A 53671-nucleotide genomic window follows, 5' to 3' on the forward strand; every position below is an offset into this window, starting at 1 on the left:
GGCCGCCTCGGTGGTCGAGCGCCAGCCGGTGTCCGAGCCGCTGCAGACCGGCATCACCGCCATCGACGCGATGACGCCGATCGGCCGTGGCCAGCGCCAGCTGATCATCGGTGACCGCAAGACGGGCAAGACCGCCGTCGCCGTGGACACGATCATCAACCAGAAGGCCAACTGGGAGACCGGCGACCCGAAGAAGCAGGTCCGCTGCATCTACGTCGCGATCGGCCAGAAGGGCTCCACGATCGCGTCGGTCAAGAAGTCGCTCGAGGACGCGGGCGCGATGGAGTACACGACCATCGTCGCCGCCCCGGCTTCCGACTCGGCCGGCTTCAAGTGGATCGCCCCCTACACCGGCTCGGCCATCGGCCAGCACTGGATGTACGAGGGCAAGCACGTCCTGATCGTGTTCGACGACCTGACCAAGCAGGCCGACGCCTACCGCGCGATCTCGCTGCTGCTGCGCCGCCCGCCGGGCCGCGAGGCGTTCCCCGGCGACGTCTTCTACTTGCACTCCCGTCTCCTCGAGCGGTGCGCCAAGCTGTCGGACGAGCTGGGTGCCGGCTCGCTGACCGGCCTGCCGATCATCGAGACGAAGGCCAACGACGTGTCGGCCTACATCCCGACGAACGTCATCTCGATCACCGACGGTCAGTGCTTCTTCCAGTCGGACCTGTTCAACGCCGGCCAGCGCCCGGCCATCGACGTGGGCATCTCGGTGTCCCGCGTGGGTGGTGCCGCGCAGGTCAAGGCGATGAAGTCGGTCTCCGGCTCGCTCCGCATCGACCTGTCGCAGTACCGCGAGCTGGAGTCGTTCGCCGCCTTCGCCTCGGACCTCGACGACGCGTCGAAGGCGCAGCTCGAGCGTGGCGCGCGCCTGTACGAGGTGCTCAAGCAGCCGCAGTACTCGCCGATCCCGGTCGAGGAGCAGGTCTGCACGGTGTGGCTGGGCACCAACGGCCACTACGACTCGGTCCCGACCGAGGACGTGCGCCGCTTCAACCACGAGTTCCTCGACTCGGCCCGCCGCAAGCACACCGAGGTCCTCGGCGCGATCCGCGACAGCGGCAAGTTCGAGGACGCCACGCGCGACGCGCTCGTGAACGCGGTGAACGAGTTCAAGAAGGAGTTCACCACCTCCGAGGGCAAGCCCCTGGAGTCGAACGCCGACGCGATGGACGCCGACAAGGTCGGGCAGGAGACCGTCAAGGTCAACAAGCCCGCCCCGAAGAAGTGAGCTGATAGCTCATGGCCGCACAACTCCGGGAACTTCGGTCGCGCATCAAGGCGACCAAGTCGATCGGCAAGATCACGAAGGCGATGGAGCTCATCGCCACCGCGCGTATCACCAAGGCGCGTGCGAAGGTCGCCGCTTCCCGGCCGTACGCGGACGAGATCACCAAGGTGCTCTCGGCGCTGGCCGGTGCGGCGGCGAACCTCGACCACCCGCTCCTGGTCGAGCGCCCCAACCCGAAGCGGGCCGCGGTCCTCGTCGTCACCAGCGACAAGGGCCAGTGCGGTGGGTACAACACGAACGTGCTGAAGGCGACCGAGGAACTCCTCGCCCTGCTCCGTGAGGAGGGCAAGGAGCCCGAGGTCTACGTCACCGGCAACAAGGGCCTGAACTACTACCGGTTCCGGGGCCGCGAGGTCGTCGACAGCTGGACGGGCTTCTCCGACCAGCCGGCGTACACCGACGCGGTCGCGGCGGCGGAGACGCTGGTGGAGTCGTTCCTCTCCGGCACCGACGCGGGTGCGCCCGGCGCGCTCGCCGGGGTCGACGAGATCCACGTCGTCTACACCGAGTTCGTCTCGATGCTGACGCAGCGCCCGATTGCCAAGCGGGTCGCCCCGCTCGAGGTCGAGTACACCGAGGGTGAGGAGCAGAAGCCCGAGGGCGAGCTGCTCCCCAGCTACGAGTTCGAGCCGAGCGCCGACAAGCTGCTGGGTGCGCTGCTGCCGAAGTACATCAACACGCGCCTGTACTCGGCGCTGCTGGAGTCGGCGGCGTCCGAACTGGCAGCCCGCCGCACCGCGATGAAGGCCGCGTCGGACAATGCGAACGACCTGGTGGGCAACCTGACGCGGGAAATGAACCAGGCCCGCCAGGCGCAGATCACCCAGGAGATCTCCGAAATCGTCGGTGGCGCGAACGCGCTCACCGCAGCAGGAAGTGATGATTGATGACCAGTACTGAAACCCCGCGCGCCAAGGGGCGCATCGTGTCGGTGACCGGTCCGGTCGTCGACGTCGAGTTCCCGCGTGGTTCCGTGCCCGACCAGTTCAACGCGCTCAAGGTCGAGATCGAGTTCGAGCAGCTGCGCAAGACCGTGACCCTCGAGGTCGCCAGCCACCTCGGTGACAACCTCGTCCGCACGATTTCGCTGCAGCCGCAGGACGGTCTCGTCCGCGGTGCCGAGGTCACCGACACCGGCGGCCCCATCACCGTGCCGGTGGGCGACAAGGTCAAGGGCCACGTCTACAACGCCCTCGGCGAGTGCCTCGACGAGCCCGGCTACGGCGACGACCTCGAGCGCTGGGGCATCCACCGCAACCCGCCGCCCTTCGACCAGCTCGAGGGCAAGACGGAGATGCTGGAGACCGGCCTCAAGGTCGTCGACCTGCTCACCCCGTACGTGCAGGGTGGCAAGATCGGCCTGTTCGGCGGTGCGGGCGTGGGCAAGACGGTGCTCATCAAGGAGATGATCACCCGCGTCGCCCGGAACTTCGGTGGCACCTCGGTGTTCGCCGGCGTCGGCGAGCGCACCCGTGAGGGCAACGACCTCTTCCTGGAGATGTCCGAGGACGGCGTCATCAACGACACCGCCCTCGTGTTCGGCCAGATGGACGAGCCGCCGGGCACGCGCATGCGCGTCGCCCTGTCCGCGCTGACGATGGCGGAGTACTTCCGCGACGTGCAGAACCAGGACGTGCTGCTGTTCATCGACAACATCTTCCGGTTCACCCAGGCCGGTTCCGAGGTGTCGACCCTGCTGGGCCGCATGCCTTCGGCCGTGGGTTACCAGCCGACGCTGGCCGACGAGATGGGTCAGCTGCAGGAGCGGATCACCTCGACCCGAGGCCGGTCGATCACCTCGATGCAGGCGATCTACGTCCCCGCGGACGACTACACCGACCCGGCCCCGGCCGCGACGTTCGCCCACCTGGACGCCACCACCGAGCTGTCGCGTGGTGTCTTCCAGAAGGGCATCTTCCCGGCGGTGGACCCGCTGGCGTCGACGTCGACGATCCTCGACCCGGCCATCGTCGGTGAGGACCACTACCGCGTGGCTTCCGAGGTCATCCGGATCCTGCAGAAGTACAAGGAACTGCAGGACATCATCGCGATCCTCGGTATGGACGAGCTCTCGGAAGAGGACAAGCTCACCGTTCAGCGCGCGCGCCGCATCGAGCGGTTCCTGTCGCAGAACATGCTGGTCGCCGAGGCGTTCACGCAGATCCCGGGCTCGACCGTGCCGCTGGCGGAGACGATCGAGTCGTTCGACCGCATCGCGAAGGGCGACTTCGACCACTACCCGGAGCAGGCGTTCCTGGGTATCGGTGGCCTCGAGGACCTCGAGAAGAAGTACAAGGAAATCACCAAGAAGTGATTCTCTGAGCGCGGCGGGGGCTGGGTCCACTGTGGACACCCGCCCCCGCCGTTCTCGTAACCGAAGCCGGACCTATTACACTCGGTGGTGACACCCCGAGCGAAGGAGTGCTACGTGGCTGAGATGTCCGTGGAGCTGGTGGCCGTGGAGCGCCGGCTCTGGTCGGGTACCGCCACCTTCGTGGTGGCGCAGACCACCGAGGGCGAGATCGGCATCATGCCCGGCCACGAGCCGGTGCTGGGCCAGCTCGTCGAGGGTGGCGTGGTGAAGGTGAACACGACTGGCGGCGAGATCCTCACGGCCGCCGTGCACGGTGGGTTCCTGTCGGTGACCGCCACCGGGGTGAGCGTGCTCGCCGAGAGCGCCGAGCTCTCCGACGAGATCGACATCGACGCGGCCAAGGCGGCCCTGACCGCGGACGACGAGGCGGAGCGCACGAGGGCAACGGCCCAGCTCCGCGCGGCCGGTCAGACAGTCTGATCGAGCGACGAGCAGGAGCCGGGCCGTGAAGATCGCCATCGTGGTGCTGGGGCTCCTGATCGTGCTCGCCGTGCTGGCGGCCTGGTACGGCCAGCGGTGGATCCGGATGCGCCGCGGCGGTGGCGTGAGCGTCGCGCTGCGGTGGCGTCCGGACAACCCGCGCGCCAGCTGGCACCTCGGGCTCGGGCGCTACGAGGGCGACGAGTTCGTCTGGTACCGCGTCTGGAGCCTCCGGTCCGGCCCGGACCGCGTGTTCCAGCGCGAGAGCATGCAGATCGCCGACCGGCGGGACCCGTCCGGCACAGAGGCGTACGCGGTGCCTGAAGGTTCCACTGTCCTGCGGTGTGAGTCGCCCACGCAGGAAGCGATCGAGATCGCGATGGGGCCCGGTGCGCTCACCGGGTTCCTGTCCTGGCTGGAGTCGGCTCCGCCGGGACGAATGCTGCCGCACGCGTCCTGAACTGCGGTTATCCTGGGACCATGGACGCCCGGGAGCAGGCCGAGCGCAAGCGCCGGTGGGCCGAGCTGCCCGAGCCCGTGCGGCTCGCGGACATGAGCACCACCCAGGACGTGGACCCAGGCCGCGATTCGACGTGGGACGTCGACTACGAGCGGTACTGGGCCGCCCAGGAGCGGCTCTGACGCGCTCTCCCTAGCCGCCCGGCTTCCACAGCACGTCGCCGTCCGGGTTGGCGAGCCGGCCGAGGATGAACAGCAGGTCGGACAGCCGGTTGAGGTATTTCACGGCGATCGGGTTCGTCGTGTCCGGCTCCGCCTCCACGAGCACCCACGCCGAACGCTCCGCGCGCCGCGTGACCGTGCGCGCCTGGTGCAGGTAAGCCGCGCCCGGCGTGCCGCCCGGCAGGATGAACGACGTGAGCTTCGGCAGCCGCTCGTTGAACTCGTCGCACCAGCCCTCCACGCGCTCGAGGTAGGCCTCGGTGATGCGCAGGGGCTCGTACGGGGGATTTTCCTGGATCGGCAGGCACAGGTCGGCGCCGACGTCGAACAGGTCGTTCTGTACACGCTTCAGCACGCCGGCGATCTCGTCGCTCAGGGAACCCATCGCGACGGCCAGCCCGATGACGGAGTTGGCCTCGTCGGTGTCGGCGTAGGCGCCCAGGCGGGGCGAGGTTTTGGGGATCCGCGAGCCGTCGCCGAGCGCTGTGGTGCCGCTGTCGCCGACCTTCGTGTAGACGCGGTTGATGCGAACGACCATGCCTTCGACTCTACCGGCCCCGCGTGTGCCGAAACTGGGCGAGAGGGCATGATTGGCGGCCATGAGCGAGCACTTCGACGTGCACGGCGGGGCACGGCTGGTCGGCGAGGTCGACGTGGTCGGAGCCAAGAACAGCGTGCTGAAGCTGATGGCCGCGGCCCTGCTGGCCGAGGGCACCACCACCATCACGAACTGCCCGCAGATCCTCGACGTGCCCCTGATGGGCGACGTTCTGCGCAGCGTCGGCTGCGAGGTCGAGATCAACGGCGACACGGCGCGCATCACCACGCCCGCCGAGCTGTCGCACCGCGCGGACTCGGCGGCGATGGGCAAGCTGCGTGCGTCCGTCTGCGTGCTCGGGCCGCTGGTCGGACGGCTCAAGAAGGCCGTGGTCGCGCTGCCCGGCGGTGACGCGATCGGCTCGCGGCCGCTGGACATGCACCAGAACGGCCTGCGCAAGCTCGGCGCCACGAGCACGATCGAGCACGGTTGCGTGGTCGCCAACGCCGAGTCCCTCGTCGGCGCCCAGGTCTGGCTCGACTTCCCGAGCGTCGGCGCCACCGAGAACATCCTGATGGCCGCGGTGCTGGCCGAGGGCACGACCGTGATCGACAACGCGGCGCGTGAGCCCGAGATCGTCGACATCTGCACGATGCTCATCGAGATGGGCGCGAAGATCGAGGGCGCCGGCACGTCGACGCTGACCGTGCACGGCGTGGAGCAGCTGCGCCCGACCGAGCACCGCGTGATCGGCGACCGGATCGTCGGCGCCACCTGGGCCTTCGCCGCGGCGATGACCCGAGGTGACCTGACCGTGCGCGGCGTCAACCCGCACCACCTCGACCTGGTGCTGGACAAGCTGCGGCTCGCGGGCGCCGACGTGACCACGTTCGACGAGAAGGGCTTCCGCGTCGTGCAGCCCGAGCGCCCGAAGGCGGTCGACTGGGTGACGCTGCCCTACCCCGGCTTCGCCACGGACCTGCAGCCGTTCGCGGTCGCGCTGTCGGCCGTGTCCGAGGGCACGTCGATGATCACGGAGAACGTCTACGAGGCCCGGTTCCGCTTCATCGAAGAGATGATGCGGCTCTCCGGCGACGCCCGCACCGACGGCCACCACGCCGTGGTCCGCGGGGTCGAGCAGCTCTCCAGCGCGCCGGTCTGGGCCTCCGACATCCGCGCCGGCGCCGGCCTCGTGCTCGCCGGCCTGTGCGCCGAGGGCGTCACCGAGGTCTGGGATGTCTTCCACATCGACCGCGGTTACCCGCACTTCGTCGAGAACCTCAACCGCCTCGGCGCGCGCATCGAGCGCGTGGCGGGGGAGCCCGAGCGCGCGTAGTCAGTCCACGGGGCGGGCGTCGAGTGCGCGGAGCACGTGCTCGACGACCCGGTCCAGAAATTCGGGGCCCGGGGGCTCCCGGCGTACCACCAGACGCCAGTAGATCGGCGCCGCGAGCAGGTCGAGCCCCAGCTCCACGTCCACATCGGCCGGAAGCTCGCCGCGCTCGACGGCGCGTTCGAACAGCGGCCGCGCGGCGTCGCGGCGAGGGCCGCCGATGCGAGTGCGCAGGTCGTCGGCCGGCTCCGGGTCGCGGACGCCCTGAGCGATGAGGTCCGGCAGGATCCGGGCGAACCGCGGGTGCGCGAGCCAGTCGTACACCGCCTGCACCGATTCGCGCAGGTCACCGCGCAGTGTGCCCGTGTCGGGTTCCGGCGCGCGGCTCACGCTGAACTCCGAAACCACCGCCGAGATCATCTCGTGCTTCGAGCGCCACCGGCGGTACAGCGCGCTCTTGCCGACGCCCGCGCGCTTGGCCACGGCCTCCATCGACAGCCGGCCGTAACCCACTTCCGCGAGCTCGTCGAGCACCGCTTCCGTGATCGCCTGCGTGACGTCGGGCTGCAGCACAGCCGCCCCGGTGGGCGTGCGGCGAGTTGTCATGATCGCATCCTAGCGGGTGGACGAGACGGTATCGTTCCATGTAGCTTGACGTCGGGACGGTACCGTATCGTCCGGTCATGAGGAGGGCTCGATGAAGCAGCTGCTGTTCGAGGACGACCCCCAGTTCTGGTTCGAGACGCTCCGCGTGTTCGGCCACGCGAGCTACGGCGGTTCGGACTTCGGCGAGGTCGTCGCCACCGCCTCGCGCATCAAGCCCGGCGACTACGACAGCTGGCACGACGAGTGGCTCGCCGCGGCGGAGCGCCTGGCGGCCGAGGCCGACGGGGTGGCCGCTGCGCACCCGATCAGCGCCCGTGACGCGTACCTGCGCGCGTCCACCTACTACCGCTCGGCGGAGTTCTTCCTGCACGGCAATCCCGCCGACCCGCGCATCGCCTACGCCTACGACCGCAGCGTCGAGTGCTTCCACCGCGCGATCGAGGGTTTCGCGGGCGTCGAGCGTGTCGAGATTCCGTATGAAGGACACGTGCTGCGCGGCTACTTCTACCGCGCGCCCGGCACTGGCCGTTGCCCGATTCTGGTGGCGCACAACGGTTTCGACGGCAGCGCGGAGGAGGTGCACTTCTTCGGCGCGGCCGGGGGACAGGAGCGCGGCTACCACGTGCTGGCGTTCGACGGCCCCGGCCAGCCGAGCGCGATCCACCGCGACGGGCTCGTCTTCCGGCCCGACTGGGAGCACGTGGTGGGCCCGGTGCTCGACTTCGTGCTCGCCGACCCGGGCGTCGACCCGGACAAGGTCGCGCTGCTGGGCCTCAGCCTCGGCGGCATGCTCGCGCCCCGCGCCGCGGCTTTCGACGAGCGCATCAAGGCGGTCGTCGCCGTGGACGGGGTGTTCGACGCCGGCTCGGCGGTCACGGCTTTCCTGCCGTGGGACCGCGCGGAGATCGAACGCCGCGCCAACGCACCGCACGACGAAGAGCTCGACAACCTGCTGGCCGCCGGCCGCGCCGCGAGCCCCACGCTGCGCTGGGCCACCGACCACGGCCGGTACGTGACGGGCGCGGCGACCGACCGCGAGTTCCTCGCGAAGTACCTGGCCTACACGCTCGACGGCGGCGTGGCCGAGCGCATCAAGTGCCCGGCACTTGTCTGCGAGGCCGCCGACGACCTGTTCTTCAACGGCGACGGCGAAACGCAGCCCGAACCCCGCCGGCTCTACGAGCGGCTCACCGGCCCGAGGACGCTGCTCTCGTTCACCGCCGAGGAGGGCGCGGACGCCCACTGCCACGTCGGCGCGCAGCGGCTCGCGACGGCCCGCGTCTTCGACTGGCTCGACGAGACGCTCTAGGCCTCCAGCGCCAGCCCCACGCCGAAGCCGATGAGGACCGTGCCGGTCACGCCGTCGAGAGTGCGGCGCACGCGGCGGCGCTCGAGCCAGCCGCGCACGCGGTGCACGAGCAGGAGCAGCAGGATCTGCCAGACCGCACCCACGGCGGCGACGGTATACGCGAGCAGCAGGGCGTCGCCGGTGGTGGTGACTCCGGGCGTGAGGAACTGCGGCAGCACCGAGAGGTAGAGGACCAGCACCTTCGGGTTGGTCACGTTGGAGAGGAACCCCTCGCGCCAGCGGCGGAACGCGCTCTGGCGGGCGCGTTTCGCCTCGGCGAGCGACTGGTAGTCACCACGCCACGCGCCGCGCAGCGCCTGGAAACCGAGGTAGCAGAGGTAGGCGACACCGAGCCACTTCACGGTTTCGAAGATCGGGCGCGAGTTCGTGATCACGGCCCCGAGGCCGAGCGCGGCGAGGGTGCCCTGCAGGAAGTTGGCCACGGCGATCCCGGCACACGCCCACGCGCCACCGCGGGCACCGCCCGACAGCGCGTTCTTGAGGACCACCATGCTGTCGGGCCCGGGCGCCACGGCGAGCACCACCATCATGGCGAGGAACCCGCCGTACACACCCCACGTCATGCGGCGAACGTTAACCCGGGTCAGGACTCCAGGGCCAGGGCCGCCCCGAAGCCGACGAGCGCGGTGCCGGTCACACCGTCGAGCGCGCGGCGCACCTTGCGCTGCTTGAGCCACGCGCGCACGCGGTGCACGAAGAACAGCAGCACCAGCAGCCACACCGTGCCCAGCACCGCAACGGTGTAGGCAAGCACGAGCGCGTCCCACGTGGTGGTGCGCACGGGGTCGAGGAACTGCGGCAGCACCGACAGGTACAGCACGAGGACCTTCGGGTTCGTCACGTTGGACAGGAACCCTTCGCGCCAGCGGCGGAAGCCGCTCGTGCGCTTGCGCTGGGTCTCCTCGACTTGCGCGTAGTTGCCGCGCCACGCGCCGCGCAGGGCCTGGAACCCGAGGAACACGAGGTACGCCGCGCCGAGCCACTTGAGCGTGATGAACACCGGCTGGGACCGGGCGATGACCACGCCGAGCCCGAGCGCCGCGGCGGTGCCCTGCAACGCGTTGCCGGCGAAGATGCCGGCCGTCGCGAGCAGCCCGCCGCGGGCGCCGCCGGACAGCGCGTTCTTCAGCATCACCATCGTGTCCGGTCCCGGCGCCAGGACGATGAGGACCACGATGACGAGATAACTGCCGTACCCACTCCAAGTCACGTTGTTCCACGGTAATCGCCGCTCACAGCGGAGTCTCGCGGATTTCGGTCACAGCACTTCGCCGCGGGGGACAACCCCGGCGAACCGGACGACGTACTCATTCCGGGGAGCGGGGGAGGCGCGATGTATCCGATCGAGCCGGACGAGACGGTGTTGTGGACGGGACGGCCGCAGCGGTACTACTGGCGTTACCGCGACTACCACTGGTTCGTGGTGGTCGTGGTGATCATCGTGGTCGGCGTCGTCCTGACGGGCATCTTCGACGCACCGGAGTACGGCATCCCGGTCATGGCCGTGGCGGTGTCGGGCATGACCGGCTCCGCGATCGCGCGGCACCGGGAGCGGGCGAGCCGGGTGGGGGCGACCACGTACGTCGTGACTGATCGGCGCTTGGTGTTCGTCGTGTACTGGCCACAGGGCGCGGAGTTCCGCTGGATTCCCTTGGCGTACCTGCGCCGGCCGCGGGTCCGCGACATCGGGGGCGAGCTCGGCATCGTCGACTTCCGGCCGACCGTGTCGGAGTGGCTCAAGGACCAGGAGTACCGGCCGCGGCCGGTGTGGTACCCGGAGCTGCCCGAGCTGATGGGGATCCGCGACGCGCACGAGGTCGCCGAGCTCATCTCGCGCAACTCGGGACACTCCTCGGTCGTCGGGTGAGTTCGCCGCGCGGGGCAACCCCGGCGAACCGGGCAGCGTGCTCATTTCAGGACTGGGAGGGCGCGATGTTTCCGATCGAAGAGGGCGAGACGGTGTTGTGGTCCGGCCGGCCGCAGCGCTACCACCGGCGGTTCCGCGACTACTACTGGTGGGTGGTGCTCGCCGTCCTCGCGTTCGGCGGCAGCTTCGTGATCGCTTGGTTCGACGTGCTGAACGCGGCCTTCTACGCGTGGATCATCGTGCTCGCGCTCGTGGCCGGGTTCGCGGTCGAGCGCCCGAAGGAACGCCGCGCGTTGCTCGCCATCACGACCTACTTCGTCACCGACCGCCGGCTCGTGTTCGTCGCCCACGGCGGGTCGGGCTCGGAGTTCCGCTGGGTGCCGCTCGCGGCTCTCCGGGCGCCCCGCGTGCACGACCTCGGCGACGGCCTCGGGACGATCGACTTCCGCCCGACCTGGTGGGAGTGGGTCAAGGACCAGGAGTACCGGCCCCGGCCCGCGTGGCACCCGATGCTGCCGGAACTGGTCGCCGTCCGCGATGCCGCCCAGCTCGCCGACCTGATCGCGCGGAACGCGGCCCGCCCGTCGCACGTTGGGTGAGACGTGCAGGTCATCATGTCGATCGCCTTGCCCGCCGCGACGCTGCTGCTCGTGATCGTGGGCGCGTGGGAAGTGCGGCCGGGCCGCAAGCCGTCGCGGCTGAAGCGGCGGCTGTCCTCCACGTACCTCGACGAGGTCACCTCGTTCCTCTACGGCACCAAGCGCAACGAGCTCGAGCACCGCGACTCGGTGGAGATGACCCTCGACCAGGACGCTCAGGGCGCGCCGCCGCTGGGGATGATCGACCTGGACCGCGGCGTGGCGATCGTGCGTCCGGTGAACCAGGACAAACGGGCCACGGACTGAAAGCTCTCGAACACGCATTGTTCCGGCCGGTCAATTTACGGTAACGGCTGGCGCTTATCGGCTGTGCTCGGCGTGCCTCGTACCCGGTCGACACCTACGTTCGACGCACGGAAATGTGATCGAAACGAGGTGCTGTGATGAAGCACGACGAATGGTCGCGACGGCAGTTGTTCCGGAGATCCGCACTGGTGGGAGCAGTCGTACTGGGTGGTCCGGTGCTTCTTTCCGCATGTACGTCGACGTCGTCCGGTGACGCGTTGCAGGCGGCTCAGTCCGCCAAGAAGATCAAAATCGGAATCGCGAACGAATCCCCCTACGGATTCACCGATCAAAGCGGAAAAGTCACGGGCGAGGCCCCTGAAGTAGCGCGAGTCGTATTCCGGAACTTGGGGATCGACAACGTCGAAGCGAGCGCTGTTTCGTTCGATCAGCTGATCCCGGCGCTCAACGCGAAGCAGTACGACGTGGTGGCGGCGGGCATGAACATCACCGCGGCACGCTGCGGGCAGGCCGCGTTCTCCATCCCGGACTACTCGGCGCTCACCGCTCTGCTCGTGCCGAAGGGCAACCCGCAGCAGGTGCTGACGTTCCAGGACATCGCGGCGAAGAAGGTCAAGGTCGCGGTGCTGTCCGCGGCGGTCGAGAAGGGTTACGCGACCAGCGCCGGTGTGTCCGAGGACCAGATCCAGACGCTGGACTCCCAGGACAACATGCTGCGCGCGGTCACCGACGGCCGCGTCTACGCCGCGGCGCTCACCGACATCTCGCTGAAGGACGTGCTGAAGAAGAACCCCGGCGCCGCCGCCGAGGTGACGCCCGGGTTCGACCCGGTCGAAAACGGCGTGCCGGTGATCTCGGCGGGCGGGTTCGTCTTCCGCACGGCCGACAAGCCGCTGGTCGACGCGTTCAACACCGAGCTGAAGAAGCTGCACGACAGTGGGGAGTGGACGAGGATCGTCGCGCCCTTCGGCTTCACGCAGGCGAATCTGCCGAAGCCGGACGTGACGACCGAGAAGCTCTGCGCCGCGTGACGGGCGGCGCGCCGTGTCGAACGTGCCGCACATCATCTCGTCCATCCTCGCCGGGCTGGGCACCACAATCGAGGCCGCGGTCGGCGGGATCGTTGTCACCATTGTCGTCGCGCTGATCGCCGGACTCGCCCTGCTCTCACCGAGGTGGCCCGTCCGCGCGGTCGCGCGGGTGTACGTCGAGGTTTTCCGCGGAACGTCCGAGGTCGTCCAGCTGTTCTGGCTGTATTTCGTGCTTCCGGTGCTCGTCGGGCTCCAGCTGGTGCCGTTGTTCGCCGGCATCCTGGTCCTTGGCCTGAACCACGGCGCATACGGGGCCGAGGTCGTGCGCGGCGCCGTGCGGTCGGTGCCGAAGGAGCAGTACGAAGGGGCTGTCGCGCTCAACTTCTCGCCGGCGCAGCGGATGGTGCGAGTGCTCCTGCCGCAGGCGTTCGCCGAGATGCTGCCGCCCTTCAACAACCTGTTCATCCAGCTGCTGAAGAGCACCGCGCTGCTGTCCTTCATCTCCGCGGGCGAGATCACCGAACGCGGTGAGCTGTTGCGGCCGGTGTTCGGCGCGGACATCGGCTGGATCTACGGCACCGAGCTGGTGCTCTACCTCCTGCTCGCCATCCTGATCACGACCGGGATGCGCGCGCTGGAGCGGTGGGCGGCACGCCGGCTCGGCCGCGCACCGGTGGCGAGCACGGCCCCGGTGCTCTCGGTCGGGGGCGGAGGTACCGGATGAACTGGGACTGGCAGGCCGCCGCCGACGCGATCCCGTTGCTGCTGAAGGGATTGCTGGTCACGGTCGAGCTCACGCTGCTCGGTTCGGCCGTCGCGTACGCGCTCGGCTTGGTGCTGGCCTTGCTGCGCCGGGCCGGGATCCCGGTGCTTTCGCGCTTGGTGTTGTTCTTCATCGAGTTCATTCGCAGCACGCCGCTGCTGATCCAAGTCTTCGTACTGTATTGGCTCGTTCCGCCGTTGACGGGGATCACGATGTCGGCGTTCGTCACCGGCGTCGCGGCGCTCGGCGTGCACTACGCGACCTACACCGCCGAGGTCTACCGGGCCGGGATCGAAGCCGTCCCGAAAGGACAGTGGGAGGCGGCGGTGGCGCTGAACCTGCCACGGCAGCGGGTGTGGACGGCGGTCGTGCTGCCCCAGGCGATCCCGCGGGTGGTGCCGGCGCTGGGCAACTACACGATCTCGATGTTCAAGGAAACGCCGCTGCTGCTGGCGATCGGCGTGCTGGACGTGCTCAACCGCGCCAAGGAGGTCGGTGCGGAGACCTTCCGCGTCGTCGAGCCCTACACCCTGGCCGGGGTGCTGTTCCTGCTGGTGAGCCTGCCCTCGTCACTGCTGGCCCGACGATTGGAACGCCGTGCCGAACGAGCCTGACACCGCGATGATCCGGTTTTCCGGTGTGGTCAAGAAGTTCGGCGACCACGTCGTGCTCGACGACCTCGGCTTCACCGTGGCGCCGGGGGAGTTCGTCTCGCTGATCGGTCCCAGCGGATCGGGCAAGACGACGATCCTGCGGCTGCTGATGACGTTGGAGAAGGTGGACGGCGGCACGATCGACGTCGGCGGCGAGTGCCTGAGCCACACTCGCCGCGGCGACCGGCTGGTGCCCGCGGACGAGAAGCACCTGCGGCTGATGCGGCGGCACATCGGCATGGTGTTCCAGCAGTTCAACCTGTTCCCCAACATGAACGTGCTGCGCAACATCACCGAGGCGCCGGTGCGTTCGCTCGGGGTGCCGGCGGCCGAGGCCGAGCAGCGGGCGCGTGAGCTGCTCGGCCTGGTCGGGCTCGAGGACAAGGCCGACGCGCATCCGACGCGGCTCTCCGGTGGGCAGCAGCAGCGGGTCGCGATCGCCCGGGCCCTGGCGATGCGGCCCGACGTGCTGCTGCTCGACGAGGTCACCTCGGCGCTGGACCCGGAGCTCGTCGCCGACGTCCTGCGAGTGCTGCGCGACATCGCGACCACCACGGACATCACCATCCTGTGCGTGACGCACGAGATGCAGTTCGCGCGGGACGTTTCGGACCGGGTGATGATGTTCGACCACGGCCGGGTGCTGGAGGAGGCGCCGCCGGAGAAGCTGTTCACCGCTCCTTCGCACGAGCGGACGAAGGAGTTCCTGCGGGCGGTGATCGACCGGCGCTAGCCGAGGATTTCCTGGGTGCTGCGGACGGTGGCGAACTGGTTGTGCAGGTTCGCCGCGGTGACGTGGGAAAGCTCGTCGGCCGTCACGGTCGTGCCGTCGAGGGCGGGCAGGTCGAACGTGAAGGTCGCGTCGAGCGCGAAGGTCACGTCGTAGCCGAGGTTGCCGCCCATGCGGGCCGTGGTCTCGCAGCAGAAGTTGGTCTGGATCCCGGCGAGGACGAAGCTCGTGATGCCGTGGGTCTTGAGCCACGCGTCGAGGTCTACGTCGCCGAGGAAGGCCGAGTTCACCTTCTTGCCGAAGACCAGGTCGGGGCGGGCGCCGTCGAGCTCGGGCATGAAGTCGTTGCCCGACTGGCCGGGCCGCAGTGGCGAATCGGCGTGCACGGAGTCGTGGTGCACGAGCACCACGGGCAGGCGGCGCTGCTGCCACGCGTCGAGCAGGGCCTTGATGTTGGCCTCCGCGCCGGGGTTGTTGCGCGGGCCCCAGAACTGCTCGTCGGAGAACCCGCGCTGGACGTCGATGAGGATGAGTGCGGTCATACCGGTGAGTCTCGCCGGGCCGCGGGCGCCGAGGGGAGTGGCAGAAGGCGCGCGATCCGGTACTTTTCTGCCATGCGGACGATCGGGGTGCTGCTCCTGCCGGGTACGCGCGCGTTCGACCTCGGGGTGATCGCCGAGGTCTGGGCACAGGACCGCAGCGAGAGCGGCATCGGCCCGTTCACGGTGCGGCTGTGCGGGGCGGGCCGGCGGCGCACCCCGTTGTCCCCGTTCGGAGAAGTCACGTCGACGCACGGATTGACCGGACTCGACGGCTGCGACCTCGTCCTCGCGCCCGGCCGCGACGATCCGCACGCCCCGGTGCCGCCCGCCGCGTCGGCCGCGTTGCGCCGGGCCCACCGTTCCGGCGCGACCGTGGCGGGTCTGTGCTCCGGCGCGTTCACCCTCGCGGCCGCGGGCCTGCTCGACGGCCGCCCCGCGACCACGCACTGGTGGGACCTCGACGCACTCGCCGTCGCGGCGCCGCAGGCCGAGCTGCAGCGCGACGTCCTGTACACCGAGTCCGACGGCGTGCTCACCTCGGCGGGCGTGGTCGGCGGTCTCGACCTCTGCCTGCACCTCGTGCGCCGCGACCACGGCGCCGATGTCGCGGCGAAACTCGCGCGGCGCCTCGTGATGCCGCCCGCGCGCGAGGGCGGCCAGCGCCAGTACGTCGAGAACCCGTTGCCCGCGGCGCCTGCCCGGCCGGGTCTGTCGTCCACTATGGACTGGGCGCTGGCGCGGCTGGCCGAGGAGATCGGTGTGGCGGACCTGTGCGGCCAGGCCGGGATGAGCGAGCGGACGTTCCACCGCGAGTTCGCCGCGGCCACGGGCGTCACGCCGGGGCGGTGGCTGCGCGTGCAACGGGTGCGGCTGGCGCAACGCCTGCTGGAGACCACCGAGCTGCCGGTGGAGCGCGTCGCACAGCGGTCGGGGCTGGGCACGGCCGCGAACCTGCGCCGTCGACTGCGCGCGGAGGTCGGCGTCGGGCCCGATTCGTACCGGCGCACGTTCCGTTCCGCGCCCGGCGGCGTTACGGTCGGGGTATGGCCGAGTACGAGCACATCCTCGTGAAGCGCGACGGTGACACGATCACCATCACGATGAACCGCGCCGCGCGGCGCAACTCGCTGTCCGCCGACCACCTGACCGAGCTGCTCGCGGCGTTCCGCGAAGCCGGCACCACCGACGCGACGGGCATCGTCCTCGCCGGCGCCGGCCCGGTCTTCTCCGCGGGCCACGACTTCGGCGACGTCGCCGCGCGCGACCTCATGGGCGTGCGCGAGCTGCTGACGTTGTGCACCGAGCTGATGCGCACCATGCAATCGCTGCCGCAGATCGTGGTCGCACGCGTGCACGGCCTGGCGACCGCGGCGGGCTGCCAGCTCGTGGCCTCGTGCGACCTCGCCGTCGCCGCGTCTTCCGCGGGTTTCGCCCTGCCCGGCGGCAAAGGCGGCTGGTTCTGCCACACCCCGGCCGTCCCGGTGGCGCGCTCGATCGGCCGCAAACGCTTGATGGAGCTGGCTCTGACCGGCGACGTCGTCGACGCCGCCACCGCGCTCGACTGGGGTCTGGTCAACTCCGTCGTCCCGGACGAGGAGCTGGACGACGCCATCGCCGCCCTGCTCGCGCGGGCCACGCGCGGCAGCCGCGCGAGCAAGGCCATGGGCAAGCAGACGCTGTACGCCCAGCTCGACCGCCCGGAAGCCGACGCCTACGCCATCGCGTTGGAGGTCATGGCCTCGGCGTCGCAGCTGCCGGGCGCGCGGGAAGGCATGGCGGCGTTCCTGGAGAAGCGCAAGGCCGAGTGGCCGGACTGAGAAGTCCCAGCCGCGTTCAACGACGCTCGTGCAGCAGCAGGAGCGCGTACGCGGCGATCGACTGCGCGTCGGTGATGCCGCCCGTCGAGATCATCTTCTCGACCTCAGAGCGGGTGAACCACGCCGTGGTCATGTCCTGTTCCTCGAGCTCGCGTTCCGGCTCGCCCTCGGTCAGGTCCGTGGCGAGGTAGACGTGGCCGCGCTGGCTCGACATGCCGGGCGCGACTTCCAGCATCCCGATCTCCGTGACGGTTTCGGCGCGCAGGCCCGTTTCCTCGCGCAGCTCGCGGCGCGCGAGCTCGGCGGGCGGCGTTTCGGCGAGGTCGGGGGCCGTGCCCTGGCAGAACTCCCAGCGGCGCTCGCCGACGGGATAACGGAACTGGTCGACCAGGAGCACGCGGTCGCCGTCCATCGGGATGATCAGGGCGTAGGTCGGTTTGTCGACCACGCCGTAGATGCCTTCGCTGCCGTCGGTGCGGCGAATGGCGTCCTCCCGCACCGTCATCCAGTTGTTCCGATACACCTCGTGGGTCGCGACACGCTGAATGGGGTCCACTCGCCCAGTATCGCCGAGCCTGTCCTACCCTCGGCGGGTGCGTCTCGTGATCGCTCGCTGCCAGGTCGACTACGCCGGCCGCCTCACCGCCCACCTGCCGATGGCCACGCGCCTGCTCCTCGTCAAGTCGGACGGTTCGGTGTCCGTGCACTCGGACGACCGCGCGTACAAGCCCCTGAACTGGATGAGCCCGCCCTGCTGGCTCATCGAGGACGGCAACCTGTGGATCGTCGAGAACAAGCAGGGCGAGAAGCTCGTGATCTCGCTCGACGAGATCTACCACGACCACGAGCAAGAGCTGGGCGCCGAACCGGGCCTGCAGAAGGACGGCGTGGAAGCGCACCTGCAGGAACTGCTCGCCGAGCACATCAAGACCCTCGGCGACGGCTACACCCTCGTGCGCCGCGAGTTCCCCACCGCGATCGGCCCGGTCGACATCATGGCCCGCGACGCGGATGGCAAGTCCGTCGCCGTGGAGATCAAGCGCCGCGGCGAGATCGACGGCGTCGAGCAGCTCACGCGCTACCTCGAACTCCTCAACCGCGACCCGCTCCTGGCCCCCGTGCAGGGCGTCTTCGCCGCGCAGATCATCAAGCCCCAGGCCCGCACCCTCGCGGAAGACCGCGGCATCCGCTGCCTGACCCTGGACTACGACGCCCTGCGCGGCATCGAATCGGACGAGTTCCGCCTGTTCTGAGCCGCCGGCGCAACCCCCGACGACCGTCCTGAGTGGACGATGTGGTGCCTTGTGAGCGCATCTGCGCGTTCGTGAGGTTCCGGTCACCGGTGCCCGAGCCGTCAAGATCACACTCCCCGAACGCCCGCGTTTCCCCAGCTCATCGCCGTGGCGAGAAGGCGTTTTCCAAGATCGCCCGTGTCGGGGTGCCGCTCCGGAATCCATGCAGTACTGTCCGGATCTAACAGGACGCTGGTGTTTCCTGTGGGAAATTGTTGAATTCGGAGGTGGCTCGCGTGGAGGTCCTTGCCGACGCGAACCTGCGGCTCGACGCGAGTGCGATCGACTACATCGAGCTGGCGTTCTATTTCGTGCTGGTGCTGGGCATCGGCTATCTCGCCCGCAAACAGGTGTCGAGCAGTCTCGACTTCTTCCTCTCCGGGCGCTCGCTCCCGGCGTGGGTGACCGGCCTGGCGTTCATCTCGGCCAACCTCGGCGCGATCGAGGTCATGGGCATGTCCGCCAACGGCGCCGAGTACGGCCTGCCGACGGCGCACTACTTCTGGATCGGCGCGATCCCCGCGATGCTGTTCCTCGGCGTCGTGATGATGCCGTTCTACTACGGCTCCAAGGTGCGCAGCGTTCCCGAGTTCATGCTCCGGCGCTTCGGCCCCGCCGCCCACTGGGTCAACGGCAGCAGCTTCGCGCTCGCGCAGATCCTCATCGCGGGCGCCAACCTGTACCTGCTGGCCAGTGTCGTCAACCTGCTGCTGGGCTGGCCGATCTGGGTCTCGATCATCATCGCGGCCGTCATCGTGCTCACCTACACCGCGCTCGGTGGCCTCTCCGCGGCCATCTACAACGAGGTGCTGCAGTTCTTCGTCATCCTCGCGGCGCTGATCCCGCTCACGATCGTCGCCCTGTACAAGGTCGGCGGCTGGAACGGCCTCATCGAGAAGGTGACCAACAGCCCGGGCGGCGCCGCGCAGACGCACTCGTGGCCTGGCAACCAGCTGACCGGTTTCGGCAGCAACTTCCTGTCCGTGCTGGGTCTCGTGTTCGGCCTCGGGTTCGTGCTCTCGTTCGGTTACTGGACCACGAACTTCGTCGAGGTCCAGCGCGCGATGGCGTCGAAGAGCATGTCGGCCGCGCGGCGCACGCCGATCATCGGCTCGTTCCCGAAGATGTTCATCCCGTTCCTCGTGATCATCCCGGGCATGGTCGCCGCGGTGACCGTGACCGAGCTGCAGGGCGCGAACAAGCAGGCCCTGCTCGACGGCAAACCCGCCCCCAGCGGCGCGACGTTCAACGACGCGCTCCTGCTGCTGATGCGTGACGTGCTGCCCAACGGCATCCTCGGCGTCGCGATCGCGGGGCTGCTCGCGTCGTTCATGGCCGGCATGGCGGCGAACCTGAGCTCGTTCAACACCGTGTTCACCTACGACATCTTCCAGACCTACATGGTGAAGAACCGGCCGGACAAGTACTACCTGAACACCGGCCGCGTGGTGACCATGGTCGCGACCGTCCTGGCGATCGGCACGGCGTTCATCGCGTCGACGTACGCGAACCTGATGGACTACCTGCAGACGCTGTTCTCGTTCTTCAACGCGCCGCTGTTCGCCACGTTCATCCTCGGCATGTTCTGGAAGCGGATGAGCAAGGCGGCCGGCTGGTCGGGCCTGGTGTTCGGTACGGCGGCGGCGATCGTGGTGTTCGTGCTCGACAAGACCGACGTCTTTTCCCTGCCCGGGCAGGGCGCCAGCTTCGTGGCCGCGATCGCGGCGTTCGTCGTCGACATCGTGGTGAGCGTGGGCGTCACGTACTTGACGCCGCCCAAGCCGGAGTCGGAGCTGGTGGGCCTGGTCTACTCGCTCACGCCGCGCGATTCGCTCAAGCACGAGACCACCGGCGAAGACGCGGGCTGGTACCGCAAGCCGGTGCTGCTGGCCGGTATCGCCGCAGTCCTCACCCTCGTCCTGAACTTCGTCTTCTAGGAGGACGGCCGCCATGGCAACCGAATCCACACCGCGGGCGCGCAAGGCCGGCGCGTTCGACATCCGCCTGATCATCGCCCTGCTGACCGGCGTGTACGGCATCATCCTCACGGTGATGGGCGCGGCGTTCGAGACCGAGGCCGACCGCGTGAAGTCGTCCGGGGTGAACATCAACCTGTGGGCGGGCATCGCCCTGCTGATTTTCACGGCGTTGTTCATCCTGTGGGCGCGGCTGCGGCCGATCGTCGTGCTGGACCAGACCGAGCAGCCCGACGAGGACGAGACCACCGAACCGCCGGCAGCCGGATAGGCGGGTTGTCCGGACAGCCGGGGCCGGCTGCCGCTACCGTGCTCCGCGTGGCGCGCGATCTCAAACTCGGCCGGCTGTTTCCCCTGGTGGTGGCCGGTGTCCTCGTCCTGACTGCCTGTGGCGGTCCGCAGCTGGGCAAGGAGAACTTCCCCCGGACCACCGTCCCCGCCGCGAGCGGGGACGGTGGCAGCGGGCCGATCACCGATGCCGCGGTCGCGGCGGGTTCCCTGCGCCAGGTGCTGCCGTGCCAGTTCCTCGACAAGGCGTCGCTCTCCGCGCTGGGCACTCCCGAGGGCGAGCCCACGGCGTCGAGCGTCCGGTTCGACGAGTGCAGCGCCAAAGTGCGCGACGCCGGTGGCAAGGAGCTCTCGGTCGACGTGCAGCTCGGCGCGATCGTGCTGTTCGCCTCCGACAAGACCACGGGCCAGGTCGGCGGCCTGCCGCAGGTCGAGGTGCCCGACACCACCGGCGGTTCGTGTGAGGTCAGTGCGCTCACCTCGCGCGATCCGAGCCTCGGCATCGCGTTCGAGATCGATTACCCGGGTGGCGATCCGTGTCGTGCGGGACGAACCTTGCTCGCTCCCGCCGTGGACAAGGTGCACAACTCCCCGCTGAAATACCCGGACGTCAAGGGATCCGTGCTCACAGCCGACGCGTGCGCGGTGCTCGACCAGTCCGCCGTGGACGCAGTGCTGAAGGGCACGAAGGGCGGGGCGACCGGGCTCCACAGCTGCCAATGGGGCGACAGCCCGAACGTCACGGTGATGTTCTTCCCGGCCCTCCCACCGCTGGAGGGCGACGGCTGGCTGAAGGCCGACGTCGGCGGCGCGAACCAGGCGTACGCGAAAAAGGGCACGGCGGGGACGGACTGCAAGGTCGAGTGGCAGCACCGGGCGTGGCAGGGCGACCACGTGGAAGTCGTCCAGGTGGGGTTCACCGACTACGACCTCAAGCCGGGTACCGGCGACCCGTGTGCGACGGCGACCACGCTGGCGAAAAGCGTCGCGGGGAACCTGCCGCGGGCCTGAAGCTTGGCGGTGGGCCGGTGTCGGCGGCTAGGTTGGTGGCATCCACCACGCCGATGTGTCGGAGGTCTGCCATGAAGAAGATCATCAACGATCCGGCGACAGTGGTCGCGGAGTCCTTGAGAGGCCTCGCCGTGGCCCACGCCGACATCCTCCGTGTCCAGGACGATCCGGCCGTCGTGGTGCGGGCCGACGCGCCGGTGCCGAGCAAGGTCGCCGTCATCTCGGGTGGCGGCTCCGGCCACGAACCGCTGCACGGCGGGTTCGTCGGGCGGGGCATGCTCGACGCGGCGGTGCCCGGCGCGGTGTTCACGTCCCCGACGCCGGACGGGGTGCAGGCCGCGGTCGCCGCGACGACCGGGCCGTCCGGTGCGTTGCTGATCGTGAAGAACTACACCGGTGACGTGCTGAACTTCGAGACCGCCGCCGAGCTGGCCGCGGCTGAGGACCTCGACGTGCGCAGCGTCGTGATCGACGACGACGTCGCGGTGAAGGACTCCACGTTCACCGCCGGCCGCCGTGGCGTCGGCGGGACCGTGCTGCTGGAGAAGATCGTGGGCGCCGCCGCGGAGCGGGGCGACTCGCTCGACGCCGTGGAGGCGCTGGCGCGCAAGGTCGTCGGGCAGGTGCGGTCGATCGGGGTGGCGTTGAGCGCTCCGATCGTGCCGCACGTCGGCGAGCCGAGCTTCGACCTGGGACCGGACGAGATCGAGTTCGGCATCGGCATCCACGGCGAGCCGGGCCGCGAGCGCATCCCGGCCGAGCCCGCCGACGCGCTGGTGGCGCGGATGGTCGAGGCCGTGGCGTCGGATCTGCCGTACGAGGCGGGCGACAAGGTGCTGCTGTTCACGAACTCCATGGGTGCCACGCCGTTGCTGGAGCTCTACCTCGCGCACGGCATCGCCGAGCGGCTGCTGGCCGAGCGTGGGATCGTGGTCGAGCGCAGGCTGGTCGGCCCGTACATCACGAGTCTCGAGATGCAGGGGATGAGCCTGACGCTGCTGAAGCTGGACGACGAGCTGACCGAGCTGTGGGACGCGCCCGTGTGGACGTCCGCGCTGCGGTGGGGGATCTGATGGGTTGTTCTTCCGAAGGAGTCGCGGCCGCGCTGCGAGCCGCGGCCGAAGTCGTGGCCGAGCACCGCTCCGAACTGGTGGAGCTAGACCGCGCCATCGGCGACGGCGACCACGGCGAGAACATGAGCCGCGGGTTCACCGCGATCGTGTCCGCCCTGGAGACGGAGGTGCCCGCCACCCCGGCGGGCGTCGCCAAACTGGCGGCCACCACGTTGATCTCGAAGGTCGGCGGCGCGGCGGGTCCGTTGTACGGCACGGCTTTCCTGCGCGCGTCGACGAAACTGGGCGACGCGGCTTCGATCGACGTGCCGCTGCTGGTGGCCGCTCTGCAGGCCGCTTTGGACGGTGTGCAGGCGCGCGGCAAAGCGGTGGGCGGTGACGCGACGATGGTCGACGCGCTCATCCCGGCCGTCTCCGCGGCCGCCGCTTGCCCCGCGGACGCTTCGATCGCGGACGTGCTGACCGCGGCGGCCGACGCGGCCGACCGCGGCGCCGAGTCCACAGTGGACCTGGTGCCTCGCAAGGGCCGGGCTTCGTATCTGGGCGAACGCGCCGTCGGCCACATGGACCCCGGCGCCCGCTCCACGGCGCTGCTGCTGCGCGCGTTCGCGGAGGCCGCCCGGTGACCGTGGGGATCGTGCTCGTCTCGCACAGCGCCAAACTGGCCGAAGGCCTGGCCGACCTGGCCGCCCAAATGGCCCCCGACGTCCGCATCATCCCCGCCGGCGGCCTCCCTGACGACGGCGGCATCGGCACCGACTACGACGAAGTCGTGGCCGCCACCCAACGCGCCGACTCCGGCGACGGCGTGGTGCTGCTCTACGACCTGGGCAGCGCGCAGATGACGGCGGAGCTCGCGGTGGAGTCGCTTTCCGGCGGCCTTGCCGCCGTGGTCGCCGACGGTCCACTGGTGGAGGGCGCCATCGCGGCCGCCGTCGCTGCTCAGGGTGGGGCGGACCGCAAGGCGGTGGCCTCTGCCGCTGCGGGTGCCGGCCTGGCTCCAGACCTCGCCGCAGTGGACTCTCCTGGTGATGCCCAGGAGAAGGAACTCACGCTGACGAACGAGGTCGGCCTCCACGCCCGCCCCGCCGCCGTCCTGGTGCGCAGCCTGGCCTCCCTGGAAGCCGAGGTGACGATCCGCCTGGGCGACCAGGAAGCCGACGCCCACAGCGTCCTGGCCCTCATGTCCCTCGGCGCCCGCCAGGGCGACCACATCGTGGTGCGCGCCCGGGGGCCCGAGGCTTCGGACGCGCTCGCCAAGGTGACCGGTCTGGTGGAGTCGAACTTCGGGGAGTAGCGGCGGCCGGGAAAACACCCCCGCCCTCCCAAGGGGGCGTGCCCATGTCCATTCTATCGGCCCACTCCGACAAATTCGGCGACTGAGCGCCGGATCGCCTCAGTTGTCCACAACTCGGCATGCCTGTGGACAACTGAGGCGATCCGGGCGTTCTCCGCCACCGCCCACTCGTGCATTCCGGCAATTCACAAACCGGAATCCCCTCACGCCGCCAGTGCGATCCCCAGCCAGATCGCCCCGATCACGGCCGCCCCGCACAGCGCCGCGAGCAGCAACATCACCGTGCTGATCTGCCCCGGTTGGCGCGGCAGTCGCATCGGTTGCGTCGGCGGTCCCCAGTAGTCCTGGGAATTCTGTGCGGCCGGTCCGGTCGTGCTCGTCATGGCGCTACCTCCGTCCCTCGACCGGCAAATCCTTTGTGGTCCGGACGTCGGGCCGGCCGCGTTGTCCGTTACCGGAATCGACGACCGGGTTTTTGACCGATTCCCGATCGAAAGGAATCGTCGCGGTCGGTATTCGCGCTGTCCTCCGGAGTTGTCGGTGCTGAGCGATACCCTCGCGCGGTGAACCTCCCCACCGAGTTCAGCGCTCTGATCGAGCGCGCGCGCACCGCGGTGCGCCTCCACCCCGTGGACGGCGAGCCCGCCGTCGGCGAAAGCCACCTCGGCGGCCCCCTGCTGTGGCCCGCGAGTGAGCCGTGGCCGACGTGCCCCGTCACCTGGCCGCCGCGGCCCGAGGCGTCCGACGACGGCTGGACCGGCGGCCACCCAGACGACGAGCCGGCGCCGGCGATGATCGGCGCCGCGCAGTTCTACCACCGCGACTTCCCGGAGTTGCCGTTCCCCGAGGGCGCGGACCTGGCGCAGGTGCTGTTGTGCACGACTCTGCACGAAAGCAAGCACCACTACGGCCCCGCCGTGCGCCTGCTCTGGCGAGACTCGAGCACCGTCGTCGAAGTCGCCGAAGCGCCGGAGCCACCCGAAGAAGCGGACGACATGTTCCTGCCTCAGCCACGCGTCCTGCACCCGTGCCGGCTCCGGGAATTCCCCTACGTCGAGGAGTTCTCCCCGGACCGCCGGGCGCAGCTGGGGTTGCCGGCGAGCGGCGATGACGTCGACTACGAGCTCGGCCAGTTCTCGAAAGTCGGCGGCTGGACGGCTTGGTATGCAGGGGATCCGGAAGACCTGAGCTGCCGCGAGTGCGGCGCGCGCCTGCGTCAGGCGATCGCGCTGGCGACGCAGGAGGACGAGGTGCCCTGCGGGTGCGAGCGGAGGGACGACGAGGAAGCCGGCTGGGAGTTCGGCGAGCAGGGCGCGTTGAACATCTTCCTGTGCCCCACCGACCCGCGGCACCCCGTCAAGGTGCGGACGGAGTAGGCGGCAACAGCGGCCCGCCACTCCAGTGCTGGAACACCAGGTTCGTGTGCACGCGCGCGACCTCGTCGCGGGCCGTCAGCTCGTCCAGCACGAGCCGTTGGAGTTCGGCGGCGGAGCTGGTGGCCACGTGGGCGAGGAAGTCGTCCGGGCCCGTGAGGTGGTAGACGGCGCGCACCTCGGGCAGGGCGAGCAGGTCGGACACGAACGGGTCCACCAGCTCGCGCCGGTGGGGCCGGACCTGTACGAACAGGAACGCCTCCAGGGGCCGCCCGAGTTTGGCGGCGTCGACGGAGGCGTGCTGGCCCGTGATCACGCCCGTCGAGCGGAGGCGGGCCACGCGGTCGAGGCAGGTGGACGGCGCGACGCCGACGGCGGCCGCGAGGTCCTTGTTCGACGTCCGCGCATCGTTCTGCAGCACGCGCAGAATCTCAAGGTCCACCGTGCTCAGTTCGACGGAATCGCTCATCCGCGAATGATATCCGAAACCGTTGCGGCAAAATCGCACGATGGCCGACGCTCAACGCCATGACGAACGCGCTGCGCACCCGAGCCGTCCACGCCGGCCGCGACGACCTGACCGACCTGGGCTTGCACGCCGTACCCCTCGATTTCTCGACGACGTACCCGTCCCGCGACAGCGCGGCCGAGGCCCTGCGGATCGACGAGTTCTCGACCGGCGGCGAGGTCTCCGGCATCTACGGCCGCGTCAGCAACCCGACCGTCGAGCGGTTCGAGCGCGCGCTGGCCGAGCTGGAGGGGTTCGACCACGCGGTGGCGTTCGCGAGCGGGATGGCGGCGGTGTCCGCGTGCCTGCTTTCCGCCGTGTCGCAAGGAAAGCGGCACGTCGTGGGCGTCCGGCCGCTGTACGGGTCGACCGATCACCTGCTGACGTCCGGGTTGCTCGGCACCGAGGTCACGTGGGCGGCGCCCGGCGAGGTGGCCGCGGCGCTCAGTCCGGACACGGGCCTGGTCTTCGTCGAGACGCCCGCCAACCCGACGCTGACCGAGCTCGACGTCAAAGCCCTCGTCGACGCGTGCGGCGACGTGCCCGTGCTCGTCGACAACACCTTCGCCACGCCCGTCCTGCAACGCCCCGGCCGCCACGGCGCGCGCCTCGTGCTGCACAGCGCGACGAAGTTCCTCGGCGGCCACGGCGACGTGATGGGTGGCGTCGTTGCGTGTGACGCGGAGGAAGCCGCGCGGCTGCGGGGAATCCGCTTCGCCACGGGCGCCGTGCTGCACCCGCTGGCGGGGTACCTGTTGCTGCGCGGGCTTTCCACGCTCCCGCTGCGCGTGACGGCGGCAAGCGAGACCGCCGCCGTGCTCGCCGAACGCCTTGCGCAGCACGAAGCGGTGACCGCCGTGCACTACCCGACGCTCGGTGGCCCGCTCGTCGCGTTCGAGGTGGCGGGCGATCCGCACGCGCTGATCGCCGCCGTCCGGCTGGTCACGCCGGCGGTGAGTCTCGGCAGCGTCGACACGCTCATCCAGCACCCGGCGTCGCTCACGCACCGGGTCGTCGCCGAGAGCGACCGCGAGGAGGCGGGCATCACCCACGGGCTGATCCGGCTCTCGGCCGGGCTCGAGGACGTCGAGGACCTCTGGCACGACCTCGACCAGGCGCTGAAGGCCTGCTGACCGTCAGCCGCCGCAGCACCCGCCGCCGCAGCAGCCACCCGACGGTGCGGGGCTCGCGGCGGAGCCGGTGAGCGCGACGGTGGTCAGCAGCTTCACCGTGTCGGTGTGCCCCTCGGGACACGGCGCCGGCGCGCCGGACTCGCTCATCGGCCGTTGCAGCTCGAACGTGTCGGTGCAGTCGCGGCAGCGGTAGGCGTAAGTGGGCATGCGTCGATTATCGCTGCCGCGCAGGCGGGTGGGAAGCTGTCTTCGTGGACGTTCCCCAGATCACGGACCTCCCGCACCTCGGCCAGGTCGTCCCCGCGGTGCTGGGCGCGCTCGGCGTGCCGGGCGAGGCGGGTTCGCTGGCGTTGCCGGAGGCGCGCAGTGCGTGCGTGCTGCTCATCGACGGCCTCGGCTGGCAGCTCCTGGCCGAGCACGCGGCCGACGCGCCGGTGCTCACGGAGCTCGCGAAGAGCCCGTTGCGCGTCGGCTTCCCGTCGACGACGGCGGCCGGCGTCGCCGCGATCGGCACCGGCCTGGCGTCGGGGGAGCACGGGATGGTCGGGTACACGTTCGAGGTGCCGGGCACGGGCGTGCTCAACGCCTTGCGCTGGCGCTCCCACGAAGACGGCAGCGACTTGCGCGGCGCCCTCCCGCCTCGCTCGGTCCAGCCGCTTCCGACGACTTTCGAACGCGCTGCCGCGGCGGGCCTCGACGCCGTCGTCGTGTCCTCCGCCCAGTTCTCCGACACGGCCCTGACCCGCGCCACCCAGAGCGGCGCCCGCTACGCCGGCGTCCACGCCCTGGGCGACCTCGCCGCGCGGACGCTGGAGGTGCTCGCGGCACGGTCGTTCTGCTACGCCTACCACAGCGAACTCGACCTGCTCGGCCACCTCTACGGCCCCGGCTCCACCGCCTGGCGTATGCAGCTTCGGCACGTCGACCGCCTTGTCGAGTCCATTGTGGACGGCCTCCCCGCGGGCGCGCTGCTGGCCGTCGTCGCCGACCACGGCATGGTGACCGTGAACGACAAACTCGACCTCGAGGACACCCCGGAGCTGCTGGACGGTGTCCGCGCCTTCGGCGGCGAGGTCCGCGCCCGCCACGTCTACACCGAATCGGGCGCGGCCGCCGATGTCCTGGCGGCCTGGCAGTCCGTCCTCGGCCCGCGCGCCTGGGTCCTGCCCCGCGACGAGGCCATCGCGCAAGGCTGGTTCGGCACCGTGAGCGACCGCGTGCGCCCCCGCATCGGCGACGTCGTCGCCGCGGCCCAGGGCACGTTCGGCATGGTCCGCGGCCTGGCCGAAGCGGTCGAGACGTCCCTGATCGGCCAGCACGGCTCGCTGACGGAGGCTGAGCAACTGGTGCCACTGGCCCTCGCGCAGGGCTGACGCGGTTCATGGCGTTGGCACTCGGGCAGGGCGATCAGTTGGTACCCGCGGCCCGCGCACGGCTGAGCCGACTCGGTCTGGGTTTGTCGCCGGCGCGGCAATCCTGAGCCTGCCGGGCCGGCCAACCTGATCCGAGCCCCGAAGGCCGCGATCGGGAAACTCGGCGACGTGGATCGGCCTCCCGCTTCGCTCGACGCCTGGCATACCCAGCCGGCAACCGCTTGTCGCGCGGAGCGAACCAGTATCGGTCGGTGTGGCTGCGTTCGGCGAGGGCTGCTCGACCGGCACCACGCCAGGCCGGCCAGATCGACCGGGTCTGGCACGCAGCAGACCTGGTCGGGCGATCCACATGGTGTGCATCTCGCCGCGAGGTTTGGTGATCGAGCCGCCCGGGCCGAGGACCACTTCGGCGTCGTCGGAGCGGAAGCCGATCTGGCCGGACCAGATCCAGCGGTGTGGCTCGCATCAGCCGGCCGCGGTCAGGCCGGAGCGGCAAGGTGGACCACGCTCTGCAGCCCACCGATCCCGCCGGTTAACGTGTTTCCCGTGCCCCGACACAATCGCCCCGGCAGAGACCGGCATGGTCGTGACGAGCAGCCCGACCTCGGCGCGGCCAGCGGCTGGGCACACGCCGAGTCCGGCCCCGACGGCGAGTGGCTGGTGCGCACCGTGCCCGGCTCGCACGCGACCAAGACGTACCGCTGCCCCGGCTGCGACCACGAGATCCGGCCCGGCACGCCCCACGTCGTCGTGTGGCCCGCCGACGAAACCGGTTCCGTCGCCGACCGCCGCCACTGGCACCGCACCTGCTGGGACGCCCGTGCCCGGCGGCGCCCGAACCGGCGCTGGTAGCCCGAAACCGCAACGGGTGACGGCCGGGGAACCGGTGCCGGAACCCTCTAAGACCTCGAAGCACACCGAAGCTCACCGGCGGAAATGTCGCGAAACCGCCCCCTCGTACACCTCCTCCTCGAACTGCGTGAACCCCAGCCGCTCCACCACCCGCAGCGATGGCGCGTTGGTCGAGTTCACGCTGATCAGCACCGGAATCTCCGGCAGCTCCCGCTCAGCCCACTCCACGGCGGCGCTCGCCGCCTCCACGGCGTACCCCCGGCCCCACGCCGACGGCGCGAAGCGGTACGCCAGGTTCAGCACCCGCTCGCCCCGGAACAGCCGCAGCCGCACCCCCGTCAGGCCCAGCACCTCGGCCCCGCCCTGCTCCCGCACGGCGCAGTACCCGAACCCGTGCTCGGCCCAGTGGGCGAGCCACGAGTCGAACAGCAGGTCGCCGGTCGGGGTGTCCGGTGGGTCCGGGTTGAAGCGGTGCGTCGCCGGGTCCGTCTGGATGGCGACGACGGCGGCGCGGTCCTCCTCGGTGAACGGGTGCAGCACGAGCCGCGAGGTCTCGATCTTCCTGGGCATCTCCCTCAGCACACCCGGCACGCTAGCGGCGGGGTCCGACAGAATCGCCGTCATGACCGAACTGCCGCTCCTCCTGCTGCACGCCTTCCCCCTCGACGCCCGCATGTGGGACCCCGTCCGCGCGCCCCTGGCCGAGCGCCTGCGGCTGATCACGCCGGACCAGCGCGGCCTGGGCCGCAGCCCGCTGCCGGAGACCGACCGCGAGCCGAGCCTCGACGACGCCGCGCGCGACGTCCTCGCGCTGCTCGACCGGCTGGAACTCGACGAAGTGGTGCTCGGCGGCTGTTCCATGGGCGGTTATCTCGCCCTCGCGGCGGTGAAAGCAGCCCCCGAGCGCGTCGCGGGGCTCGTGCTCATCGACACCAAAGCCACGCCCGACTCGCCCGAAGCGGCCGAGAACCGCCTCAAGGTCGCCGAGCGCGCCGAGGCCGAGGGCGTCCAGGGTTGGCTCGCCGACGCGAACCTGCCGAACCTCCTGCACAACCAGGAACCCGCCGAACGCGTACGCGAGCTCATCGACGCGCAGCCGCCTGCCGGGGTCGCGTGGGCGGCACGCGCGATGCGCAACCGGCCCGATTCGCTGGACGTGCTGCGCAAGTCCGACGTGCCCGCGCTCGTCATCGTCGGCGAGGAGGACAAGCTCACCCCCGTCGAGGAAGCCGGCAAGATGATCGACGCCCTCGACGAGGCCAGGCTCGTCGTCCTGCCCGGCGCCGGGCACCTCACGCCGCTCGAAGACCCGGCGGGCGTCGTCGAAGCGATCCTCGGCTGGTTCGCCTAGAAGTAGTCCGCCAGCGCCGCCCGCGCTTCGCCGAGCCGCGCGGGCCAGCGCAGCGCGAGCAAATACCGCCACACCACCACGAACAGCTCGCGCAACCGCAGACACGCCTCGACGGAAGCCGAATCCACCGCGTCCGGATAAGCCGCCAGGAACGACGGTCCGCCCTGTTTCGCCAGGATCGCGAGGTCCCAGGCAAGCGGTCCGCGCCAGGTGTCCTCGAAATCGAGCCAGCACGGCCCTTCCGCGGTCGCGATGACGTTGCCCGGGTGCGCATCGCCGTGCAGGGCCTGGATCCGGTCCGCCGGCAGCGCTTCCGCGAGCCGCAACGCCTCGGCGCGCAGGGAATCCGCGGCACCGTCCATCGTGGCGCCGTGCCGGTCGAGCGCGCCCAGCAGCTCGTCGACGGGCCCGCGCACGGGAAGTTCACCCGGATAGGCAAGCAGTGCCGCGTGGACGGTCGCGAGTGAACTCGCGACTTCTCCCGGCGTGTGCCGATGGTCCGGATCGTGCGGCGTCCAGTGCCAGAGCGTCACCGGCAGCCCGTCGGCGAAATGGGGCCCGGCCGGGGGATCCGTGGTGGGTGAGACGACGAGCACACCACTCTGCGTGAGGTGCCGCGAAACGGCGACGTCGCGCTCGAGCCAGGCCGTCGCGTCGGGCCGCAGCAAGCGTGTCGTCCCGGGCACCCTCGCGACGACGGAACCCAGTCTCACCAGCACGTTCGAGCGTTCGTGGAGGACCTCGGCCGACCCCGTCGCGAGGCCGAGGCGGCGGGCCGCCGAGAGGGCCGCGTGGAGCGCGGAAGCCGTGTACGGGTCGGCCATGCGGTGATCTAACCAGCCGGTGCGAGCGACGGTGGGTAGCGAGGGCTACCATCCCTCTAGCCGTCGGATCGGGCCTGTCCCGACCCGCGGCGACCCGGACGATGACCACCACAAGGTTTCAGTGTTGGAGGCAGGAGTGACGGCCGTAGCCCCCAAGCCGATCGCAACGCGCCCATACCCCGCGCGCGAGACGGTTAAGGGTTCGTACCTGCTGCGGTTGTTCCGCACGACGGACCACAAGCAGATCGGCATCATGTACCTGGTCACCTCGTTCGCCTTCTTCATGGCGGGCGGAGCGATGGCCATGCTGATCCGCACGGAGCTGGCCCGCCCGGGCCAGCAGTTCCTGTCGCAGGAGCAGTACAACCAGCTCTTCACCATGCACGGCACGGTGATGCTGCTGCTGTACGCGACCCCGATCCTCTTCGGGTTCGCCAACTTCGTGCTGCCGCTGCAGATCGGTTCGCCCGACGTCGCGTTCCCGCGGCTCAACGCGTTCTCGTACTGGCTCTACCTCTTCGGTGGGCTGATCGTCCTTTCCGGATTCCTGACGCCGGGTGGCGCCGCCGACTTCGGCTGGTTCGCCTACACCCCGCTGTCGGACGCGATCCACTCGCCGGGCGTCGGCGCCGACCTCTGGATCTCCGGCCTGATCGTCTCCGGTCTGGGCACGATCCTCGGTGCGGTCAACATGGTCACCACCGTGGTCTGCCTGCGCGCCCCGGGTATGACGATGTACCGGATGCCCATCTTCACCTGGAACATCCTGGTCACCAGCATCCTGATCCTGCTCGCGTTCCCGATCCTGACCGCGGCCCTGTTCGGCCTGCTGGCGGACCGGCATCTAGGAGCGCACGTCTTCGACCCGGCCAACGGCGGGGTGATCCTCTGGCAACACCTGTTCTGGTTCTTCGGTCACCCAGAGGTGTATATCGTCGCCCTACCGTTCTTCGGGATCGTGTCGGAGATCTTCCCGGTCTTCAGCCGCAAGCCGGTGTTCGGTTACAAGGGCCTGGTCTTCGCGACGCTGGCGATCGCGGCCCTGTCCGTGGCGGTGTGGGCGCACCACATGTACGCCACCGGCGCCGTGCTGCTGCCGTTCTTCTCCTTCATGACCTTCCTGATCGCGGTCCCGACCGGGGTGAAGTTCTTCAACTGGATCGGCACGATGTGGAAGGGCCAGCTGTCCTTCGAGACGCCGATGATCTTCTCGATGGGCTTCATCGTCACGTTCCTCTTCGGTGGCCTGACCGGCATCCTGCTGGCCGCGCCGGCCATCGACTTCCACGTGTCGGACAGCTACTTCGTGGTGGCGCACTTCCACTACGTCCTCTACGGCACGATCGTGTTCGCCACCTTCGCCGGCATCTACTTCTGGTTCCCGAAGATCACGGGCCGGATGATGGACGAGAAGCTCGGCAAGTGGCACTTCTGGACGACGTTCATCGGCTTCCACGGCACGTTCCTGGTCCAGCACTGGCTCGGCGCCGAGGGCATGCCCCGCCGCTACGCCGACTATCTGGCCAGCGACGGGTTCACCACGCTGAACACGATCTCCACGATCGGCGCGTACATCCTCGGTGCGTCCACGCTGCCGTTCATCTGGAACGTGTTCAAGAGCTACCGCTACGGCGAGATCGTCACGGTCGACGACCCCTGGGGCTACGGCAACTCCCTCGAATGGGCCACGTCGTGTCCGCCGCCGCGGCACAACTTCACCGAGCTGCCGCGCATCCGCTCCGAGCGCCCGGCGTTCGAGCTGCACTACCCGCACATGGTGGAGCGCATGCACGCCGAAGGTGAGATCGGCTTCTTCGGCAAGCCGCGCCACCAGGCCGCGCCGTCGCAGAAGCTGGTCGACGCGACCATGCCGGGCGACCACGGCAAGGACAACTCGGGCGAGCAGTAAAAGCCCGTTTGATCATCGGGGCGCGTGCCCGGCTTGTGTGAAGCCGGGCACGCGCCCTTTTTGCGCTCGGTCATCCGCGCCAGACTGAGCGTGCTCGCACAGCGCCGAACGAGGGATAGAGCCCAGTGACCCAGACGCCCGTCCTGATCACCACGACCGGTCCCGACAAGCCCGGTGTCTCCTCCGTGTTGTTCGCCGTGCTCACCCGCCACGACGTCGACGTGCTCGACGTCGAGCAGGTCGTGATCCGCGGACAGCTCGTGCTGGGGGTTCTCGCCGGCGTCTACCGCGACCCGGAGGGCCTGCAGGAGTCCGTGGAGCAGGCGATGGCGACCGTCGGCATGCAGGTGGAGGTGAAGATCGGCGACGAGATCGGCGCCGACCCGTTCGCCCTCGGCAAGCAGGACTCGTCCCACGTGCTGGTGATGCTGGGCCGTCCGGTGACGGCGCGGTCGTTCTCCGAGGTCGCGGCGCGGCTGGCCGCCCTCGGCGCGAACATCGACTCGATCCGCAGCGTCGCCGACTACCCGGTGACCGGGCTGGAGCTGTACGTCTCGGTCCGCGAAGACACCGAGGCCGCCGACGCCGAGCTGCGGTCGGCGCTGGCCGACGCCGCCTCGACGGCTGCCGTGGACGTTGCGGTGGAGCGCGCGGGCATCAGCCGGCGCGCGAAGCGGCTGGTGGTGTTCGACGTCGACTCCACGCTGGTGCAGGGCGAAGTCATCGAGATGCTCGGCGCGCACGCCGGCGTCGAGGCGCAGGTTCGCGAGATCACCGAAGCCGCCATGCGCGGCGAGCTGAACTTCACCGAGTCGCTCGAACAGCGCGTCTCGCTGCTGGCCGGGCTGCCCGCGACGGTGCTCGACGAGGTCGCGGCCTCGATCGAGCTCACGCCAGGCGCGCGCACGACCGTGCGCACGCTCAAGCGCATGGGCTTCCGCTGCGGCGTGGTCTCGGGTGGGTTCACGCAGGTCATCGACCACCTCGTGGACGAACTCGGCCTCGACTTCGCGGCGGCCAACGAGCTGGAGATCGTCGACGGCAAGCTCACCGGCCGCGTAGTCGGCGAGGTCGTGGACCGCGCGGGCAAGGCGAAGGCGCTTCGCCGCTTTGCCGAGGACTACGGCATCCCGCTGGGCCAGTGCGTCGCCGTCGGCGACGGGGCCAACGACATCGACATGCTGGCGGCGGCCGGCATGGGCGTGGCGTTCAACGCGAAGCCCGCGCTGCGCGAGGTCGCGGACACCGCGCTTTCGCACCCCTACCTGGACGCGGTGCTGTTCGTCCTGGGCGTCACGCGCGCCGAGGTCGAGGCGGCCGACGCCGCCGACGGGCTGGAGCTGGTCAGGCCGTGAACCACGTGCTGGAGCCGCTGGGCAGCCGCTACGCCTACTGGCTCGGGTTGCCCGCGGAGGACACGTCCGACACCTCGGACGAGGACCCGGCCCAGGTGCGCGCGATGCCGGTCATCCTGCGCATCGAACGCGCTGAGCCGCCCGGACGCACGCCCCTGCTCGAGGCGGCCGCCGCCGCGGCGCTGGCCGTGTGCCTCGACGAACGCTCCGAGCCCGGCGGCGAATGGGCCGAGCCGATGCACGCGTGGCTGGACAACCGCATCCGCAAGGTCGCGCGGCGAGCCCGGGGCACGCACTGGCAGGCCGTGCTCGACCTGCCGGGCATCACCGTCGAGGTCGACGGCGCCGAGGTACGGGCGCTCGTGCCCGGACTGGTCAGCGAGACGCCGAAGGAGGTGTCGCGCCTGCAGATCTCCGGCAGTGAGCTGCCGCCCGACACCCCGGGTCCGGCACCCGAGGGCGTGCCGCTGCTGCTGCTCAACCCGGAGGTGCCGATGACCGTCGGCAAGGCCTCCGCGCAGGTCGGGCACGGGACGATGATCCTGGCCTCCCTGCTGTCGGAAGCCGAGCTGGCGGCGTGGGCGGCGCAGGACTACCGCGTGGCCGTGCGGACGCCGTCGCCCGCGCGGTGGAAGGAACTGTGCCCCGTGGACGACCCCGAGGCCGGCTGGCGCGAGGACCGCGTGATCGCCGTCCGGGACGCGGGGTTCACCGAGGTCGATCCCGGCACGATCACGGTGCTGGCGCAGTACCCGGCGTGAGTGCGGTGCGTCTCGACGCGGAACACCGGTGTGCCGCTTGCGGTTTTGATCAGTAGACGACGTCGTGAGGAGCGGGCGATGACCCTGGAAGTGCAGCGCGAAGGCGAGCACCAGTTCGTGGGACGCAACGAGCGCGGCGCGGAGGTGCGAATCGGGCGCAAGGGCGCGGAAGGCTCGTTCTCGCCGGCCGAACTGCTGCAGATCGCGACCGCGGGCTGCTCCGCCGTGACCGCGGAGAACCTGATCACGCGCCGCATCGGCGAGGACTCGAAGTTCCGCGTCGGCGTCACGGCTGATCGCCGCGAAGGTGCTTCGGAGCTCGACGGCGTGCACGTGACTTTCGACGTCGACGTGTCTTCGCTCGACGCGGAACAGCGCGAAGCCCTCGCAACCGCGGTGGACCGCGCGATCGACCGCCTGTGCACCGTGAGCCGGACGCTGAAGAAAGCCATCCCCGTCACGGAGTCCTTCCCGACCGCCTGACGCAGCAAGAGCCGAGGCCCCACGCGAGGGCCTCGGCTCTGCTCTGTGCTGGAAAGTCAGCTCTGCCAGACCACGTACGCCTGGTCGGCGTCCGTGGTCATGGCCTCGATGAACTTCTCGTTGTCGAAGCCGGGCAGCGACTGGAGGCGCTCGATGAGGGCGTCGGCCGCCGGGTCTCCACTGGGGACGGCCGTGCCCCTGCCGTCGTTGCCGACGAGCATGAAGAACACGTCCTCGTTCCACGGGCCGTCCGGGATCACTCTGACCATCACGGACGAGAGCTCCGCCCACTGGACGGCCTCTTCGCTGCCATCGGCGAGACGGCGCCGCACCCCGGTGTCGTCGACACTGACGGTCCGGGATCGTGCGCTGGACGAATCCTGGGTCAACCGGTGCTCCCTGTCGTGTTCGTTCTCTTCACCGTACCCGCCCGGGTTGTGCGCGCCGTCACGCGGGCGCCGCCGCGTCGAGCCGCTTCAGCGCGTCGCGTGCGACTTGGGGATCCGTGGTGGGCCAGAAGGGCGGCAGCGACGCGCGCACGAAACCGCCGTACCGCGCGGTTGCCAGGCGCGAGTCCAGCACCGCGACCACACCGCGGTCGGTCATCGAGCGGTGCAGCCGACCCGTGCCCTGCGCGAGCAGCAGCGCCGCGTGCGTGGCCGCGACCGTGAGGAACCCGTTGCCACCACGAGCTTCCACGGCTCGCTGGCGTGCCGACAGCACCGGGTCGTCGGGGCGCGGGAACGGGATCCGGTCCACCACCACGAGCTGCAGCGACGGCCCCGGCACGTCGACGCCCTGCCACAGCGTGAGCGTGCCGAACAAGCACGTACGCGGCTCGTCGGTGAACTGGCGCACCAGCGTGGGCATCGAGTCGTCGCCCTGGCACAGGATCGGGTAGTCGAGCCGCTCGCGCATCGCTTCGGCGGCCTGCTTGGCCGCGCGCATCGAGGAGAACAACCCCAGCGTGCGCCCGCCCGCGGCCTCGACCAATCCGGCGAGTTCGTCCATTGTGGACTCCGCCAGCCCGTCGCGGCCCGGCGGCGGCAGGTGCTTGGCGAGGTAGAGGATCCCGTTGCGCCGGTGGTCGAAGGGCGAGCCGACGTCGAGGCCCGTCCACTTCGGTCCCTTGTCCTCGTCGGCCGGCGCTTCCTTGTCCGTGGCCGTACCGGGCGCCTTCGTGACGCGCGCGCCGCCCGGCGGCAGGCCCCACTGCCGCGCCATGGTGTCGAACTCGCCGCCCAGGGTCAGCGTCGCCGAGGTGAGCACAGTGGTGTTGAGGTTGAACACGCGCTCGCGCAGCAGCCCCGCGACGCCCAGTGGTGCCACCTTCAACGCCGGCGGCCTCGGGTTCGCCGAGTAGCGGTCGCCCGTGAGCCACACGACGTCACGCTGGTGCGCCAGATCCTCGTCGTACGCGTCGAGCAGGCGCGCCGCGGTGTCGTGCACCTCTTCGAGCAGCGAGCGCGCCAGCTTGCGCGCGGTGGCCCCGTCGACGTCTTCCTTGCGGTCTGAACCCAGCGCCGTCAGGCAGGCCTTCGCCGCGTCGCGCACCGCGGGGATCGCGCCGTTCAGCGCCTGCGGCAGCGTATCCAGCCGTCCGGCCGGGAGATCGTCGAGGATCAGCGCGAGGCCGTCGCTCGCTTCCAGCAGGCGGTCGGCCACGTCGGCGTCGATCAGCCGCCCGCAGCGGCGCGCGGCCGCGGACACCATGGCGCTGGTCAGCTCGCCCGTGGCGACGGACGTGACGCGGTCGACCAGGTCGTGGGCCTCGTCGATGATCACGAGGTCGTGGTCGGGCAGCACCTGGTAGCCCTGCAACGCGTCGATGGCGAGCAGCGCGTGGTTGGTCACGACCACATCCGCGCGCCCGGCCTCGGCCCGCGCGCGTTCGGCGAAGCAGTCGGTGCCGATCGGGCAGCGTGCCGCGCCGAGACATTCCCTGGCGGTCACGGAAACCTGGCGCCACGCCTGGTCGGAGACACCCGGCACGAGCTCGTCGCGGTCACCGGTCTCGGTGTCCGAAGACCACTCGTGCAGCCGCGTGACCTCCTTGCCCAGCCGGGAAACGGCGAACGGGTCGAACAGCTGCGCGTCTTCGGGCTCGTCGGGCGCGCCCGTGTCGAGCCGGTGCAGGCACAGGTAGTTGCGGCGGCCCTTGAGGATCGCGAAGGTCGGTTCGCGGCCCAGCGGCTTCTTCAGCGCCTTCGCCAGGCGCGGCAGGTCGCGGTCCACGAGCTGGCGCTGCAGCGCGATCGTGGCCGTGGAGACCACGACGGTGGCTTCCTTCTCCACCGCGTGGCGGATCGCGGGCACCAGGTACGCCAGCGACTTCCCGGTTCCCGTACCCGCTTGCACGGCGAGGTGTTCACCGGTGCGGATGGCGTGGCCGACGGCGTCGGCCATCTTCACCTGGCCCGGCCGCTCGGCTCCGCCCACGGACTCCACAGCATGGGTGAGGAGTTCGAGGACGCCGGGGAAATCACTTCGAGCGGGCACAGCGATACACGATAGCCGCCGGGGCCGACAGGTTTGGCGCTCCGGCACGAACGGGCCGCTCGTGCCGGAGCGCCGCGCACTCAGTCTTCCTTGTGCAGGCGCGCCACCGCGGCCCACGCGAGCGGCAGGACACCCGCCGCGACCACGATCTTCAGCGCGTCGCCGATCAGGAACGGCACCACGCCCTTGGCGAACGCCGTCGAGAAGTCGAAGCCGGCGGCGGCCATCAGCCACGGCACGCCGAACGCGTAGATCACGACGTTGCCGAGCACCATGGTCCCCACCGTGCGCAGCGGAGTGCGGTCACCACCGCGGCGGGCGAGCGCGCCCACGAGCGCACCGGCGAAAACGAACCCGACGACGTACCCGGCCGAAGCGCCGGACAGCCCCGACGTCGCGCCCTGGAACCACGGCACGCCGGCCGCGCCGACGAGCAGGTACAGCAGCATCGAGGCGGCGCCGCGGCGCATGCCGAGCGAGGCGCCCACGAGCAGCGCGGCGAACGTCTGGCCGGTCATCGGCACCGGGCTGCCCGGGACGGGGATGACCAGCTGCGCGGCCACGCCGGTGAGCAGGGCGCCGCCGGCGACCAGCGTCAGGTCGCGCACCAGGGCGCCGGGCACGAGGTCGGCCAGCACCTGGCGGCGGCCGGTGAGGGACAGCGACGACACGGAGACCTCCCACGATCGAAAACGGACGTTCGAGGAGGCTAACGCTCGTTACCCCGGGTTTCCCCGACAAGTTGCGTTCCTCACCACACCACTCGTCCGGGTGGTGTAGGGGTTGTGACGTTTCGCGGGGGTGCCCTGCTGCCGAGGATGCAACCACAGGTCGAAGGGAGCACGGGTTATGCGCGGACGGGTCTTGGTCACGGCGACGGCACTGCTGGGCGCGGCCGCCGCGGGACTACCGGCCCCGGCGCTCGCCGACGGCCCCACCTCCACCGGCTGGGGCTCGTCGGGCAGCGTCGACGTCCTGGTCGACAACCAGCACGTGGTCACCGGCGACCTTGCCCGCTGCGACGCCGACGGTCCCACCACCGCGCGCACCAGCGGCGGCGACACCGGCGACGTCGCGGTGTTCGGCCTCGGCGCCACCACGTGCGGCCGCAACGGCACCGTGGCCACCGTGGCGACGGGCGGTCAGCGGTTCGAGGCCGACGTGCTCAAGCGCTTCGGCGGCCCGGCGATCACCGTCCGCACCTACTCCGCGGGCTGCTCGACCACCAAGAACGGCAGCAGCGGCACGGTCTCGATCGGCGAGGTCGGCGGGTTCACCGTGCCGTCGTCGATCCCCGCGAACTACCGCGTGCTGATTCCCGGCGGTGAGGCGGGCACGGCGCTGGCGGCGGTCACGATCAACGAGACCGTGACTCCGCAGCCCGCCGACGGCAGCCTCGTGACGCACGCCGTGCACATCCAGCTGTTCCCGCAGGGCGGCCCGGCCAGCGGTGACATCTACCTCGGCACCGCTGCCTGCAACCCGTTCGGCAAGGGCGGCGCGCCGCAGCCGCCTGCCTGAACGCGCTGAGCGTCCACTCAGGACGCGGCCGGCACCACCGCGGTGCCGGAGTAGGTGACACCGGCCTTGTCGAAGTCGGCCAGCGTCGCGTCCACGGTCGGCTGCGAACCGCCGACGGTGAGGTCCAGCAGCACCTTCACGCCGAACCCGGCCTGCGCGGCGTCCAGCGCCGTGGCGCGCACGCAGAAGTCCGTGGCGATGCCGACGACCTCGACCTCGGTCACGTCGTTGGCGCGCAGCCACTCCTCGAGCGACCGGCCGTCGCCGGACTTGCCCTCGAAGCCGGAGTACGCCGCGGTGTACTCGCCCTTCGAGAACACGGCCGTGATCGGCACGACGTCGAGCGACGGGTGGAACGACGCGCCCGCGGTGCCCGCGACACAGTGGCGCGGCCAGCTCGTGGAGAAGTTCGGCGTGTCGCTGAAGTGGTCGCCCGGATCGACGTGGTGGTCGCGGGTGGCGACCACGTGGTCGTAGCCCCCTTCGGCGGCCTGGCGCGAGATGGCCTCCGCGGCGGCCGCGCCGCCGGGCAGGCCCAGCGAGCCGCCCTCGCAGAAATCGTTCTGCACGTCCACCACGATCAGCGCGGTTCCCATTTCTCGGCTCCCTCTACAGAAACGTCGTCGGTATCGCGGGCTCGCCGTGCGAGAGCTTGAGCCCTTCCCACGGCAGGCTGATCTGTGCGCGCCGCAACCGGGCCCGCGCGTCGTCCAGCGTGGGCAGATCATCCACCGCGCGGCCGCCGCGCACCAGGGGGATCTGCAGGTCAAGATCGTGTTCCTCGGGCTTCGGGCGGCCCGATGCCTCCGTCCACACGACCTCTTCCACGGCCGTGCCGGTGGAGCGGTGCCGCCGCAGCGAGTGCTTGCGCCCGCCGCGGGATTCCTTGTGCGCGCTGCGTTTCGCAACGGGCCGGCCGTCGACCTCCACCAGCTTGTAGACCATGCCGGCGGTCGGCGCGCCCGAGCCGGTGACCACAGAGGTGCCCACGCCGTACGCGTCCACCGGCTCCGCGCGCAGCGCCGCGATGGCGTGTTCGTCGAGGTCGCCGGACACGACGATGCGGGTGTCCTTCGCGCCGAGGGAGTCGAGCTGGTCACGAGCCTTGCGCGCGAGCGGGCCGACGTCGCCCGAGTCGATCCGGATCGCGCCGAGCTCGGACCCGGCCACGCGGACGGCGGTCTCGATGCCGGCGGTGATGTCGTAGGTGTCCACGAGCAGGGTCGTGTCCGGGCCCATCTTGTCCACCTGCGCGCGGAACGCCTGCTCCTCGCTGTCGTGCAGCAGCATGAAGGCGTGGGCGACGGTGCCGCGCGTGGGAATGCCGTAGCGGCGCCCGGCCTCGAGGTTCGACGTGGTCGCGAAGCCCGCGATGTACGCGGCGCGCGCGGCGGCGACGGCGGCGTACTCGTGGGTGCGCCGCCCGCCCATCTCGATGATCGGGCGCCCGTGCGCGGCGCCGGCCATGCGGGCGGCGGCGGAGGCGATGGCGCTGTCGTGGTTGAGGATCGACAGCGCCAGCGTCTCCAGCACCACGGCCTCGGCGAACGTGCCGCTCACGGTGAGGATCGGCGAGCCCGGGAAGTACAGCTCACCCTCGGGATAGCCCTCGATGTCGCCGGAGAACTCGTAGCCGGCCAGCCACGACAGCGTCGCGTCGTCGACCACCGCCGTCTGCTCCAGCACGGTCAGCTCGGCGTCGGTGAACCGGAAGTCGGCGATCGCGTCGAGGACGCGCGCGGTTCCGGCGACGACGCCGTAGCGCCGCCCGTCGGGCAGCCGGCGCGCGAAGACCTCGAACACGCAGGGCCGCTCCGCGGTCCCGTCGGCCAGCGCGCTGCCCAGCATGGTCAGCTCGTAGTGGTCGGTGAGCAGCGCCGTGCTGGCGCTGGTTACCGGCTCGGGTGCACCCATGGGGCCAGCCTATTCACCCACATGGCCGGACCTGGCGCGGCGTACCCCGTGACCCCCGTGACACCATGGGGTGCATGTCCACGCCTGTCGCATCCGAACAGACGCAGGTTGATCCACTCGGGGCAGAGGTCGCCGAGGAGGACAAGCCCTGGCGGACCGTCGTGTGGAACGATCCGGTCAACCTGATGTCGTACGTGACGTACGTGTTCCAGAAGCTGTTCGGCTACAGCCGGGACCACGCCACGAAACTGATGCTCGACGTGCACCACAAGGGCAAGGCGATCGTGTCGTCGGGGTCCAAGGAGAAGGTGGAGACGGACGTGGCGAAGCTGCACGCCGCCGGGCTGTGGGCGACGATGGAGCAGCCCTCGTGAAGGCGTGGCGCCGCAAGGGCGACGTGATCCTCGCCGGGTTCGAGCAGCAGGAGGCCGCCGTGCTGCGCGGCCTGGTCAGCCAGCTCGAGGACATGCTCCAAGCGCGGGCCGAGGAAGCGCCGCAGGACGAGCTGGCCGAGCTCACCGGCATCCGTACCGGCCCGTCGGAGTCGCCCGACGACCCGGTGCTCTCGCGGCTGCTGCCCGATTTTCACAAGCTCGACCCCGACAACCCCTCCCGCGAGGACCTCGACTCCGCGGCGGCCATGCGCTCGCTGCACGAGCCCGAGCTGCTGGAGACGAAGGTCGGCGTGGCGAAGGTCGTGCTCGACACGCTGCCGCGCGACGGCGGCGACGTGCACCTGGACGTCGAGCAGGCCGACGCGTGGCTGGGCGCGCTCAACGACGTGCGCCTCGCGCTGGGCACGGCGCTCGACGTCACCGAGGACATGCCCGACGAGCTGCCCGACGACGACCCGCGCGCCCCGCACCTTGGCGTCTACCACTGGCTGACCTGGGTGCAGGAGACGCTGATCCAGGCGCTGACCGCGTGATCACCGACGTTCCGGGTGTCCTCGTCGGGCACCACCACCGCCTCGGCGACGGCTGGGCCACCGGCACCACCGTGGTCCTCGTGCCGGACGGCGCGACGGGCGCGGTCGACCAGCGTGGCGGCGCGCCTGGCACGCGCGAGACCAACTTGCTGGAGCCGGAGAACCTGGTGCAGCGCGTGAACGCCGTGTGCCTGTCGGGCGGCAGCGCGTACGGGCTGGCCGCGGCCGACGGCGTGATGCGTTGGCTGTCCGAGCGCAACCTGGGCTTCCCCGTCGGGCTCCAGCCGCACGAGGTCGTGCCCATCGTGCCCGGCGCGGTGCTGTTCGATCTTCCCCGCAGCGACTGGGGCAACCGGCCGGACGCGGCTTTCGGTTACGCCGCTTGCGAAGCGGCCTCGAAGACGTTCACCTCGGGCACGGTCGGGGCCGGCACCGGGGCCGTGGTCGGGTCGCTCAAGGGCGGCATCGGCTCGGCGAGTGAGGTGGTCGACGGCGTGACGGTCGGGGCGCTGGCGGCCGTGAACGCCGGCGGCGAGGCCGTGGACTTCGCGACCGGGCGCGCGTTCGCCGCGGATCACGAGGTCGCGGGCGAGTTCGGCGTCCGCTGGCCTTCGCGGCCGGGCGCGGTGCCACCGGCACGGACCGACCTGAACACCACGATCGGCGTGGTCGCGTGCGACGCGGCGCTGTCGAAGGCCGAGGCGCGCCGACTCGCGGTGGCGGCGCAGGACGGCCTGGCCCGCGCCGTGCGCCCGGCCCACACGATGTTCGACGGCGACACGGTCTTCGCCCTGGCCACGGGGGCTCGCGAGCTGCCCGCCGGCATCGGCACGTTCGCCGACGGGCAGCGCGCGGCGGCGCTCGACGCGTTGTGCTCGGCCGCCGCGCGGGTGTTCGCCCGCGCGATGGTCCACGGGCTGCTCACGGCCACCGCGGCCGGTGGGGTGGCGGCGTACCGGGACGTGTGGCCCGAGGCGTTCGAGGGTTAGAGGTCCGGCAGCGGGTCCTGCGGGGCCCACACGCCGTCGCGTTCGAGGTCGGCGGCCCGGATCGCGACGATGTCGGCCTCGTCGATCTCCAGCACGAGGTCCGCGAACGAGACCGTCGGACCCAGCGAGGGGTGTTCCTCCACCGGCCCGAGCTCCGTGGAGCGCGGCAGTACCTCCCACACCGACTTCGGCCGCAGCCGCCTGAAGCGGCCGCAGGCGAGCACGACCACGCGGCGATCGGTGACCACCACCAGGAAGCCGTAGAGCGCCGCCATCCCGTTGAGGTAGAGCGAGTTGCCGGCGAACACGTACTGGATCCGGTCGCCGTCGGGCAGGAACGGCAGGCAGCGGTCGCGGACCTTCGGCGGTACAGGCACGCCTGAAATTGTCCCCGACCAGGTGCCTGAGCGGAAGGTCTCACAGTCTGGACAGGGTGGGTCCACCACCTAAGATGTCGAATGTGCTCCGGATCCGCCGTGAATTCGTCGACGAGATCGTCGCCCATGCCCGCCGTGACCACCCCGACGAGGCGTGTGGGGTGATCGCCGGTCCCGTGGGCTCCGACAGCCCCGAACGGTTCATCCCGATGCTGAACGCGGCGCGGTCACCGACGTTCTACGAGTTCGACTCGGGTGACCTGCTCAAGCTCTACCGCGAGATGGACGCGAACGACGAGGTGCCCGTGGTGATCTACCACTCGCACACCGCGACGGAGGCCTACCCGTCGCGCACCGACGCGAACATCGCCGCCGAACCCGACGCGCACTACGTGCTCGTCTCCACGAAGGACCCCGATTCGCACGAGTTCCGCTCGTACCGGATCGTGGACGCCGAGATCACCGAGGAGCCGGTCGAGATCGTCGACTGAGCTGCCGGAATAAGGGCTGCGTCCCGCGCGTCAGCTTCACAGAACCCACTTCGGAGGTAGAAAACCATGGCCGTGACCGTCTCCATCCCGACCATCCTGCGCACGCACACCGGCGGCGAGAAGTCCGTCGAGGCGGCGGGCAAGACCGTGCTCGAGGTGATCGACGACGTCGAGTCGCGCCACTCCGGGCTGAAGGCGCGCCTGGTCAAGGAGGAGAAGCTGCACCGCTTCATCAACGTCTACGTCAACGACGAGGACGTGCGCTTCGCCGGCGGCCTCGCGGCCGAGGTGAAGGACGGCGACACGCTGACCATCCTGCCCGCCGTGGCCGGCGGCGCGCGCTAAACCCATGGCCCGCTACGAGTCCCTGCTCGACGCGCTCGGCGGCACGCCGCTCGTGGGGCTGCCCCGGCTCTCGCCCACCCACGACGTGCGGTTGTGGGCGAAACTCGAGGACCGCAACCCGACCGGTTCGATCAAGGACCGGCCGGCGCTGGCCATGATCGAGGCCGCCGAGCGTGAGGGCCGCCTCCGGCGTGGCTCGACGATCCTCGAGCCGACCTCGGGCAACACCGGTATCTCGCTCGCCATGGCCGCGAAGCTCAAGGGCTACGGCCTGGTGTGCGTGATGCCGGAGAACACCTCGACCGAGCGCAAACAGCTGCTGCAGGCCTACGGCGCGCGGATCGTGTTCTCACCGGCGGCGGGCGGCTCGAACGAAGCCGTGCGACGGGCCAAGGAACTGGCCGAGCAGAACCCCGACTGGGTGATGCTCTACCAGTACGGCAACCCGGCCAACGCCGACGCGCACTACCGCGGTACCGGCCCTGAGCTGCTGAAGGACCTGCCGACGATCACCCACTTCGTCGGCGGCCTCGGCACGACGGGGACTTTGGTGGGTGTCGGGCGGTACCTGCACGAGGCGAAGCCGGGTGTGCAGATCATCGCGGCCGAACCGCGCTACGGCGAGCTCGTGTACGGCCTGCGCAACCTCGACGAGGGGTTCGTGCCGGAGCTGTATGACCCCAGCGTGCTGAACGGGCGCTACTCCGTCGGCGCGTACGACGCGCTTCGGCGGACGCGTGAGCTGCTGGAGAACGAGGGCATCTTCGCGGGTATCTCGACGGGCGCGGTGCTGCATGCCGCGTTGGCCGTCGCCGAGAAGGCCGCCGCTCGCGGAGAGGCCGCGGACGTCGCCTTCGTCGTGGCGGACGCCGGCTGGAAGTACCTGTCCACGGGCGCGTACGCGGGTTCGCTCGACGAAGCCGCCGCGCGGCTGGACGGGCAGCTCTGGGCGTGAAGACGATCGGGCTCCTGGGCGGCATGAGCTGGGAGTCTTCGGCGGAGTACTACCGCCTGGTGAACGAGCGCGTGCGGTCGGCGCTGGGCGGGTACCACTCCGCGCGGGTGGTGCTGTACTCCGTGGACTTCGCGGAGATCGAAGCGCTGCAGGCTTCGGGTGACTGGGCGGCGGCGGGGGAGTTGCTGGCCGCCGCCGCTTCGGCCTTGGAAGCGGCGGGCGCGGACGTGATCGTGTTGTGCACCAACACGATGCACAAGGTGGCTTCGGCCCTGCGGCTGCGGGTGCCGTTCCTGCACCTGGGGGACACGACGGCCGCGGCGGTGCTGTCCGCCGGGATTTCCTCGGTGGGCCTGCTGGGGACCGCGTTCACGATGAGCCAGCCATTCTACCGTGAACGCCTTGCGGCACATGGACTCTCGGTGCTGGTTCCGTCCGAAGTGGACCAGGAGCTGGTGCACCGGGTGATCTACGACGAGCTGGTGCACGGCGTTGTCCGGCCGTCTTCGCGGGCGGCGTATCGCGAGGTGATCGCGCGGCTGGTTCTCGCGGGAGCCGAGGGCGTGATCTATGGCTGCACGGAGATCGAGCTGCTGGTCGACCAGTCCGACAGCTCGGTCCCGGTCTTCCCGACCACGCGGCTGCACGCGGAGGCCGCGGTGGACTGGGCGTTGGCGCTTCGGGAGCTGCCACCGGCTCCGGCCTGAGCTTCTGGCAGCGTGCTGGCAGGGCGTGCCAGGTGGGTGGCAGCGCAGTGTGCGCGCCGTGCCAGTGGATCACGGCAACCTTCGGTTCGAGGGCAGCTCGAACGGCTGCTCCGAACCCGAAGGAGCCATCATGAACACCGTCACGATCATCGGCGCCGGCCTCGGCGGCCTCATCCTCGCCCGCGTGCTGCACGTCCACGGCATCCCGGCCACGGTCTATGAAGCCGAGGACTCCCCGTCGTCCCGCGCACAGGGCGGCATGCTCGACATCCACGACTACAACGGCCAGATCGCCATCGAAGCCGCCGAACTCTCCGACGAGTTCCGCGGCCTCATCCTCGACGGCCGCCAGCAGACGCGGTTCTTGGACCGCGAGGGCACCGTGCTGTTCGACAAGGCCGACGACGGCACCGGAGGCCGGCCCGAAGTCCAACGCGGGGAGCTGCGGCAGCTGCTGCTCGACTCGCTTCCCGCCGGCACGGTTCGTTGGGGCCACAAGGTTCTCGAGGCCCGCACCCGGGAAGACGGCCGGCACGAAGCCACCTTCACCGACGGCAGCGTGGTCGTCAGCGACCTGCTGGTCGGCGCCGACGGCGCGTGGTCGCGCGTCCGGCCGCTGCTCTCGTCCGCCGTCCCCGTGTACTCCGGCACGGCGATGGTCGAGACCTACCTGTACGAGGCCGACACCCGCCACCCCGCCACCGCCAAGGCCGTCGGCGGCGGCTCGATGGGTGCCATCGGGCAGGACAAGGGCATCATGGCCCACCGCGAAAGCGGTGACACCATCCACACGTACGTGTCACTGACGCGGCCGCTCGACTGGTTCGCGGCCGTCGACTTCACCGACCCGGCCGGTGCCGCCGCCCACGTCGCGCAGGAGTTCACCGGCTGGGCCCCGGAACTGACGGCACTGATCACCGACGGCGACACCCCACCCGTGCTGCGCCCGCACTACGTCCTGCCGCTCGAGCACCGCTGGGACCGCGTGCCGGGCGTGACCCTCATCGGCGACGCCGCCCACCTCATGCCCCCCAACGGCGAAGGCGCCAACCTCGCCATGCTCGACGCCGCCGAACTCGCCCAGGCCCTCGCCGCCCACCCGGGCGACGTCGAGGCCGCGCTGTCCGAGTACGAGCAGGCGATGTTCCCGCGCAGCGCCCGAATCGCGATCAGCAGCGCCGAGTTCGAGGCGGCGACGGCCGGCCAGACCGAGGAGGCCACGGCGGAGCACCTCATCAAGGTCTTCTCGGAACTCGCGGCGGGGGAGAGCCCGTTCGATCACAGCCACTAGCCTCGATCCCGTGCCCGGCACCTTCGAGACCGCCATGCGGATGATGCGGCGCCACAACCCGCAGACCCGGGAAGAGGGCTTTCAGCTGCTGCTCGCCGAGGTCACCGAGGACGTCGAGGCGCTGATCGGGGAGTTCGAGCGGGAGACCGAGGACCTCGGCTTGCGCTGCTGGCTGCTGGAGCTGATCGGCGAGGCGGAGGCGCCCGAGGCGCTGCCCGTCCTCGCCGCCCAGCTCGACAGCCCCGACGAATCCTTGCGCGGCTGGGCAATCCGCGGGCTGGAGCGCCTGGACACCCCCGAAGCCCGGACGGTTTTGTGGCGGGCGAGGGTCAACGGGACGATCACCTAGGTCGCGTCCGGTTCGGGTGGAGGGCATCGGCCCGGGGTCAGACGATGGGCCACCGCAACTGGCCGTGGCGGCCGTTCTGCGTGCGGCGTGGCTGGGGCCGGTAGGTGGGCCACCGTGCCGCAACGCCTGCCGGCAAGGGCAGGCCGGACGTCGCCGGGTCGAGGCCGCACCGCCGTGCACGCCCGTGGCGTAGTGGTCTGGCGAGCTGGCCCCGGCACCGTCGCGGCGGTCGTGAGAACGGCCCTGAACTCGAACATCAGGGAATTCACCCGAGGCCACCCGGACCGGACGGACGTAGCCTGGAACCCGTGAGCACACTCCCACCGCAGCCCATGCCGTTCGGGGATCAGCCGGCGGACAAGGCGAAAGCCACCGACGTGGCGAAGCGCATCCTGCCGCCCAACCCCAAGGCGGCGGCGATCGTCGCGGTGGGGTTCACGCTCGTGCTCTACCTGGTGGAGCTGCTGGACGTGATCCTGCCCGCGAACCTCGACCACGGGGGCATCGTGTCGAGGCAGGCCTCAGGGCTCGACGGGATCCTGTGGGCGCCGCTGCTGCACGCCGGGTGGGGGCACCTGTTCTCGAACACCGTGCCGGTGCTCGTGCTGTCGTTCCTGGCGATGGCGGCGGGGATCGGGCGCTGGGCGGTGGTCACGGCGATCATCTGGATCGTGTCGGGCCTGGGGGTCTGGCTGGTCGGGCCGTCGAACACCTACACGGTGGGCGCGTCCGGGCTGGCGTTCGGGTGGCTGGCGTTCCTACTGGTCCGCGGCATCTTCAACCGGGCGTTCGGGCAGATCGTGGTGGCGGTCGTGCTGCTGGGCGTGTGGAGCGGGATGCTGTGGGGCCTGCTGCCGGGCAACCCCGGCATCTCCTGGCAGGGCCACCTGTTCGGTGCGCTCGCCGGTGTTCTCGCGGCCTGGCTGACGGCGCGGGGCGACCGTCCCAAGAAGAAGGCGGCCGGTAGCCTCGAGGTGTGAGCACCCCGACCGCCGACGCGCCCATCGGGGTTTTCGATTCCGGCGTCGGCGGTCTCACCGTCGCCCGGTCGATCCTCGAGCTGCTGCCGGCCGAGCAGCTGCGCTACGTCGGCGACACCGCACGCAACCCTTACGGCCCCCTCCCCATCGCGACGGCCCGCCAGTACGCCCTCGAAGCCCTCGACGACCTCGTCGAAGGCGGCGTGAAAGCCCTGGTCATCGCGTGCAACACGGCCTCGGCCGCCTGCCTGCGCGACGCCCGTGAGCGCTACGACGTCCCCGTCATCGAGGTCGTCCTGCCCGCCGCTCGTCGCGCCGCGTCGGTCACGCACAGTGGCCGCGTGGGCGTGATCGGGACCGAGGGGACCGTTCGCTCGCGCGCGTACGACGACGCTTTCGCCGCAGCGCCCGACGTGCAGCTCACGAGCGTCGCGTGCCACCGGTTCGTCGACTTCGTGGAGCGCGGCATCACGTCCGGGCGCCAGATCCTGGGCCTCGCGCAGGGCTATCTGCAGCCGCTGCTCGAAGCCGAGGTCGACACGCTCGTGCTCGGCTGCACGCACTACCCGCTGCTTTCCGGCGTGCTCCAGATCGTGATGGGTCGGGACGTCACGCTCGTCTCCAGCGCGGACGAGACGGCCAAGGACCTCTACCGCGTGCTCACCGAACTCGACCTCCTGGCCGAGCGCGACACGCCGCCGCAGCACGAGTTCCTGGCCACGGGATCGCCGGAGCCGTTCACGCGGCTGGCGGCGCGGTTCATGGGATTCGCGCCGGGTGTCCTCGCGCCGACCAGCGCCTAGGCTGAACCACGTGCGACTGACGATCCTCGGCTGCTCGGGCAGCGTCCCCGGCCCGAACGCCGCCGCGTCCGGGTACCTGCTGGAAGCGGAGGGGTTCCGGCTGGGCCTCGAGCTCGGCAACGGCGCGTTCGCGCAGCTGCAGACGGTGCTCGACCCGTTCGACCTCGACGCGCTCGTCCTGTCGCACCTGCACTCGGACCACTGCGCCGACGTCAACTCCCTCACGGTGCTGCGCCGCTATCACCCGGCGCCGCCGTACCCGGCCCGGCCGCGGCAGCTGCCGCTCTACGCCCCGGCGGACGCGCCCGCGCGGCTGGCCCACGCGTACGCCGCCGACGCCGACGAGCGCGCCGCCGTGGACCTGTCCGACGTCTACGCCTTCCACACGCTGCGTGAGGAAACCGTGCGGATCGGGCCGTTCGACGTGACGGCAGCCGTGGTGCAGCACCCGACGCCGGCGTTCGGCCTGCGGATCTCCTACGGCGGCGCCATCCTCGCCTACACCGGCGACACCGGCCCGTGTGCCGCGCTGGGCGAGCTGGCCGACGGCGTCGACGTGTTGCTGTCCGAGGCCTCCTGGACGGACGCCGCCGACCGGCCCGATGGCGTGCACCTGTCCGGAAAACAGGCCGGTGAGCTGGCGAAGGACGCAGGCGTCGGGCGGCTGCTGCTCACGCACATCGCGCCGTGGACCGACAGCCGCGCGGTGCTCGCGGAGGCCACGGCGGTGTTCCCGGACAGCGAGCTCGTGACGCAGGGCGCCGTCTACGACATCTGAGCGGCGGACTGTCGGGCGCACCTTCTAGAGTGCACCCCGTGACGAGGAAAGATGGCAGGAACGACGACCAGCTCCGCGACATCAAGATCACCCGCGGGTTCCAGAAGTGGCCTGCCGGTTCGGTGCTCATCGAGTTCGGCAACACGCGCGTGCTGTGCGCGGCCAGCGTCACCGAGGGCGTGCCGCGCTGGCGGGCCGGCTCGGGGCTCGGCTGGGTCACGGCGGAGTACGCGATGCTCCCGTCGGCCACCAACACCCGCGGCGACCGCGAAGCCGTGAAGGGCCGCATCGGCGGCCGCACCCACGAGATCTCCCGGCTGATCGGCCGGTCGCTGCGCGCGTGCATCGACCTCGCGGCGCTGGGCGAGAACACGATCGTGATCGACTGCGACGTGATCCAGGCCGACGGCGGCACCCGCACCGCCGCGGTCACCGGCGGCTACGTCGCCCTGCGCGACGCCATCACGTGGCTCGGCGCGGCCAACCGGCTCAACGACCCGCAGCCGCTGTCGTCCTCCGTCGCCGCGGTGAGTGTCGGCGTGGTCGACGGGCGCGTGCGCCTGGACCTGCCGTACGAGGAGGACTCGCGCGCGGAGGTCGACATGAACGTGGTCGCCACCGACGCCGGCACGCTCATCGAGGTGCAGGGCACGGGCGAGGGCGCCACCTTCGCACGGTCCACTTTGGACACTATGCTTGACCTGGCGCTCGCCGGCTGCGCGACGCTAACGCAGCTGCAGAACGAGGCACTGGCGCTGCCGTACCCGGGTGAGCTGCCGCAGCCGCGCCCGGACAGGAAGAAGGGCGCCAAGTGACGAAGCTGCTGCTGGCCACGCGCAACCAGAAGAAGCTCGGCGAGCTGCGGCGCATCCTCGAGGCCGAGGGCATCTCCGGCATCGAGGTGCTGGGCCTCGCCGACGTCGACGAGTTCCCCGAGGCCCCGGAAACCGCGCCGGACTTCGAGGGCAACGCCGTCGCGAAGGCCCGCGACGCGGTCGCGGCCACGGGTTTGCCCGCCGTCGCCGACGATTCGGGCCTGGCGGTCGACGCGCTGAACGGCATGCCCGGCATCCTCTCCGCCCGCTGGTCCGGCCGTCACGGCGACGACGACGGCAACCTCGACCTGGTGCTCGCCCAGCTCACCGACACCCCCGACGACCGCCGCGGCGCGGCTTTCGTCTGCGCCGCCGCCCTCGTCCTTCCGTCCGGCGAGGAAACCATCGTCCGCGGCGAATGGCGCGGCACCCTGCTGCGCGAACGCCGCGGCACCAACGGCTTCGGCTACGACCCCATCTTCCTCCCGGACGGCGAGTCCCGTTCGTCGGCGGAACTGGAACCGTCCGAAAAGGACGCGGCCTCCCACCGGGGCCGCGCGTTGCGGGCGCTGCTGCCGGCGCTACGCGACCTCGCCAAGGCCTGACGAACGGTACCGACCCTGGTGTGGCGGTTGAGGAAACCAACGCCACACCAGGGCCGCTACTTGTCGCTCGGTCCCATCACCTGGACTTCGCACCCCTGCTCGATCTTGTCCGAGTTCGGCGGCTGGTTGTTGCTCGTGTAGTGCCACGGGGACTCGTCGTCGTCCGGGTCTTCGGCGACGTGCATGCCCTGTGAGGTCATGCATTCGACCCAGCGGTGCAGGTTGTCCTTGTACGCCGGGTTCGCCGGGTCCTCGCCCCACGGCAGCAGGGGCAGCTTGGACCGGCACGCGTCGCCGGCGGCCTGGTGGTCCTTGGACCACTGTTCGGCGCCCGCGATGCTGTGGGGCTGCTGGTCGACGTCCGCGTCGTGGTCCTTCATGCAGGTGCGCCACGGTTCGATGAGCCGCTGGGAGTCTTCCGGCGATTCGTCGACGCGGTGGCGGGGGCGGCCGCCATCGGCGTCGGTCGAAGGAGGCGTCAAGGACGACGCGGTCACCGACGGCGTACCCAGCGAAGCGACGTGAGGGCTGGACGGCGCGGGCGACGAACACGCTGCGAGAACCAGCGCCGGCCCCGCGAGCCAGACCACTTTGGACATTCGAAGCTCCCTCATGTCGTTGCCAGCGCCTGCGTCGGGGTTAGCCGAGACGCGCGGATCGACGGATGGATCCCCGCCAGCGCACCCACCACCAGCGCGCCCGCCACACCGCCGGCCACGGACAGTGGCGGGATCACGGGCGGCCACCCTTGGTACGTCGTGTAAAGCAGCGTCACCACGATCCCCAGCACCGTCCCCGCCAAACCGCCGAGACCGGACAGCGCCACCGCCTCAGTGAGGAACTGCCCGCGGATCTGCCCCCGCGTCGCCCCCAACGCGCGCCGCAAGCCGATCTCGCGACGGCGTTCCAGCACCGAGATGAACATCGTGTTGGCCACGCCGACACCACCGACCAGCAGCGCGACCCCCGCCAGCCCGAGGAACAGCGCGGAGAACGTCGTCTGGCTCGCCTGCTTGGCCGCCAGCGCGTCCGACGGCCGGCTCACCGAAACCAACCCCGGCAGTTGCGGGTACAGCGTCGCGGGCAACACCGCGCGGACGTCGGGAATCGCGTCTTCGCGCGCCTTCACGTAGATCACCGTCGGGTGGCCGTCGAAGCCGAGGAACTGCTTCGCCGAACCCCAGCCGACGAGCACCGCGCGCTCGATGTCCGGCGCGAGCGGCATCGGCGCCAGCACGCCCGTCACGGTGTACCACTGCTCACCGATCATCACGATCGGCGCGGGCCGGCCGGGCGTCACCGCGGGGATGCCGAGCCGCGACGCCGCGACGTACCCGAGCACGACGGCGGGCAGGTTCTGCGTTGCCGCGTCGAGGAACTTGCCGCTCTGCACGGTGCCGTTGAGCGCGGACAGCAGGTCCGGGCTGCTCGCCAGCACGGCGAGACCCGAGCCGTCGAGCGGGTCGGTCAGATCGGAGCGCCGCACGGTCTGGTGCGTGTTCGCGACGGCCGCCGCCGTGGTCACCGGGCCGATCCGCGCGA

The 53671-nt window shown here is 70.5% G+C and carries 67 protein-coding genes (2 of these 67 running past the window's edge); 48 read left to right on the forward strand and 19 right to left on the reverse strand.

The features are described 5' to 3' along the window. The 6 genes from atpA to AB0H62_RS32650 form a co-directional block, all read left to right on the forward strand. Positions 1–1234 carry the 3' portion of a F0F1 ATP synthase subunit alpha gene (gene atpA, locus AB0H62_RS32625; protein WP_220243814.1) on the forward strand. 404 nt of this gene lie to the left of the window's left edge, so 1234 of the gene's 1638 nt are visible here — the last part of the coding sequence; its start codon lies beyond the left edge, outside the window; it ends in the stop codon at positions 1232–1234. 11 nt (positions 1235–1245) lie between these two features. Then, positions 1246–2181: a F0F1 ATP synthase subunit gamma gene (locus AB0H62_RS32630; protein ID WP_220243813.1), complete on the forward strand. Its 936-nt coding sequence runs from the start codon at positions 1246–1248 to the stop codon at positions 2179–2181. Then, complete coding sequence (gene atpD, locus AB0H62_RS32635) at positions 2181–3608, forward strand: F0F1 ATP synthase subunit beta (RefSeq protein ID WP_220243812.1); 1428 nt, start codon at positions 2181–2183, stop codon at positions 3606–3608. The genes AB0H62_RS32630 and atpD overlap by 1 nt, the downstream gene beginning before the upstream one ends. 114 nt (positions 3609–3722) lie before the next feature. After that, positions 3723–4088, forward strand: a complete 366-nt coding sequence (locus AB0H62_RS32640; protein WP_220243811.1) for a F0F1 ATP synthase subunit epsilon — start codon at positions 3723–3725, stop codon at positions 4086–4088. Between the two features lie 25 nt (positions 4089–4113). Beyond that, positions 4114–4548, forward strand: a complete 435-nt coding sequence (locus AB0H62_RS32645) for a DUF2550 domain-containing protein (RefSeq protein WP_220243810.1) — start codon at positions 4114–4116, stop codon at positions 4546–4548. A gap of 20 nt (positions 4549–4568) precedes the next feature. Then, the gene (locus tag AB0H62_RS32650) at positions 4569–4730 is read left to right on the forward strand and encodes a hypothetical protein (protein ID WP_220243809.1); all 162 of its coding nucleotides are present in this window, start codon (positions 4569–4571) and stop codon (positions 4728–4730) included. A 10-nt stretch (positions 4731–4740) separates the two neighbouring features. Here AB0H62_RS32650 and AB0H62_RS32655 read toward each other — a convergent pair whose 3' ends face one another. Further along, positions 4741–5307: a cob(I)yrinic acid a,c-diamide adenosyltransferase gene (locus AB0H62_RS32655; RefSeq protein ID WP_360590372.1), complete on the reverse strand. Its 567-nt coding sequence runs from the start codon at positions 5305–5307 to the stop codon at positions 4741–4743. Positions 5308–5368: 61 nt separating this feature from the next. Between AB0H62_RS32655 and murA the strand changes: the two genes are divergently transcribed. After that, a complete protein-coding gene (murA, locus tag AB0H62_RS32660; RefSeq protein WP_220243807.1) occupies positions 5369–6643 on the forward strand; it encodes a UDP-N-acetylglucosamine 1-carboxyvinyltransferase in 1275 nt (424 codons plus the stop codon). On the opposite strand, the gene AB0H62_RS32665 is transcribed toward murA, so the two are convergent. After that, the gene (locus AB0H62_RS32665) at positions 6644–7246 is read right to left on the reverse strand and encodes a TetR/AcrR family transcriptional regulator (protein WP_360590375.1); all 603 of its coding nucleotides are present in this window, start codon (positions 7244–7246) and stop codon (positions 6644–6646) included. It lies immediately after the preceding gene. Positions 7247–7337: 91 nt separating this feature from the next. Between AB0H62_RS32665 and AB0H62_RS32670 the strand changes: the two genes are divergently transcribed. Next, entirely contained in the window at positions 7338–8555 is a 1218-nt protein-coding gene (locus AB0H62_RS32670; protein WP_360590377.1) for an alpha/beta fold hydrolase, read from the forward strand. Here the strand turns inward: AB0H62_RS32670 and AB0H62_RS32675 are convergent. Continuing rightward, the gene (locus AB0H62_RS32675) at positions 8552–9178 is read right to left on the reverse strand and encodes a LysE family translocator (protein WP_360590379.1); all 627 of its coding nucleotides are present in this window, start codon (positions 9176–9178) and stop codon (positions 8552–8554) included. The genes AB0H62_RS32670 and AB0H62_RS32675 overlap by 4 nt on opposite strands. A gap of 20 nt (positions 9179–9198) precedes the next feature. Beyond that, a complete protein-coding gene (locus tag AB0H62_RS32680; RefSeq protein ID WP_220243803.1) occupies positions 9199–9825 on the reverse strand; it encodes a LysE family translocator in 627 nt (208 codons plus the stop codon). Between the two features lie 123 nt (positions 9826–9948). On the opposite strand from AB0H62_RS32680, the gene AB0H62_RS32685 reads away from it, so the two are divergent. The 7 genes from AB0H62_RS32685 (at position 9949) to ehuA (ending at position 14567) form a co-directional block, all read left to right on the forward strand. Then, positions 9949–10482, forward strand: a complete 534-nt coding sequence (locus tag AB0H62_RS32685; protein ID WP_360590381.1) for a hypothetical protein — start codon at positions 9949–9951, stop codon at positions 10480–10482. Positions 10483–10547: 65 nt separating this feature from the next. Further along, entirely contained in the window at positions 10548–11081 is a 534-nt protein-coding gene (locus AB0H62_RS32690; protein WP_220243800.1) for a hypothetical protein, read from the forward strand. A 15-nt stretch (positions 11082–11096) separates the two neighbouring features. After that, positions 11097–11387 (forward strand): DUF6191 domain-containing protein, encoded by a 291-nt coding sequence (locus AB0H62_RS32695; RefSeq protein WP_354883461.1) that lies wholly within the window; start codon positions 11097–11099, stop codon positions 11385–11387. A gap of 137 nt (positions 11388–11524) precedes the next feature. Then, positions 11525–12418: an ectoine/hydroxyectoine ABC transporter substrate-binding protein EhuB gene (gene ehuB / locus AB0H62_RS32700; RefSeq protein WP_360590383.1), complete on the forward strand. Its 894-nt coding sequence runs from the start codon at positions 11525–11527 to the stop codon at positions 12416–12418. A gap of 13 nt (positions 12419–12431) precedes the next feature. Further along, complete coding sequence (gene ehuC / locus AB0H62_RS32705) at positions 12432–13142, forward strand: ectoine/hydroxyectoine ABC transporter permease subunit EhuC (RefSeq protein WP_220243797.1); 711 nt, start codon at positions 12432–12434, stop codon at positions 13140–13142. Further along, entirely contained in the window at positions 13139–13795 is a 657-nt protein-coding gene (gene ehuD, locus AB0H62_RS32710) for an ectoine/hydroxyectoine ABC transporter permease subunit EhuD (RefSeq protein ID WP_360590386.1), read from the forward strand. The genes ehuC and ehuD overlap by 4 nt, the downstream gene beginning before the upstream one ends. Positions 13796–13802: 7 nt before the next feature. Continuing rightward, complete coding sequence (ehuA, locus tag AB0H62_RS32715) at positions 13803–14567, forward strand: ectoine/hydroxyectoine ABC transporter ATP-binding protein EhuA (RefSeq protein ID WP_220247071.1); 765 nt, start codon at positions 13803–13805, stop codon at positions 14565–14567. Here ehuA and AB0H62_RS32720 read toward each other — a convergent pair. Continuing rightward, the gene (locus AB0H62_RS32720; protein WP_360590387.1) at positions 14564–15106 is read right to left on the reverse strand and encodes a cysteine hydrolase family protein; all 543 of its coding nucleotides are present in this window, start codon (positions 15104–15106) and stop codon (positions 14564–14566) included. The genes ehuA and AB0H62_RS32720 overlap by 4 nt on opposite strands. Before the next feature lie 72 nt (positions 15107–15178). Between AB0H62_RS32720 and AB0H62_RS32725 the strand changes: the two genes are divergently transcribed. Both AB0H62_RS32725 and AB0H62_RS32730 read left to right on the forward strand, forming a co-directional pair. Next, positions 15179–16177 carry a helix-turn-helix domain-containing protein gene (locus AB0H62_RS32725; protein WP_360590389.1) on the forward strand — a complete coding sequence of 333 codons (999 nt, stop codon included), beginning with the start codon at positions 15179–15181 and terminating at the stop codon, positions 16175–16177. Then, positions 16150–16923, forward strand: coding sequence for an enoyl-CoA hydratase-related protein (locus AB0H62_RS32730; protein ID WP_354883477.1), 774 nt, complete (start codon positions 16150–16152; stop codon positions 16921–16923). Before AB0H62_RS32725 ends, AB0H62_RS32730 begins: the two co-directional genes overlap by 28 nt. Positions 16924–16939: 16 nt before the next feature. Here the strand turns inward: AB0H62_RS32730 and AB0H62_RS32735 are convergent, their stop codons facing one another. Continuing rightward, entirely contained in the window at positions 16940–17479 is a 540-nt protein-coding gene (locus tag AB0H62_RS32735) for an NUDIX hydrolase (protein WP_220243792.1), read from the reverse strand. A gap of 37 nt (positions 17480–17516) precedes the next feature. Between AB0H62_RS32735 and nucS the strand changes: the two genes are divergently transcribed. The 7 genes from nucS to dhaM all read left to right on the forward strand — a co-directional run bounded on the left by nucS (position 17517) and on the right by dhaM (position 23860). Continuing rightward, positions 17517–18176: an endonuclease NucS gene (gene nucS / locus AB0H62_RS32740; RefSeq protein WP_220243791.1), complete on the forward strand. Its 660-nt coding sequence runs from the start codon at positions 17517–17519 to the stop codon at positions 18174–18176. Between the two features lie 275 nt (positions 18177–18451). Then, entirely contained in the window at positions 18452–20152 is a 1701-nt protein-coding gene (locus AB0H62_RS32745; protein ID WP_220243790.1) for a sodium:solute symporter family protein, read from the forward strand. A gap of 13 nt (positions 20153–20165) precedes the next feature. Beyond that, positions 20166–20462 (forward strand): hypothetical protein, encoded by a 297-nt coding sequence (locus tag AB0H62_RS32750; protein WP_220243789.1) that lies wholly within the window; start codon positions 20166–20168, stop codon positions 20460–20462. A gap of 47 nt (positions 20463–20509) precedes the next feature. Beyond that, on the forward strand, positions 20510–21490 hold the full coding sequence (locus AB0H62_RS32755) for a DUF3558 domain-containing protein (protein WP_255638405.1): 981 nt from the start codon (positions 20510–20512) through the stop codon (positions 21488–21490). Between the two features lie 71 nt (positions 21491–21561). Continuing rightward, positions 21562–22563: a dihydroxyacetone kinase subunit DhaK gene (gene dhaK, locus AB0H62_RS32760; protein ID WP_220243788.1), complete on the forward strand. Its 1002-nt coding sequence runs from the start codon at positions 21562–21564 to the stop codon at positions 22561–22563. Continuing rightward, a complete protein-coding gene (dhaL, locus tag AB0H62_RS32765) occupies positions 22563–23189 on the forward strand; it encodes a dihydroxyacetone kinase subunit DhaL (protein WP_220243787.1) in 627 nt (208 codons plus the stop codon). Before dhaK ends, dhaL begins: the two co-directional genes overlap by 1 nt. Next, positions 23186–23860, forward strand: coding sequence for a dihydroxyacetone kinase phosphoryl donor subunit DhaM (dhaM, locus tag AB0H62_RS32770; RefSeq protein ID WP_220243786.1), 675 nt, complete (start codon positions 23186–23188; stop codon positions 23858–23860). The genes dhaL and dhaM overlap by 4 nt, the downstream gene beginning before the upstream one ends. A gap of 203 nt (positions 23861–24063) precedes the next feature. Here dhaM and AB0H62_RS32775 read toward each other — a convergent pair whose 3' ends face one another. Continuing rightward, on the reverse strand, positions 24064–24243 hold the full coding sequence (locus tag AB0H62_RS32775; protein ID WP_220243785.1) for a hypothetical protein: 180 nt from the start codon (positions 24241–24243) through the stop codon (positions 24064–24066). A gap of 180 nt (positions 24244–24423) precedes the next feature. Here AB0H62_RS32775 and AB0H62_RS32780 point away from each other — a divergent pair, with 180 nt between their 5' ends. Then, complete coding sequence (locus AB0H62_RS32780) at positions 24424–25236, forward strand: hypothetical protein (RefSeq protein ID WP_360590394.1); 813 nt, start codon at positions 24424–24426, stop codon at positions 25234–25236. Here the strand turns inward: AB0H62_RS32780 and AB0H62_RS32785 are convergent. Next, positions 25217–25702: an Lrp/AsnC family transcriptional regulator gene (locus tag AB0H62_RS32785; protein ID WP_220243783.1), complete on the reverse strand. Its 486-nt coding sequence runs from the start codon at positions 25700–25702 to the stop codon at positions 25217–25219. The two genes, AB0H62_RS32780 and AB0H62_RS32785, sit on opposite strands and share 20 nt — an antisense overlap. A gap of 59 nt (positions 25703–25761) precedes the next feature. Between AB0H62_RS32785 and AB0H62_RS32790 the strand changes: the two genes are divergently transcribed. Further along, positions 25762–26874 (forward strand): PLP-dependent transferase, encoded by a 1113-nt coding sequence (locus AB0H62_RS32790; RefSeq protein ID WP_360590396.1) that lies wholly within the window; start codon positions 25762–25764, stop codon positions 26872–26874. 3 nt (positions 26875–26877) lie between these two features. Here the strand turns inward: AB0H62_RS32790 and AB0H62_RS32795 are convergent, their stop codons facing one another. Then, positions 26878–27081 carry a zinc ribbon domain-containing protein gene (locus AB0H62_RS32795; RefSeq protein WP_220243781.1) on the reverse strand — a complete coding sequence of 68 codons (204 nt, stop codon included), beginning with the start codon at positions 27079–27081 and terminating at the stop codon, positions 26878–26880. Between the two features lie 44 nt (positions 27082–27125). On the opposite strand from AB0H62_RS32795, the gene AB0H62_RS32800 reads away from it, so the two are divergent. Next, the gene (locus AB0H62_RS32800; protein WP_360590399.1) at positions 27126–28247 is read left to right on the forward strand and encodes a nucleotide pyrophosphatase/phosphodiesterase family protein; all 1122 of its coding nucleotides are present in this window, start codon (positions 27126–27128) and stop codon (positions 28245–28247) included. Between the two features lie 546 nt (positions 28248–28793). Beyond that, on the forward strand, positions 28794–29099 hold the full coding sequence (locus tag AB0H62_RS32805; protein WP_220243779.1) for a hypothetical protein: 306 nt from the start codon (positions 28794–28796) through the stop codon (positions 29097–29099). 72 nt (positions 29100–29171) lie between these two features. Here AB0H62_RS32805 and AB0H62_RS32810 read toward each other — a convergent pair whose 3' ends face one another. After that, positions 29172–29723, reverse strand: a complete 552-nt coding sequence (locus tag AB0H62_RS32810; RefSeq protein ID WP_220243778.1) for a GNAT family N-acetyltransferase — start codon at positions 29721–29723, stop codon at positions 29172–29174. Between AB0H62_RS32810 and AB0H62_RS32815 the strand changes: the two genes are divergently transcribed. Then, positions 29722–30450, forward strand: coding sequence for an alpha/beta hydrolase (locus AB0H62_RS32815; protein WP_360590402.1), 729 nt, complete (start codon positions 29722–29724; stop codon positions 30448–30450). The genes AB0H62_RS32810 and AB0H62_RS32815 overlap by 2 nt on opposite strands. Here the strand turns inward: AB0H62_RS32815 and AB0H62_RS32820 are convergent. Beyond that, positions 30447–31274: a phosphotransferase gene (locus AB0H62_RS32820; RefSeq protein ID WP_220243776.1), complete on the reverse strand. Its 828-nt coding sequence runs from the start codon at positions 31272–31274 to the stop codon at positions 30447–30449. The two genes, AB0H62_RS32815 and AB0H62_RS32820, sit on opposite strands and share 4 nt — an antisense overlap. A gap of 136 nt (positions 31275–31410) precedes the next feature. Between AB0H62_RS32820 and ctaD the strand changes: the two genes are divergently transcribed. From ctaD to AB0H62_RS32840, 4 genes are all read left to right on the forward strand, one after another. Then, on the forward strand, positions 31411–33183 hold the full coding sequence (gene ctaD / locus AB0H62_RS32825) for a cytochrome c oxidase subunit I (RefSeq protein WP_220243775.1): 1773 nt from the start codon (positions 31411–31413) through the stop codon (positions 33181–33183). Between the two features lie 125 nt (positions 33184–33308). Further along, on the forward strand, positions 33309–34538 hold the full coding sequence (gene serB, locus AB0H62_RS32830) for a phosphoserine phosphatase SerB (RefSeq protein WP_220243774.1): 1230 nt from the start codon (positions 33309–33311) through the stop codon (positions 34536–34538). After that, the gene (locus AB0H62_RS32835) at positions 34535–35299 is read left to right on the forward strand and encodes a peptidyl-tRNA hydrolase (RefSeq protein ID WP_220243773.1); all 765 of its coding nucleotides are present in this window, start codon (positions 34535–34537) and stop codon (positions 35297–35299) included. The genes serB and AB0H62_RS32835 overlap by 4 nt, the downstream gene beginning before the upstream one ends. A gap of 78 nt (positions 35300–35377) precedes the next feature. Next, positions 35378–35782, forward strand: coding sequence for an OsmC family protein (locus tag AB0H62_RS32840; protein ID WP_220243772.1), 405 nt, complete (start codon positions 35378–35380; stop codon positions 35780–35782). Between the two features lie 56 nt (positions 35783–35838). Here AB0H62_RS32840 and AB0H62_RS32845 read toward each other — a convergent pair whose 3' ends face one another. From AB0H62_RS32845 to AB0H62_RS32855, 3 genes are all read right to left on the reverse strand, one after another. Further along, the gene (locus AB0H62_RS32845) at positions 35839–36171 is read right to left on the reverse strand and encodes a hypothetical protein (RefSeq protein ID WP_220243771.1); all 333 of its coding nucleotides are present in this window, start codon (positions 36169–36171) and stop codon (positions 35839–35841) included. Positions 36172–36229: 58 nt separating this feature from the next. Beyond that, positions 36230–38281, reverse strand: a complete 2052-nt coding sequence (locus AB0H62_RS32850; protein WP_220243770.1) for an ATP-dependent DNA helicase — start codon at positions 38279–38281, stop codon at positions 36230–36232. An 80-nt stretch (positions 38282–38361) separates the two neighbouring features. Then, positions 38362–38952 (reverse strand): biotin transporter BioY, encoded by a 591-nt coding sequence (locus AB0H62_RS32855; protein ID WP_220243769.1) that lies wholly within the window; start codon positions 38950–38952, stop codon positions 38362–38364. Between the two features lie 178 nt (positions 38953–39130). On the opposite strand from AB0H62_RS32855, the gene AB0H62_RS32860 reads away from it, so the two are divergent. Next, complete coding sequence (locus AB0H62_RS32860; protein WP_360590405.1) at positions 39131–39802, forward strand: hypothetical protein; 672 nt, start codon at positions 39131–39133, stop codon at positions 39800–39802. 17 nt (positions 39803–39819) lie between these two features. Here AB0H62_RS32860 and AB0H62_RS32865 read toward each other — a convergent pair whose 3' ends face one another. Both AB0H62_RS32865 and AB0H62_RS32870 read right to left on the reverse strand, forming a co-directional pair. Continuing rightward, positions 39820–40398, reverse strand: coding sequence for an isochorismatase family protein (locus tag AB0H62_RS32865; protein ID WP_220243767.1), 579 nt, complete (start codon positions 40396–40398; stop codon positions 39820–39822). A gap of 13 nt (positions 40399–40411) precedes the next feature. Next, entirely contained in the window at positions 40412–41716 is a 1305-nt protein-coding gene (locus tag AB0H62_RS32870; protein WP_220243766.1) for a nicotinate phosphoribosyltransferase, read from the reverse strand. A gap of 74 nt (positions 41717–41790) precedes the next feature. On the opposite strand from AB0H62_RS32870, the gene clpS reads away from it, so the two are divergent. The 3 genes from clpS to AB0H62_RS32885 are packed head-to-tail and all read left to right on the forward strand — an operon-like array spanning position 41791 to position 43633. After that, positions 41791–42090 (forward strand): ATP-dependent Clp protease adapter ClpS, encoded by a 300-nt coding sequence (gene clpS / locus AB0H62_RS32875; protein WP_220243765.1) that lies wholly within the window; start codon positions 41791–41793, stop codon positions 42088–42090. Beyond that, a complete protein-coding gene (locus tag AB0H62_RS32880) occupies positions 42087–42644 on the forward strand; it encodes a DUF2017 domain-containing protein (protein WP_220243764.1) in 558 nt (185 codons plus the stop codon). The genes clpS and AB0H62_RS32880 overlap by 4 nt, the downstream gene beginning before the upstream one ends. Next, positions 42641–43633 (forward strand): P1 family peptidase, encoded by a 993-nt coding sequence (locus tag AB0H62_RS32885; protein ID WP_360590409.1) that lies wholly within the window; start codon positions 42641–42643, stop codon positions 43631–43633. Before AB0H62_RS32880 ends, AB0H62_RS32885 begins: the two co-directional genes overlap by 4 nt. Here AB0H62_RS32885 and AB0H62_RS32890 read toward each other — a convergent pair. Then, entirely contained in the window at positions 43630–44010 is a 381-nt protein-coding gene (locus AB0H62_RS32890; protein WP_220243762.1) for a hypothetical protein, read from the reverse strand. The two genes, AB0H62_RS32885 and AB0H62_RS32890, sit on opposite strands and share 4 nt — an antisense overlap. Positions 44011–44084: 74 nt before the next feature. Here AB0H62_RS32890 and AB0H62_RS32895 point away from each other — a divergent pair, with 74 nt between their 5' ends. The 11 genes from AB0H62_RS32895 to rdgB all read left to right on the forward strand — a co-directional run bounded on the left by AB0H62_RS32895 (position 44085) and on the right by rdgB (position 52129). Beyond that, positions 44085–44501: a M67 family metallopeptidase gene (locus AB0H62_RS32895; protein WP_220243761.1), complete on the forward strand. Its 417-nt coding sequence runs from the start codon at positions 44085–44087 to the stop codon at positions 44499–44501. A gap of 66 nt (positions 44502–44567) precedes the next feature. Then, positions 44568–44846, forward strand: a complete 279-nt coding sequence (locus tag AB0H62_RS32900) for a MoaD/ThiS family protein (protein WP_220243760.1) — start codon at positions 44568–44570, stop codon at positions 44844–44846. 4 nt (positions 44847–44850) lie between these two features. Next, complete coding sequence (locus tag AB0H62_RS32905; protein ID WP_220243759.1) at positions 44851–45801, forward strand: cysteine synthase; 951 nt, start codon at positions 44851–44853, stop codon at positions 45799–45801. Then, on the forward strand, positions 45798–46508 hold the full coding sequence (locus tag AB0H62_RS32910) for an aspartate/glutamate racemase family protein (protein ID WP_360590412.1): 711 nt from the start codon (positions 45798–45800) through the stop codon (positions 46506–46508). Before AB0H62_RS32905 ends, AB0H62_RS32910 begins: the two co-directional genes overlap by 4 nt. A 130-nt stretch (positions 46509–46638) precedes the next feature. Next, a complete protein-coding gene (locus tag AB0H62_RS32915; protein ID WP_360590414.1) occupies positions 46639–47799 on the forward strand; it encodes an NAD(P)/FAD-dependent oxidoreductase in 1161 nt (386 codons plus the stop codon). Between the two features lie 10 nt (positions 47800–47809). Continuing rightward, positions 47810–48148, forward strand: a complete 339-nt coding sequence (locus AB0H62_RS32920; protein ID WP_360590416.1) for a HEAT repeat domain-containing protein — start codon at positions 47810–47812, stop codon at positions 48146–48148. A gap of 332 nt (positions 48149–48480) precedes the next feature. Further along, the gene (locus AB0H62_RS32925; protein ID WP_220247069.1) at positions 48481–49128 is read left to right on the forward strand and encodes a rhomboid family intramembrane serine protease; all 648 of its coding nucleotides are present in this window, start codon (positions 48481–48483) and stop codon (positions 49126–49128) included. After that, positions 49125–49931 (forward strand): glutamate racemase, encoded by an 807-nt coding sequence (murI, locus tag AB0H62_RS32930; RefSeq protein WP_360590418.1) that lies wholly within the window; start codon positions 49125–49127, stop codon positions 49929–49931. Before AB0H62_RS32925 ends, murI begins: the two co-directional genes overlap by 4 nt. Before the next feature lie 10 nt (positions 49932–49941). Beyond that, positions 49942–50709, forward strand: a complete 768-nt coding sequence (locus AB0H62_RS32935; RefSeq protein WP_220243755.1) for an MBL fold metallo-hydrolase — start codon at positions 49942–49944, stop codon at positions 50707–50709. A 38-nt stretch (positions 50710–50747) separates the two neighbouring features. Continuing rightward, a complete protein-coding gene (gene rph / locus AB0H62_RS32940; RefSeq protein ID WP_220243754.1) occupies positions 50748–51524 on the forward strand; it encodes a ribonuclease PH in 777 nt (258 codons plus the stop codon). After that, a complete protein-coding gene (rdgB, locus tag AB0H62_RS32945) occupies positions 51521–52129 on the forward strand; it encodes an RdgB/HAM1 family non-canonical purine NTP pyrophosphatase (protein WP_360590420.1) in 609 nt (202 codons plus the stop codon). The genes rph and rdgB overlap by 4 nt, the downstream gene beginning before the upstream one ends. Positions 52130–52185: 56 nt before the next feature. Here rdgB and AB0H62_RS32950 read toward each other — a convergent pair whose 3' ends face one another. Together AB0H62_RS32950 and AB0H62_RS32955 are read right to left on the reverse strand one after the other, a co-directional pair. After that, positions 52186–52728, reverse strand: a complete 543-nt coding sequence (locus AB0H62_RS32950) for a hypothetical protein (RefSeq protein WP_360590422.1) — start codon at positions 52726–52728, stop codon at positions 52186–52188. 11 nt (positions 52729–52739) lie between these two features. Beyond that, positions 52740–53671 carry the 3' portion of an ABC transporter permease gene (locus tag AB0H62_RS32955; protein ID WP_354872484.1) on the reverse strand. 280 nt of this gene lie beyond the right edge of the window, so 932 of the gene's 1212 nt are visible here — the last part of the coding sequence; the start codon falls outside the window, past its right edge; its stop codon occupies positions 52740–52742.

This window comes from Amycolatopsis sp. NPDC050768 (assembly GCF_040654155.1).
Classification (GTDB): Bacteria; Actinomycetota; Actinomycetes; order Mycobacteriales; family Pseudonocardiaceae; genus Amycolatopsis.

What these genes read in the sequence shown, in the direction of transcription:
- AB0H62_RS32630 (WP_220243813.1), top strand. Translation starts at nt 1,246, where the DNA reads ATGGCCGCACAACTCCGGGAACTTCGGTCGCGCATCAAGGCGACCAAG.
- atpD (WP_220243812.1), top strand. Translation starts at nt 2,181, where the DNA reads ATGACCAGTACTGAAACCCCGCGCGCCAAGGGGCGCATCGTGTCGGTG.
- AB0H62_RS32650 (WP_220243809.1), top strand. Translation starts at nt 4,569, where the DNA reads ATGGACGCCCGGGAGCAGGCCGAGCGCAAGCGCCGGTGGGCCGAGCTG.
- AB0H62_RS32655 (WP_360590372.1), bottom strand. Translation starts at nt 5,307, where the DNA reads ATGGTCGTTCGCATCAACCGCGTCTACACGAAGGTCGGCGACAGCGGC.
- murA (WP_220243807.1), top strand. Translation starts at nt 5,369, where the DNA reads ATGAGCGAGCACTTCGACGTGCACGGCGGGGCACGGCTGGTCGGCGAG.
- AB0H62_RS32665 (WP_360590375.1), bottom strand. Translation starts at nt 7,246, where the DNA reads ATGACAACTCGCCGCACGCCCACCGGGGCGGCTGTGCTGCAGCCCGAC.
- AB0H62_RS32670 (WP_360590377.1), top strand. Translation starts at nt 7,338, where the DNA reads ATGAAGCAGCTGCTGTTCGAGGACGACCCCCAGTTCTGGTTCGAGACG.
- AB0H62_RS32675 (WP_360590379.1), bottom strand. Translation starts at nt 9,178, where the DNA reads ATGACGTGGGGTGTGTACGGCGGGTTCCTCGCCATGATGGTGGTGCTC.
- AB0H62_RS32685 (WP_360590381.1), top strand. Translation starts at nt 9,949, where the DNA reads ATGTATCCGATCGAGCCGGACGAGACGGTGTTGTGGACGGGACGGCCG.
- AB0H62_RS32690 (WP_220243800.1), top strand. Translation starts at nt 10,548, where the DNA reads ATGTTTCCGATCGAAGAGGGCGAGACGGTGTTGTGGTCCGGCCGGCCG.
- AB0H62_RS32695 (WP_354883461.1), top strand. Translation starts at nt 11,097, where the DNA reads ATGTCGATCGCCTTGCCCGCCGCGACGCTGCTGCTCGTGATCGTGGGC.
- ehuB (WP_360590383.1), top strand. Translation starts at nt 11,525, where the DNA reads ATGAAGCACGACGAATGGTCGCGACGGCAGTTGTTCCGGAGATCCGCA.
- ehuD (WP_360590386.1), top strand. Translation starts at nt 13,139, where the DNA reads ATGAACTGGGACTGGCAGGCCGCCGCCGACGCGATCCCGTTGCTGCTG.
- ehuA (WP_220247071.1), top strand. Translation starts at nt 13,803, where the DNA reads ATGATCCGGTTTTCCGGTGTGGTCAAGAAGTTCGGCGACCACGTCGTG.
- AB0H62_RS32720 (WP_360590387.1), bottom strand. Translation starts at nt 15,106, where the DNA reads ATGACCGCACTCATCCTCATCGACGTCCAGCGCGGGTTCTCCGACGAG.
- AB0H62_RS32725 (WP_360590389.1), top strand. Translation starts at nt 15,179, where the DNA reads ATGCGGACGATCGGGGTGCTGCTCCTGCCGGGTACGCGCGCGTTCGAC.
- AB0H62_RS32730 (WP_354883477.1), top strand. Translation starts at nt 16,150, where the DNA reads ATGGCCGAGTACGAGCACATCCTCGTGAAGCGCGACGGTGACACGATC.
- AB0H62_RS32750 (WP_220243789.1), top strand. Translation starts at nt 20,166, where the DNA reads ATGGCAACCGAATCCACACCGCGGGCGCGCAAGGCCGGCGCGTTCGAC.
- dhaK (WP_220243788.1), top strand. Translation starts at nt 21,562, where the DNA reads ATGAAGAAGATCATCAACGATCCGGCGACAGTGGTCGCGGAGTCCTTG.
- dhaL (WP_220243787.1), top strand. Translation starts at nt 22,563, where the DNA reads ATGGGTTGTTCTTCCGAAGGAGTCGCGGCCGCGCTGCGAGCCGCGGCC.
- AB0H62_RS32775 (WP_220243785.1), bottom strand. Translation starts at nt 24,243, where the DNA reads ATGACGAGCACGACCGGACCGGCCGCACAGAATTCCCAGGACTACTGG.
- AB0H62_RS32785 (WP_220243783.1), bottom strand. Translation starts at nt 25,702, where the DNA reads ATGAGCGATTCCGTCGAACTGAGCACGGTGGACCTTGAGATTCTGCGC.
- AB0H62_RS32790 (WP_360590396.1), top strand. Translation starts at nt 25,762, where the DNA reads ATGACGAACGCGCTGCGCACCCGAGCCGTCCACGCCGGCCGCGACGAC.
- AB0H62_RS32795 (WP_220243781.1), bottom strand. Translation starts at nt 27,081, where the DNA reads ATGCCCACTTACGCCTACCGCTGCCGCGACTGCACCGACACGTTCGAG.
- AB0H62_RS32815 (WP_360590402.1), top strand. Translation starts at nt 29,722, where the DNA reads ATGACCGAACTGCCGCTCCTCCTGCTGCACGCCTTCCCCCTCGACGCC.
- AB0H62_RS32810 (WP_220243778.1), bottom strand. Translation starts at nt 29,723, where the DNA reads ATGACGGCGATTCTGTCGGACCCCGCCGCTAGCGTGCCGGGTGTGCTG.
- AB0H62_RS32820 (WP_220243776.1), bottom strand. Translation starts at nt 31,274, where the DNA reads ATGGCCGACCCGTACACGGCTTCCGCGCTCCACGCGGCCCTCTCGGCG.
- AB0H62_RS32840 (WP_220243772.1), top strand. Translation starts at nt 35,378, where the DNA reads ATGACCCTGGAAGTGCAGCGCGAAGGCGAGCACCAGTTCGTGGGACGC.
- AB0H62_RS32860 (WP_360590405.1), top strand. Translation starts at nt 39,131, where the DNA reads ATGCGCGGACGGGTCTTGGTCACGGCGACGGCACTGCTGGGCGCGGCC.
- AB0H62_RS32865 (WP_220243767.1), bottom strand. Translation starts at nt 40,398, where the DNA reads ATGGGAACCGCGCTGATCGTGGTGGACGTGCAGAACGATTTCTGCGAG.
- AB0H62_RS32870 (WP_220243766.1), bottom strand. Translation starts at nt 41,716, where the DNA reads ATGGGTGCACCCGAGCCGGTAACCAGCGCCAGCACGGCGCTGCTCACC.
- clpS (WP_220243765.1), top strand. Translation starts at nt 41,791, where the DNA reads ATGTCCACGCCTGTCGCATCCGAACAGACGCAGGTTGATCCACTCGGG.
- AB0H62_RS32895 (WP_220243761.1), top strand. Translation starts at nt 44,085, where the DNA reads ATGTCGAATGTGCTCCGGATCCGCCGTGAATTCGTCGACGAGATCGTC.
- AB0H62_RS32900 (WP_220243760.1), top strand. Translation starts at nt 44,568, where the DNA reads ATGGCCGTGACCGTCTCCATCCCGACCATCCTGCGCACGCACACCGGC.
- AB0H62_RS32905 (WP_220243759.1), top strand. Translation starts at nt 44,851, where the DNA reads ATGGCCCGCTACGAGTCCCTGCTCGACGCGCTCGGCGGCACGCCGCTC.
- AB0H62_RS32915 (WP_360590414.1), top strand. Translation starts at nt 46,639, where the DNA reads ATGAACACCGTCACGATCATCGGCGCCGGCCTCGGCGGCCTCATCCTC.
- AB0H62_RS32925 (WP_220247069.1), top strand. Translation starts at nt 48,481, where the DNA reads ATGCCGTTCGGGGATCAGCCGGCGGACAAGGCGAAAGCCACCGACGTG.
- AB0H62_RS32950 (WP_360590422.1), bottom strand. Translation starts at nt 52,728, where the DNA reads ATGTCCAAAGTGGTCTGGCTCGCGGGGCCGGCGCTGGTTCTCGCAGCG.